Source organism: Pseudomonas sp. NPDC085632, from assembly GCF_044541255.1.
GTDB lineage: Bacteria > Pseudomonadota > Gammaproteobacteria > Pseudomonadales > Pseudomonadaceae > Aquipseudomonas.
This window is the reverse complement of record NZ_JBITSX010000023.1, coordinates 1-57671: the sequence shown is the minus strand read 5'-3', so window position 1 is coordinate 57671 and position 57671 is coordinate 1. Positions and strand designations below refer to the sequence as shown.

Below are 57671 nucleotides of genomic sequence, written 5' to 3'. Positions count from 1 at the left end.
GCCTGTTCGGCGAAGGCGCCACCGCCCACGGCCTGATCTGCCTGCGCGAGGGTCTGCCGATCGGTTTCGCGGTGTTCTTCTTCAGCTATTCGACCTGGCTGGGCAGCAACTGCCTGTACCTCGAAGACCTCTACATCACCCCCGAACAACGCGGCGGCGGTGCTGGCAAAACCCTGCTGCGCCACTTGGCGAAAATCGCCTGCGACAACGACTGCGGCCGCTTCGAATGGAGCGTGCTGGACTGGAACACCCCGGCGATTGAATTTTACAAATCCCTCGGCGCGCAACCACAGGAAGAGTGGGTGCGCTACCGCATGGATGGCAAGGTCTTGCGTGAGTTTGCCGAGGGCTGAGCACAATGATGGCAATCCGGCAGTAAAACGATTGTAGCCAGCGCTCTAGTCCGGCATTCTACGCGCCATTTTTGCGCGCTCACGGACGACACCTGCAATGCCTCTGGCACAACTTCTCCACGCCCGTGGAGCCTTCGCCGCGTCAACGAGTGACCGGCGATGAGCGGACTACGGGCGTCAATGCGTCTGTATGGCCTGGTGAAAAACTCGGGCTCGAGCGACAACCCCCAGCGCCAACCGGTCGATATTCTCTGCACGACGAACAGCACGGGCGGCAGCGCCATTCGCGCGTTCGTGTCCCGCCTTGATGCCGAGTTGATGACGCGCAGTGCCGGGCTCGCCGATTACCGTGTGATACCGTTGCGCACCTTCGATCCGACGGCGTTTATCGACGCCCATCAAGGGTGGCTGACGCTGCACATCTGTTGCGGTTTTGTCGCCCCTGCCGGGCATTCGCTGCTCAAGTACGGCGGGTTGATGCCGATGGGCTGGTACGTCTATTCCGAGATCGGCCAGTGGACGGCCCAGCATCATCTCGACCTCGGCACACAAATGGCCGATTTGCTGCAATCGACTTACGAACGCAATCACCTGCGCAACTACAACGCCTGGCTCAACGAGCTGGATGACGCGACGCCTGCCGAGCTGGCATGGCATGTCGATCAAGCCTGGCAACATCTGCAGATCGCTACACCCCCCGACAGCCGTGAGCATTGCCACGCCCTGTTCGACCCCGTCGACAACCGCTGGCGCTTCGCCGCGACCGATGTCGATCTCCACCCGCCGCACCCGGAACCCCTGAAGCAAGGAGCTTTGAATTGAGTGGTAAACCTGCTGCACGCGTCACCGACCCGACCGCTTGCCCATTGCCAGGCCATGGCACCAACCCGATTGCTTCCGGCTCGCCGGACGTCTTCTTCGACGGCCTCGCGGCTGCGCGCATGACCGATAAATCGGCGTGTGGCAGCCCGATTACCGGCGCCGTTTCCGGCACGGTTTTCATCAACGGACTGAACGCCGCAACGCTGGACAGCACCGGAGGCCACGGCAATGTCGTGGTTGGTGGTTCAGGGACGGTGATTATCGGCCAGAGTGGCGGAGGGGCAGCGTTTAGTGGGCTGTTGCCGATGCCGGTGCATTTTACGGACAGGTTGCAAGTGGTTAACGAGGCGACTGGCGAGCCTATTCCCGATCATCCGTATGCGATCCAGCGAGGTGATGGGCGCATAGAACATGGCATCACCAATGAGCAGGGCTTTACCCATATGGTGAGTTCTCACTTGGCTGAAACTATTAAATTGTTTGTAGAGTGATCGAAATGGAAGTCGAAAATCCTGCACTCAGAGACTGCAAAACTGAAGTGGCTGGCCATGAGTTGACCTGCAAGACTGACCAGAGCGTCAAGCAAGTTACTGTCAAAGTGAAAAAGGTAGCCGTTTTCTTTATTGGCGGTGCTGGGGATAAAGAGGAGTATTATCAGAATGAACCTCCTCATCATAACGTGCAAAATGCCTGGAATCAGTTGTCGAACAGACTGTCTCCGGAACAAAAGCTCGACGTTAATTTGCCTTATATAAGCTATAAGGATGTTCGCGGTGAGAAGGATATCGAGAAGTATGTAATACGCCCGTTAAAAGGTGATAAGACGGTTTATCTTGTGATTGTTGGTCATAGCCTTGGGGGGTGGAATGGTGCACATTTGACCTCGATTTTGAAAGAGCGAGGTTATACAGTCAAGATATTGGTAACACTCGATCCTGTTGGCGGTGGTACAGGTGTATGGATGTTCTCTGATATCTATTTTACGACGCCAAAGCCCGTGGCAGATTACTGGATAAATATATTGGCATCCCCCAAGGAAAAAGACGATTCAGATACTGTTGCCAGTTTGGGAGAGCGCTGGATCATGACATCTGGACCGAATATAAATGAGGCGGTCAGTGCGAATCACCGGCAAGCAGGTATGCTGTTCGCCTCCAAACTTCAAAGTGGAAAGTCTGCGTGCGATATAGTTTATGAGCGAGTAACTCAATATTTGGAATCGAAAAAATGATACGACTATTTATTGTGCTGACGATGCTTCTATGTAGTTCTTGTGCCAATCGGCCGATTCTTCCTGATACCGAGATTGAATTCATTTCTGTCGCTACAGGGGGCGATAGTTTGTCTTGGAATGTTCGCTTTAGTTCGAAGACCGATGTGTTGAATTTTTTTAAGGATGCGACGGGAGAAACACAGTTGGGTGAAACATTGTTTTGCTCTCTGGATAAAGCGCTTGAATTTGAAAGCTCCGATAAATTGACTAATTATTTTGTTGGTAATCTTGTTGAGGTTGACGCCGATAAGTCTGGTTTAGACCATATTTATACGTCTAGATTGTCCGCAGTGAGAAAGGAGGATGAGGGCGTTTCAAATGTTTTCATGAGCGCGGAAGAACTGCTGGCATTATTGAATGAACGTAACGCCGTCTCTTGCAGAGTGTTTACCTCAGCTTACTCATTCGGGGGATACTATTCGAAGTCAATGCTGATTCCAGCAACTGACCTCGTACACGTCATTGAACAGCAGCGCGTCCAATGATTGCTTTATCCCATAATATGGGATGCAAAATTACATATTGAGATTTCACGTCTGAGAGGTCTATAGTCCGTCGCACTCACTGCCAAAAACAAAACAGGTGAAGCGATGCTGGCGCAATTGATCGCGCTCGACTGGGGGACGACCTCATTACGTGCTTACAAACTCGCGGCGGACGGTGTGGTGCTGGAGCAGCGCGCGCTGTCGTCCGGGATCATGCAGTTGCCCAAGACCCCGCGAATCATCAACGGTCGCGAATGCGCCGACGGTTTTGAACTGGCCTTCGACGAGGCCTGCGGCGACTGGCTCGATGCGCAGCCGGACCTGCCGGTGATTGCTTGCGGCATGGTAGGCAGTGCGCAGGGCTGGCGTGAAGCGACCTACTGCGAGACGCCGGCGAACGTCGCCAATCTTGGAAACTCCCTACAAACAGTTATCAGCATTCGCGGCACCATGGTGCATATCGTGCCGGGCGTGATTCAGCGTTCGCGTCTGCCGAACGTGATGCGCGGCGAAGAGACCCAGGTCCTTGGCGTCCTGCAGAATCTGCCGGTCGAGGCGGGCGCTGACCTGTTGATCGGCCTGCCGGGCAGTCACTCGAAATGGGTGGACGTGGTCGATGGCTGCATCACGCATTTCGACACGTTCATGACCGGCGAAGTGTTCGCCGTGCTCAGTGAACACAGCATTCTCGGCCGCACCCAGCAGCAAGGCGCGACGTTCGATGCTCTGGCGTTTGACCGTGGCGTGCAGGTTGCGCAATCGGCGGACGGCGAGCTGGGCGTGCTGTCGACGTTGTTCAGTGCCCGTACCTTGGGGCTGACCGGCGAACTCAGCCCGACCGCGCAGGCGGATTATCTGTCCGGCCTGATGATCGGCCATGAACTGGCGGCGCTCGCCACGGTTCAGCGGCGTCGCCGCAACAACCCGAATCTCCCATCGATCATCCTCATCGGCAACGCGCAACTCTGTGCGCGCTACAGCCGCGCGCTCGATGCCTGTGGTTTCGCCAACGTGACGCTGGCCGAGCAGGCCACCGAGCGTGGCTTGTGGCAACTGGCGCTGGCCGCCGGACTGATCGATTCCTCATCCCGTTAACCCTGACTGGAGGCCTGACATGCTCAAGCAAGCATTGGCGCAAAACGGTCTGATCGCGATTCTGCGTGGCCTGCATCCGCAGGAAGCCGCCGCTGTCGGAGAAGTCCTGTATGCGGCCGGATTTCGCGTCATCGAAGTACCGCTCAATTCCCCATCGCCGTACGAAAGTATCCGCATCCTGCGCACGACCTTGCCCGCCGATTGCCTGATCGGTGCCGGTACGGTGCTGACGCCCGAACAGGTCGAGTTGGTAAAAGAAGCCGGTGGCCAGGTGATTGTCATGCCGCACAGCGATGCCAAGGTCTTGCGCGCGGCAAAAGCGGCAGGGCTGTTTCTGTCGCCGGGTGTTGCGACGCCGACCGAAGCGTTTGCGGCGCTGGCGGAGGGCGCGGATATTCTCAAACTGTTCCCGGCCGAGCAGATGGGGCCGGCGGTCGTCAAAGCGTGGCTCGCGGTGTTGCCGTCCGGAACGGTGCTGGCGCCGGTCGGCGGTATCACGCCAGACAATATGCAGGCGTTTATCGACGCTGGCGTGAAAGGTTTCGGTCTCGGTTCCGGGCTGTTCAAACCGGGCATGACGCCGGAGCAAGTGGCGGTGAATGCCAAGGCTTATGTGGCCGCGTGGAAGGCCCTTCGCTAAGAATTTTGGCGCTGCGTGCGCTATCCCAATAAGAGAGACAAGTAGATGAAAATCACCAAACTCACGACCTTCATCGTTCCGCCGCGCTGGTGCTTCCTCAAGATCGAAACCGACGAGGGCGTGACCGGTTGGGGCGAGCCTGTGGTTGAAGGGCGTGCGCACACCGTTGCGGCTGCCGTCGAAGAATTGTCCGACTACCTGATCGGCAAAGACCCACGCAACATCGAAGACATCTGGACGGTGTTGTATCGCGGCGGTTTTTACCGTGGCGGTGCGATCCACATGAGTGCGCTGGCCGGTATCGATCAGGCGCTGTGGGACATCAAGGGCAAGGCGCTCGGGGTGTCGGTGAGTGATCTGCTCGGCGGCCAGGTGCGCGACAAGATTCGCGTGTATTCGTGGATCGGCGGTGACCGTCCGGCGGACACCGCGCGTGCGGCGAAAGAGGCGGTGAGCCGTGGTTTCACTGCGGTGAAAATGAACGGCACCGAAGAACTGCAGTTCCTCGATACCTTCGAAAAAGTCGATCTGGCGCTGGCCAACGTTGCCGCCGTGCGTGATGCGGTCGGGCCGAATGTCGGCATCGGCGTCGACTTCCATGGTCGCGTGCACAAGCCGATGGCCAAGGTACTGATGAAGGAACTCGATCCGTACAAACTGATGTTTATCGAAGAGCCGGTGCTCAGCGAAAACTACGAAGCGTTGAAAGAGCTGGCGCCGTTGACCAGCACGCCGATTGCCCTCGGCGAGCGCTTGTTCTCACGCTGGGACTTTAAACGGGTGTTGAGCGAAGGCTACGTCGACATCATCCAGCCGGATGCTTCCCACGCCGGCGGCATCACCGAAACCCGCAAGATCGCCAACATGGCCGAAGCCTATGACGTCGCGCTGGCGCTGCATTGCCCGTTGGGACCGATTGCGCTGGCGGCTTGTTTGCAACTGGACGCGGCTTGTTACAACGCGTTTATCCAAGAGCAAAGCCTGGGCATCCATTACAACGAGAGCAACGATTTGCTCGATTACGTGAAGGATCCGCGGGTATTCGATTACGACAAAGGTTTCGTGAAGATTCCGAACGGACCTGGGTTGGGCATTGAGATCAACGAGGAATACGTGATTGAGCGCGCGGCAGTCGGCCATCGCTGGCGCAACCCGATCTGGCGCCATGCCGATGGCAGTTTTGCCGAGTGGTGAGTCGTCCCTGACATACCCGATGAGATCGTTCCCACGCTCTGCGTGGGAATGCCTCAATGGACGCTCTGCGTCCGCTTTTGGGACGCAGAGCGTCCCGGGCCGCATTCCCACGCGGAACGTGGGAACGATCAGATGCAAGGCCTCAGGCCGACCTCAATAAACATAAAAAGAGGCTCCCTTCATGCAACCGCAAACCCTCACCGGGCAGGCGTCTTTAGTCACGCCTAGCCGCAAGCGGTTTTTCATCATGGTGTTGCTGTTTATCACCGTGGTCATCAACTACCTCGACCGCAGCAACCTGTCGATTGCCGCGCCGGCGCTGACCAGTGAGTTGGGCATCGATCCGATTCACGTCGGCCTGATTTTCTCCGCGTTTGGCTGGACCTACGCCGCCATGCAGATCCCCGGCGGCTGGCTGGTCGATCGCGTGCCACCGCGCATTCTTTACAGCGTCGCGTTGCTGCTGTGGTCGCTGGCCACGGTGATGCTCGGTTTCGCGGCCAGTTTCATCGCGTTGTTTGTATTGCGCATGGCGGTCGGTGCACTGGAAGCCCCAGCGTATCCAATCAACAGCCGCGTAGTCACCACCTGGTTCCCCGAGCGTGAACGCGCCACGGCCATCGGTTTCTACACCTCCGGGCAGTTCGTCGGCCTGGCCTTTCTGACCCCGGTGCTGGCTTGGCTGCAACACGAATTCGGCTGGCACATGGTCTTCGTCGCGACCGGCGCGGTGGGCATCATTTGGGCGGCGATCTGGTACGCGGTGTATCGCGAGCCACGAGATTTCAAAGGCGCCAACGAAGCGGAAATCGACCTGATCCGCGAGGGCGGTGGCCTGGTCGATATTCAGCAGGAAACGGCCCAGGTCAAAGCCAAGTTCAGCTGGACCGATCTCGGTATCGTCCTGACCAAACGCAAGTTGTGGGGCATCTACCTCGGCCAGTTCTGCCTGAACTCGACGCTGTGGTTTTTCCTTACTTGGTTCCCGACCTATCTGGTGAAATATCGCGGCATGGACTTCATCAAGTCTGGCCTGCTGGCGTCGCTGCCGTTTCTCGCAGCGTTCGTTGGCGTTTTGTGTTCGGGGTTCTTTTCCGACTTCTTAATCCGTCGCGGCTACACCGTTGGCTTTGCGCGCAAGTTGCCGATCATCGGCGGGCTGCTGATTTCCACCTCGATCATCGGTGCCAACTTCGTTGAGTCCACGCCGCTGGTGATTGCCTTCCTGGCGCTGGCATTTTTCGGTAACGGCCTGGCTTCGATTACCTGGTCGCTGGTGTCGACGTTGGCGCCGGCACGTTTGCTCGGGCTGACTGGCGGGGTGTTCAACTTCATCGGCAACCTGTCGGCAATTGCCACGCCGATCGTGATCGGTTTCCTCGCCAGCGGCGATTCGTTCGCGCCAGCGATCACCTACATCGCGGTTCTCGCCTTGATCGGTGCATTGTCCTACGTGCTGCTGGTCGGCAAGGTCGAGCGTATCGAGTTGTAGTGGTCTGCGTCGGGCGACCATAATGCCGCCCGTTCCTTCGCTCAACGGTAAAAGGCTGGATATGCAGGAAGACGCTCCGGAAAAAACCAAGGACGCCGCGCCCACCGGCACGCAAACGCTGTTGCGCGGCCTGGGTGTGGTGCAAGCGGTGGCCAGTGGCGCCCGTGATCTCAAGGAGATCGCCCGGTTGATCGGCACCACGCGCAGCACCACCCATCGTCTGGCCAGTTGCCTGGTCGACGAGCGCTACCTGCGTGTGGTGCCGCAAGTCGGTTATCTGCTCGGGCCGAAGCTGATCGAACTGGGTTTCCAGGCCCGCGAAGAATTGCCGTTGGTGAGCCTGGCCGGGCCGTATCTGGACGAATTGTCGGCACTGACCGGCGACACCGTGCATTTGGGCATTCGTGAAGGCGATGAGGTGCTGTATCTGCTGAAGAATCCGGGGCGCAATGGCCCGGAGATGCGTTCGCGGGTCGGCCATCGCATGCCGCTGGCACGCACCGGGATTGGTAAGGCGTTGATGCTCGATGATTCGCCGAAAGATTGGCAACGGCTGTACGACATCAGTCTGCCGGCAGGTGGGAAAAGTCAGTTCTGGCCGCAGCATCCCCAACAGTCGTGGGAACAGCTTGAGCAGCGCATGACCGAGTACGTCGCTGGTGGCTACGCGTTCGATCTGGAAGACAACGAACCGTCGATCCGCTGCGTGGCGGCGCCGATTCGCGATGCGAGCAAGGGCATCGTGGCGGCAATCAGTATCGCCAGCACCGTGCCGTACATGCCGCTGGAAAAAATGGCCGAGCTGATTCCCCTGATCAAAGGGGTCACAGCCCGGCTCTCGGCGGAACTCGGTCTAAAGATTTAAACTTTGAGCGTCGCCATGTCGATCACGAAACGGTACTTCACGTCACCAGCGATCATACGGGCGTAAGCCTCGTTGATCTGGCGGATGTCGAGCATTTCGATGTCGCAGGTGATGTTGTGCTCGGCGCAGAAATCCAGCACTTCCTGGGTTTCGGCGACGCCACCGATCAAAGAGCCGGCCAATACGCGGCGGCTCATCACCAGTTTGCCAGCGTGAACCGGTGGATCGATCGGTTCGATCAGACCGACCAGAATGTGCACGCCGTCGAAGCGCAGGGTGTCGAGGTACGGATTCAAATCATGCTGCACCGGAATGGTGTCGAGCAGGAAGTCGAAGTAACCGGCAGCCGCTTTCATTTGCTCGGCGTCGGTGGAGACGATCACGTGATCGGCACCCTGACGACGACCTTCTTCAGCCTTGCTTGCCGAGCGGGTGAACAGCGTGACTTCGGCGCCCATGGCTTTGGCGAACTTGATGCCCATGTGGCCGAGGCCGCCCATGCCGAGAATCCCGACTTTGTCGCCCGCTTTCACACCGTAGTGCTTGAGCGGCGAGTAGGTGGTGATACCGGCGCAGAGGATTGGCGCGGCGCTGGCTAACGCCAGTTTTTCCGGAATGCGTACGACGAAATGCTCGCTGACGACGATGCTGTCCGAGTAACCGCCCATGGTGTTGCTGCCATCGACCCGGTCCGGCGTGGCATAGGTCATGGTCGGGCCTTCGAGGCAATATTGCTCAAGGTTCGACTGGCAGGCTTCGCAGGTGCGGCAGGAGTCGACCATGCAGCCAACGCCGACCAGATCGCCTACTTTGTGCCGGGTGACATTCGCACCGATCGCGGTGACTTTTCCGACGATCTCGTGGCCGGGCATCAGCGGGTAAACGGCGATGCCCCATTCGTTGCGCGCCTGATGAATGTCGGAGTGGCACACGCCGCAGTAGAGGATTTCGATCGCGACGTCGTCGGCGCGCGGGCTGCGACGTTCGAACTTCATCGGGGCGAGGGGAGTGGTGGCCGATTGGGCGGCATAGCCGATGGCGGTGTACATGTGAAACCTCGCAAAAGCAGGAACAAGTGAGGCGGCGCATTCTGGGCGTCGAGTGACGGTCCGGCCATGACGATTCCTCCGGGTCTCATGCCTAATCCTCCGGCATGCGGGTTTGATCGGTCGCATTGGCAAAAGGATCTGCCATGATGCTTTCATCCCTTATTTTCGTGATTTTTTGTGAAGAACAATTCGATGCAATTGACCCGTCATCTTGATGCCAATGCGCGGCTGGTTTCGCTGATCGAACCGCTGGCGCTGCGCGACGGTTACTCCCAGACCGGGTTGCCCGGTGTGCAGGTGTTGCGTGCCAGTTGTGATGTCGCCCGTGGCCCGCACATTTATGAGCCGAGCCTGATGATCATCGCGCAGGGCAGCAAACTGGCATTTCTTGGGCCTCGGACAATGGAGTATGGCGCTGGGCATTACCTGATTCAGGCGCTGCCGGTGCCGTTCGAGTGTGAGACCTTTGCCTTGCCGGATGCGCCGTTGCTCGGGGTGTCGGTGGCGATTGATCGGGTGTTGCTCGGTGAGTTGGTGTTGGCGATGGGCTTGGCGCCAGGGCGGCACATTCCCGCGCAGACTCCGGAATCGATGACCTCGGTGGTGCTCGACGATGACATGCGTGGCTGTGTCGAGCGGCTGTTGAGTTGTCTGCACGATCCGCTGGAATGCCAGATTCTCGGACCGGCGCGGGTGCGTGAATTGTTGTTCGTCGCGTTGCGCGGGCCGCAGGCCGATGTGTTGCGCGCGCTGGTCGAGCAGCAGGGGCAGTTTGCGCGGGTGGCGGCGTCGATCAGTCATCTGCATGCGCATTACACCGAGCCACTGAATGTCGAGACGCTGGCCGGTTGCGCGAACATGAGCGTGTCGACGTTTCATGAGCATTTCAAGCGAAGCACATTGTTGTCGCCAGTGCAGTATCTGAAACGTTTGCGCTTGTTGAAGGCGCAGACGCTGCTGGTGGCGGAAGGCTTGGGGGTGGCGCAGGTGGCGCATCGGGTGGGGTATCAGAGTACTTCGCAGTTCAGCCGTGAATATAAGCGCTATTTCGAGCGAAGCCCGGGCGACGAACGCGCTGCCTGAGGATTTACACATTCCCTGTGGGAGCTGGCTTGCCAGCGATAGCGGTGGTTCAGTTTGCCATGATGTCGTTTGACACGGCCCCATCGCTGGCAAGCCAGCTCCCACAGAGAGTGTGGGCAACAAAAAGGCCCCCATATCGGGAGCCTTGTTGTTCAGCGTTTCGACTTACATGTTCGGATAAGTCGGGCCACCAGCCCCTTCCGGTGTCACCCAGGTGATGTTCTGCGAAGGGTCCTTGATGTCACAGGTCTTGCAGTGCACGCAGTTCTGCGCATTGATCTGGAAGCGCTTCTCGCCGTCTTCCTTGGTGATCACTTCGTAGACGCCGGCCGGGCAGTAGCGCTGCGCCGGTTCGTCGTACAGCGGCAGGTTTTTGCTGATCGGGATGCTCGGGTCGGTCAGCTTCAGGTGGCAAGGCTGTTCTTCTTCATGGTTGGTACCGGAGATGAACACCGAGCTGAGTTTGTCGAAGCTGAGTTTGCCGTCGGGTTTCGGGTAGTCGATCTTCTTGCAGTCCGCCGCGAGCTTGAGGCAAGCGTAATCCGGCTTGGTGTCGTGCAGGGTGAACGGCAGTTTGCCGCCGAAGATGTTCTGGTCCAGCCAGTTGAAACCGCCGCCGACGATGGCGCCGAACTTGTGGATCGCCGGGCCGAAGTTGCGGCTGGCGAACAGTTCGTCGTAGAGCCAGCTCTTCTTGAACGCGTCCACATAAGTGGCCAGTTCTTCAGTGCCGTCCTTCTCCGCGAACAACGCGTCAGCCACCGATTCAGCGGCGAGCATGCCGGACTTCATCGCGGTGTGGCTGCCTTTGATCTTGGCGAAGTTCAGGGTGCCGAGGTCGCAACCGATCAGCGCGCCGCCCTTGAAGACCATTTTCGGCAGCGAGTTCAGGCCACCTTTGCAGATCGCGCGGGCGCCGTAGCTGATGCGCTTGCCGCCTTCCAGATACTGAGCCAGCACCGGGTGATGCTTGAGGCGCTGGAATTCGTCGAATGGCGACAGGTACGTGTTGCTGTAGGACAGGTCGACGATCAGACCGACTACCACCTGGTTGTTTTCCAGGTGATAGAGGAACGAGCCACCGGTGTTCTCGGTGCCCATGATGTCCAGCGGCCAGCCGGCGGTGTGCACCACCAGGCCTGGCTGGTGTTTGGCCGGGTCGATTTCCCAGATTTCTTTCAGACCGATGCCGTAGTGCTGGGCGTCGGCGTCGCTGTCGAGGTTGTAGCGCTTGATCAGTTGCTTGCCAATGTGGCCACGGCAACCTTCGGCGAACAGCGTGTATTTGCCACGCAGTTCCATGCCCGGGGTGTACAGGCCTTCTTTCGGCTGGCCTTCGCGGTCGACGCCCAGATCACCGGTGATGATCCCGCGAACCACGCCTTGTTCGTCGATCAGCGCTTCCTGAGCGGCGAAGCCCGGGTAGATTTCTACGCCGAGGTTCTCTGCCTGCTGGGCAAGCCAGCGGCACAGGTTGCCGAGGGAGATGATGTAGTTGCCTTCGTTGTGCATGGTCTTGGGCACAAAGAGGTCAGGAATCTTTTGCGCGTTTTCGGCGTTTTTCAGCACGAAAATGTCATCGCGGGTGACTGGCGTATTCAGCGGCGCGCCGAGTTCTTTCCAGTCCGGGAACAGTTCATTCAGAGCGCGTGGTTCGAACACGGCGCCGGAGAGGATGTGTGCGCCGACTTCGGAGCCTTTTTCGACCACGCAGACGCTGATTTCCTTACCGGCTTCGGCGGCCTTCTGCTTCAGACGGCAGGCGGCGGACAGGCCAGCGGGGCCGGCACCGACGATGACCACGTCGAATTCCATGTATTCGCGTTCCACAGGCTATCTCCTACTCAAGGCTCAACAGTTTTTTTTCTAATTTGGAGGTTCGATGTCGCATCCGCTATTCCTTTACGTTAACGTCAAGGGGAATATTGGAGAACTGACCTTTCTCTCTAGGCGGCGCATTATATCTACACCACTCTCAGCGTCCAATACAAACGTTTGTTTGAATCGGCTCCAGCCCAGAGAAATCAAAGAAGCGCGGCTTATGAATGGTCATTTTGCTGTATTGACCGGAATAGGCGTTCCGGTCAAGATACGGGCGGTTTTGCGCTCGTCGTAGGCAGACTGGCGGTTTCAAGAGCACGTCTAAAGACAGGGCACAGGCAGTAGAAGGTGATGCGCAGCGCGGTCTGGCGCGCAGTTTACACCGCGAGAGGAGTTATGACTTGTCGGTCACCACTGACGAACGGTCGCACCCCTTAACGTCGTGCAATCACTTCGCACCCCGGTCGGCGTTTTTAGAGGTGCCCTTTTAGCCTGATGAGCATCAACCGCCAGGTTCGCCTAGGCGACTTTCTTTTCACCGGAGAGTAACGAGGAATCCATGAAGGTTCTTGTAGCTGTCAAACGCGTTGTGGATTACAACGTCAAGGTTCGCGTCAAGGCGGACAATTCCGGCGTCGATCTCGCCAACGTCAAGATGTCGATGAACCCGTTCTGCGAAATCGCAGTGGAAGAAGCCGTACGCCTGAAAGAGAAAGGTGTTGCGACTGAAATCGTCGTCGTCTCCATCGGCCCGACCACCGCTCAGGAGCAGCTGCGTACCGCACTGGCTCTGGGTGCCGACCGTGCCATCCTCGTCGAATCCGCTGAAGATCTGACCTCGCTCGCCGTGGCCAAGCTGCTCAAGGCTGTGGTCGACAAGGAACAGCCTCAGCTGGTGATCCTTGGCAAACAGGCCATCGACAGCGACAACAACCAGACCGGCCAGATGCTCGCTGCACTGAGCGGCTACGGTCAGGGCACGTTCGCCTCGAAAGTCGAAGTCTCGGGCGACAGCGTTGCCGTGACTCGTGAAATCGACGGCGGCGCGCAGACTGTTTCTCTGAAACTGCCTGCAATCGTCACCACCGACCTGCGTTTGAACGAGCCGCGCTACGCGTCCCTGCCAAACATCATGAAAGCCAAGAAGAAGCCTCTCGAAGTGCTGACTCCGGACGCTTTGGGCGTTTCCACCGCCTCTACCAACAAGACCCTGAAAGTCGAAGCGCCGGCCGCACGCAGCGCTGGCATCAAGGTCAAGTCGGTGGCTGAACTGGTCGAGAAACTGAAAAACGAAGCGAAGGTAATCTAAATGACTATCTTGGTTATTGCTGAACACGACAACAAAGTGCTGGCCCCGGCCACACTGAACACCGTGGCTGCTGCTGCCAAAATCGGCGGCGACATCCACGTTCTGGTTGCAGGCCAAGGCGCTGGCGCCGTGGCTGAAGCCGCAGCGAAAATCGCTGGCGTGACCAAAGTTCTGAACGCTGATAACGCGGCTTACGCGCATCAGTTGCCGGAAAACGTTGCTCCGCTGGTCGCTGAGCTTGGCGCTGGCTACAGCCACATCCTGGCTGCCGCGACCTCCAACGGTAAAAACATCCTGCCGCGCGTTGCTGCGCAGCTGGACGTTGACCAGATCTCCGAGATCATCTCGGTAGAAAGCGCTGACACCTTCAAGCGTCCGATCTACGCCGGTAACGCCATCGCTACCGTTCAGTCGACCGCTGCGATCAAAGTGATCACCGTGCGTGCCACTGGTTTCGACCCGGTTGCTGCTGAAGGTGGTTCGGCTGCCGTCGAAGCCGTCGCTGCTGCGCACAACGCTGGCACTTCGAGCTTCGTCGGTGAAGAGCTGGCCAAGTCCGATCGTCCAGAGCTGACCGCTGCCAAGATCGTCGTTTCCGGCGGCCGCGGCATGCAGAACGGCGACAACTTCAAACACCTGTACGCCCTGGCCGACAAGCTGGGCGCTGCCGTCGGTGCATCGCGCGCCGCCGTCGACGCAGGTTTCGTACCTAACGACATGCAGGTCGGTCAGACCGGCAAGATTGTTGCGCCACAGCTGTACATCGCCGTCGGTATCTCCGGCGCGATCCAGCACCTGGCCGGTATGAAAGACTCCAAAGTGATCGTTGCGATCAACAAGGACGAAGAAGCGCCGATCTTCCAGGTGGCCGATTACGGTCTCGTGGCGGATCTGTTCGAAGCCGTACCTGAGCTGGAGAAGCTGGTCTAATCCAGCGGCTTCACTTATAAAGAGCCCGACCTGTTGGTCGGGCTTTTTTTTGTCTCGGATTTGAGTGGGAGCGTTTCGCCATGGATCTGCGCTGCGGATGGTTGTTGGGATTGGCCCTGTTGCCGGGTTTGGCCTCGGCCGCAGGCAAGTGCGAGCGCCTCGTCGTCACTGGCAGCCCGGATGCGCCGCCGTACCTGTGGCAGGACCCGCAGAATCCCAAGCAGTTGATCGGTGCCAGTGCCGAGCTGTTGCAACAAGTCGCCAAAGACCTCGGCATCAAAGTCGAATTGCTCTACGCCGGCAAACGCTCGCAAGCCCTTGATGAAGTGCGCAGCGGGCGCATGGACATGCTGGCCGACGCGCCGCTGACCTTCAGTGAGCTGGAAAACCTCGACTACATCTATCCACCGCTGCTGGAAAACGACTATCTGGTGTGGACGCGTAAAGGCTCGACCCTGGTCTACAGCGAAGCCAAAGACCTGCACGGCCACGCGGGTGCGCTGTCGGAAAAGTCTCGAATCACCCAGGCATTTGGCACTTTCGCCGAGCAGAATCTGACCCTGACCCGGACAGCCAACCTCACTCAAGCCTTTCAGAAACTGCTCTTGGGCGAAGTGGAATATGTACTCGCCGGCCGTTACTCGGGTATGGCGGCCGCGCAGGCGTTGGGCATGGCCAATGACCTGCTGGCGTTCGAACAGCCGGTCGACCGGCCGGGGCTGTTCCTCGCGGTTTCGCACAACTCGGCGTGCAACGATCCGTGGTTGCGCGGACAGTTAGCCAAAAAGATGACAGAATTGCCCGCGTCCGGACTGACGGAAGCCGTGCTGCAACGCAATATCGAGCGCTGGAAGGCGCAGCAGCAACAGCCGCAACAACCTGTCAGTGCCCCAAAACAGTAGGGATTCTTAGTGAGTATTCGACCTCTTTTCGCGGCGATGGCCGTTCTGGCGCTGGCCGGTTGCGCGACCGATCCGGCACCCGTTGAACAAATGCGCCTTACCGAACAAGCCATAATCCAGGCCAAGGCTGTCGGCGCCACCGCCGACGAAGTGCCGGAAATGAAACTGGCCGAAACCAAGTACAACCGCGCCAAAGGCAACATGGCGGACGAGTCCTACCGCAACGCGCGCATGCGTTCAGAACAGGCTGAACTGGATGCGCGTCTGGCCGAAGCCAAAGTGCTGACGCAAAAAAGTGAAGAACAGGTGAATGTGCTCAACACCCGCATCGTCCGTCTGCGCAAGCAACTGGGAGATGCCCAATGAGCCTCAAATCCAAAGTCCTCGGCGGTCTGATGCTTGCCGGGTGTGTCAGCCTGTACGGCTGCGCCGGTCAGCACAGCGAATCCGCGCTGCAAGAAGCCAGTGCCGATTTCCAGAAGGTCAAGGAAGACTCCAATGTGCTGCGCATCGCGCCGAAAGACGTGATCCGCGCGGGTGAGTCGCTGGCCCGTGCCGATCGCCTGTCGACCTATTGGGGCAGCGGGTCGGACGTGGTCCATTACGCTTATCTGAGCCAGCGCTACAGCGAAATCGCCCGCGAGCACACCAATCAGGTACTCAACGAAGAGCGCGCGGCGAAACTGGAACTGGACCGCCAGCGCTTGCAACTGGCCCTGCGTGAATCCAAGTTGCTCAGCGTGCAGCAGCAGGGCAAATGGCTGGAGGAACAGATCGTCGCACTGGCCACCACCCAGACTGACCGTGGGCTGGTGATGACCCTCGGCGATGTGCTGTTCGACACGGGTGAAGCGGAGCTGAAAAACTCAGCCAATCGTGTCGTGCTGAAGATCGTGCAGTTCCTGCAATTGAACCCGAAACGCGTGGTGCGTATCGAGGGTTACACCGACAGTACCGGTGGCAAACAGGAAAACCTCAAGCTGTCTCGTGATCGTGCGCAATCGGTCGCGGACGTGTTGATAGATCTGGGCATCGACGACAAACGCATTCAGGTCGAGGGCTACGGCGACGAATACCCGGTGGACGCCAACGCTTCCGAGCGCGGGCGAGCGCAGAACCGTCGGGTGGAGATTGTCTTCTCCGACGAAAAAGGCCAGCTCGGCGCTGCCCGTTAAGGGTTGCGTCTCTGGAAAGCCCGGGCTGTCATGCAGTGCCGGGCTTTTTTACGTCTGTCGAATGGCTCGCAAATCAGTACAGTCAGGGGCAGACACCGCACTGTATGGTCGAGTAATGTGGCAACTGTCCCAGTACACTTCTAAACTGTTCCGGTATTGTTTCACACAAGAATAAAATGCCCGTGAAATCGAGTGCTGCGTCATGACCAATCTCTTGCTCTACCAACGTATTGCTCAGCAACTGGCCGAAGACATCCGCCGTGGGGTCTATCAACCGGGGGAGCGCGTGCCTTCGGTGCGCAAGATGAGTTCGCAGCTCAACGTCAGCCATGCGACGGTGTTGCAGGCTTACGCCAATCTTGAAGATCAGGGGCTGATTCGCGCGCGCCCGCAGTCCGGTTATTACGTGCACCAGACGCCGGCACTGACGGCGCCGACGCCGGACATTGCCCGGGTCGAGCGGCCGGGGCTGGTCACTCGCAGCAGCATCATTCAACAGGTTCTGGTCGAATCGCGCCGTGAGGGTGTGTTCCCGCTGGGCGCGGCCGTGCCGAGTGTCGATTACTTGCCGGTGCGCGCACTGCATCAGCAACTGGCCAAGGTCACCCGCTTCCATAGCCCGCGTGCTTTCAGCTACATGTTCAGCCCCGGTTTTGAGCCGCTGCGCCGGCAAGTGGCGATCCGCATGCGCGACGCTGGCGTGGTGGTCGATCCGTCAGAAGTGGTGATCACTCACGGGTGTGTCGATGCCTTGCAGATGTCCTTGCGCGTATTGACCCGTCCGGGTGATCTTATCGCCGCCGAATCGCCAACCTATTACGGTTTGCTGCAACTGGCCGATCTGCTCGGCCTGAAAGTTATCGAGATTCCAAGCGATCCCGCGACTGGCATGAGCCTTGAGGCGCTACAACTGGCGGCCAACCAGTGGTCGATCAAAGCGTTGGTGCTGACCACGCGACTGAGCAACCCCTTGGGCGGAACCATGCCCGAAGAGCGGCAGAAGCAGCTGCTGCGCCTGGCCTCGGACTTCGATATCCAGATCGTCGAGGATGATATCTATGGCGAACTGATGTTCGAGCAAGGTAAAACCAAAGCGCTCAAGGCTTATGACCGTCTCGACCGAGTGATCTACTGCTCGAGTTTCTCCAAAACCTTGTCACCCGGTGTGCGTATCGGCTGGATGATCGCTGGCAAGTACCAGCAGGAAATCCAGCGCTTGCAGACCTTCAGCACCCATTCGGCATGCAGCGTGACGCAGATGGCGATCGCCGCTTATCTGGAAAATGGCGGCTATGACCGGCATTTACGGTACATCCGTCAGGAATACCGAAAAAACCTCAGCGCCTTCCAGCTGGCGGTGCAGCAGTACTTCCCCGAAGGCACGCAAATGACCCGGCCCACGGGCGGTTTCATCCTCTGGGTGAGTCTGCCGGGGAGGATCAATACACAAGAATTGCATGTCCGTGCGTTGCAGCAGGGCATCAGTATTGCGCCGGGGCTGATCTTCAGTAATACCGAGCAGTTCAACCACTGTATCCGCCTCAACTGCGGGATCCCGTGGAACCGCGAGGCGGAGCGGGCGCTGATGACCCTCGGGATGCTGGCGACTCAACTGTGTCAGGAAACCGCTGGCGGATTCTGAACGAGCGGTGGGTGACGCTTGTCTTGTCGCGTCCAACAAGCGAGCATATGGCCCTCTGCCGTTAGTGTCGTTGGGGTCCATGAAAGCGATTTTTCCTGCCGCTTGGGTTTTGTTGGGTTTGCTGATGATCGGTCATGCGCCAGGCGTCGTGGCCGCTGCGGTTCAGGAAAAACCGGCCGCGACGAGCCCCGCTAAAAAAAACACGCCTGCGCCAAAGGCCACTGCCGCGAAGAAACCCCAGCAGAAAGTCATCAAGAAGCGCAAACCAGTCGCCTCCAAATCGAAACCCGCCAGCGAAGTGGTGAAAACCAGATTGCCGCCGGCCAGACTCGATTTGAGCCTGCCCAAGGACATGGTTCAGGAGTTGAAGCCCAAAGGCACGGTTGAGTTGCCCAAGCGCGAGCCGATCCTGCCGCAGATGTTTGGTGAAAAGAACACCGGGTTCCAGCTCAACGGCCGTTTGCTCAGCAATGAAATGCAGCTGCAACTGCGTAATGAAGAGCGTCGCGAAGTCGAAGGTGCGGCGCTGGACTTTGAATTCAAGCAGTAAATCCAGCCCATCGGTGACCCGCAGACCAGACGCTTTGTCGGAGACTGGTCAGTCACATTCAGTTATCGCTAAAAACCCCGGTTCAGGGAATTTAAAACAGCCGTTTTAGCGGTTACTCTGTTCCGCGTCCCTTTTACACATCGCCCGTCGCGAGGAAACGTTCGTCATGAAATGCCGTGAAGGCTGTGGCGCTTGCTGCATTGCCCCGTCCATCAGTTCGCCGATTCCCGGCATGCCTGATGGCAAACCTGCCGGCGAACGTTGCGTGCAACTCTCGGTCGAAAACCTGTGCAGCATTTTTGGCCGCCCGGAGCGCCCGGCCGTCTGTTCCGGCTTCGCAGCTGATGTCGAAGTGTGTGGCAGCAGCCCGGAGGAAGCGATCAGATTGCTCGGCTGGTGGGAGCAGATGACGGCGGCGTGATGTGTCAAACGAACGGAACTTCAACAATAAGGAATAAGACTATGGGTTCGCTGCATCGTATCGCTGTGTTGTGTGGTTTGACCGCTGTTTTGGCGACTTCCATCGCTCAGGCTGAGGACTGGAAAGTCGCCAAGAACGAGGACGGCATCAAGGTGTCTCTGAGTGAAGTGCCGGGCTCGGACTACAAGTCCTACCAGGGCGTTGCGCTGATGAAAACCACCGTCGCCAAACTGCGCGCACTGCAGGAAGACGTCTCTGGCGCGTGCGCCTGGATTCACGAATGCAAGACCCAGAAACTGCTCAAGCACGAAGGCGATCAGAGCTGGACCTACACCCAGTTCAACACGCCTTGGCCAGTGACTCCGCGTGACTCGGTGCTGAAGGTGACCACCGTTGAAGGCGCCGATGGCAGCCTGACCCGCAATCTGGAAGGCTTGCCGACGTACATGCCGGAAGAAAAGGGCTTTGTCCGCGTTCAGCAGGTCAAAGGCTTCTGGAAGTTCGTGCCAAAGGGCGACCAGGTTGAAGTGACTTATCAGGTGCACACCGAGCCAGGCGGCAGCGTGCCGGCAATGGTTGCCAACAAGTTCGTTGTCGATGCGCCGTTCAACACCTTGAAAGCTCTGAAAGAACGCGCCGAGAAATAATCAGCGCGCTCTACACAAAACGCCCCGACCGATACGGGGCGTTTTGTTTTGTCGCTATATTGTGTTTCCAGATATGCGTTGCACGAAATTTTCACAAAGTGTTCCTGACAATTCGCCCGCGTTTACGCGCTGTCCCGGTCTGCCAGGGCGCTAAATGAAAGTGTCTGGCGGCGAGGCAGTAATCAATGGCAATGGTGCGGGTGATCGTGCAACATTTGCGCACCGCGCACGCCCCGGGGTCTGGAATGACCAATAGAGGGCATGGCGCCGCTGTATTTTTGCAACTTCAACTTCCAATGGGTCCTAAAACGACATGGCAAACCCGGACGCCCTGAATCAGCAGCGATCTTCTGCTCGCCTGCTGCAACCGACCGTCAAATCGCATCTGGCCTACACGCTGCTTTGCGCGCTGGTCATGATGGTGATGTTTTCCGTGCTGCGCCTCGCGCTGCTGGTCTACAACCGCGAGATGATCCTCGACACCCCGGCTTCGACCTTCCTCGAAGCCTTCGCCAATGGCCTGCGTTTCGACCTGCGCCTGGTGGTTTACGTGTGCGTTCCACTGGTGCTGGCGCTGTTCAGTGCTCGCGCCATGGCGGCACGTGGCTTCTTCCGTCTGTGGCTGACGATCGCCTCGAGTATTGCGCTGTTCCTCGGCCTGATGGAGATGGACTTCTATCGTGAGTTCCACCAGCGCCTCAATGGTCTGGTGTTTCAGTACGTGAAAGAAGACCCGAAAACCGTGATGAGCATGCTCTGGTACGGTTTCCCGGTGGTTCGCTATCTGTTGGCATGGGTCATCGGCACCGTCATCCTGACACTGGCGTTCAAAGGCGCCGACCGTGCCACCCGTCCGCGCGGACCTTTCAGCGGCGGCAGCGTCAGCACCCGTCAAGTTGCACCGTGGTACACCCGTCTTGCGGTGTTCGTGGTCTGCCTGTTGATCTGCGTGGTTGCCGCCCGTGGCACCCTGCGTCAAGGCCCGCCGATGCGTTGGGGGGACGTCTACACCACTGACTCCAACTTTGCCAACCAGCTCGGCCTCAACGCCACGCTGTCGCTGATCGAGGCCGCCAAGTCCCGTATGGGCGAAGATCGCGACAACATCTGGAAAGCGACGTTGCCGCAGGAACAGGCGCAGAAAGTCGTGCGCGACATGCTGCTGATGCCGGACGACAAACTGGTCGATGCCGATATTGCCGCCGTGCGCCGTGATTACACGCCGCCGGCCGACAAGACCCTGCCGATCAAGAACGTCGTGGTGATCCTGATGGAAAGCATGGCCGGTCACTCGGTCGGTGCATTGGGTGCGCCAGGCAACATCACGCCATACCTCGACAAACTGTCCAAGGAAGGCCTGCTGTTCGACCGTTTCTTTTCCAACGGTACGCACACCCACCAGGGCATGTTCGCGACCATGGCCTGCTTCCCGAACCTGCCAGGTTTCGAATACCTGATGCAGACCCCGGAAGGCAGCCACAAGCTGTCCGGCCTGCCGCAGGTGCTCAGCGCCCGTAACTACGACGACGTGTACGTCTACAACGGCGACTTCGCCTGGGACAACCAGTCGGGCTTCTTCAGCAACCAGGGCATGACCAACTTTGTTGGCCGTAATGACTTCGTCAATCCGGTGTTCTCCGATCCGACCTGGGGCGTGTCCGACCAGGACATGTTCGACCGTGGTCTGCAGGAGCTCAAGGCGCGGGAAAACGGCAAGCCGTTCTACGCGCTGCTGCAAACCCTGTCCAACCACACGCCGTACGCCTTGCCGACGCCATTGCCGGTCGAGCGTGTGACTGACCGTGGCAGCCTCAACGAACACCTGACCGCCATGCGCTACTCCGACTGGGCGCTGGGTCAGTTCTTCGAGAAGGCGCGCAAAGAGCCGTACTTCAAGGAAACCCTGTTCGTCATCGTCGGTGACCACGGTTTTGGTAACGAGCGCCAGATCACCGAAATGGACCTGGGCCGTTTCAACGTGCCAATGCTGATGATCGCTCCGGGCATCCAGGAGAAGTTCGGTACCCGCGACCACACCGTCGGTACGCAAATCGACATCGTGCCGACCATCATGGGTCGCCTCGGTGGCGAAGTGCGTCATCAGTGCTGGGGCCGCGATTTGCTCAACCTGCCGGAAGGCGACACCGGTTTCGGTGTGATCAAACCGTCGGGCAGCGAGCAGACCACCGCCATCGTCACGGCCGACCAGATTCTGGTATTGCCGAGAGACAAGGACATGGGGCCGAAGATGTGGCAGTACCAGTTGGGGGCCAATCCGCACGCCGAAGTGGTGCCGAATGCACCGCGCACCGCTGAGTTGAAACTCAAGCTCGAAGCGTTCCTGCAAACGGCGACCAAAAGCCTGATGGATAACACCGCGGGCGTCGTTCACGGCAAGCCGGATTGATCGCTTACCGACAATAAATCCGCGCAATAAAAAAGAGGCCCTGAACAGGGCCTCTTTTTTTGCCGGTTACATCGTTATATCCGACCGAGTAACAGCAGCACCAACAGCACCACCAACACCACGCCGATAATGCCTGACGGACCGTAACCCCAACTTCTGGAGTGCGGGAAGACCGGCAGACCACCGATCAGCAACAGGATCAGGATAATGATAAGAATTGTGCCCATGTCGATTTCCTTGTTGATAGTGTTCGAGAAGTCTTGGTATTCAAGGGCGACTGGAGACTAAGTAATTCCAGACGGCTTACAAATTCCGACCGGTGCGCATGAAAGAAAATTCAATGTTTTTTTAATGTATTTGGATCGCAGGCTTATTTCCTTTTTCCGCTCGGCTAGTTCAGAACTCAGACCATTTCCGGGAATCCAACGTGCCTCGGTTTGCCCTCACCATTCAGCAATCTGATGGAGCGTGGGCGCGCGCCGATCCTTCGCTACACTCCGCGCATCTTCCCCGGAACAACAAGGCTGTGTGCTATGCAAAATCGCATGATGATCACTGGTGCGGGCTCGGGACTGGGTCGCGAAATCGCGCTGCGCTGGGCGCGTGAAGGCTGGCGACTGGCCTTGTCCGACGTCAGCGACCCCGGCCTGCAGGAAACCCTGAAAATGGTCCGCGAGGCCGGTGGCGACGGTTTTACCCAACGCTGTGATGTGCGTGATTACAGCCAGCTCACCGCGTTCGCTCAGGCCTGTGAAGAGAAGCTCGGCGGCATCGACGTCATCGTCAACAACGCCGGCGTGGCCTCGGGCGGTTTCTTCAGCGAACTGTCGCTGGAAGACTGGGACTGGCAGATCGCGATCAACCTGATGGGCGTGGTCAAAGGCTGCAAGGCGTTCCTGCCGCTGCTTGAACAGAGCAAAGGCAAAATCATCAACATCGCCTCCATGGCGGCACTGATGCAAGGCCCGGCGATGAGCAACTACAACGTGGCCAAGGCGGGTGTAGTGGCGCTCTCGGAAAGTCTGTTGATTGAACTGGCGCAGCAGGAAGTCGGCGTACATGTGGTCTGTCCGTCATTCTTTCAGACCAATCTGCTCGACTCTTTCCGTGGCCCGACGCCGGCGATGAAAGCGCAGGTGGGCAAGTTGCTGGAAAGTTCGCCGATTACGGCGGCGGATATCGCCGACTACATCTATCAGCAAGTAGCGGCCGGCGAATTCATGATCCTGCCCCACGAACAAGGACGCATGGCCTGGGCGATCAAGCAAAAGAACCCGCAACTGCTCTACAACGAAATGACTTCCATGGCGGAAAAAATGCGCGCCAAGGCCAGACAAAACAACGGCTGACCTTGCCCATTACAGACGGCGTCGTTAGGGTGGCCGCAATGGTCACCCTGTCGAGACGCATCAATGCTCAATTACTTGTGGTTCTTCCTCGCGGCACTGTTTGAGATCGCCGGTTGCTTCGCCTTTTTCATGTGGCTGCGTCAGGGCAAAAGTGCTCTGTGGGTGATTCCCGCGTTGCTCAGTCTGACCCTCTTTGCGTTGTTACTGACCCGCGTCGAAGCGAATTATGCGGGGCGTGCCTATGCCGCTTATGGCGGGATCTACATCGTCGCGTCGATTGGCTGGCTGATGGTGGTCGAGCGGGTTCGTCCATTGAGTTCGGACTGGATCGGCGTGGCGCTGTGCGTGATCGGCGCCAGCGTGATTCTGTTCGGGCCGCGATTTTCTGCGGCCTGACGGGTATTTGTCGGAAACGTCTGACGGCTCGATGCGAGTATGGGTGTAAGGCAAAACTGATTTGCTCGGCGCGCATTGTAGAGCTGCCTCAAGCCGCGCATCTTCAGGGTTCGCTAACCCTGAAGGACGTATCTCATGCTTGTACTCAGCCGTGTCGTTGGTGAGTTGATTTCAATCGGTGACGACATCTCCCTGCGCGTACTGTCGGTAAACGGCTCCAGCGTGCGCTTTGGCGTCGAGGCCCCGCAAAAGGTCAATGTGCACCGCGCGGAGGTCTATGATCGGATCAAACGCAAGCAGGCCACTGAAAAGCTGCGCTGAAGCATTCAATCGAACAGGTGCTTGGGCACGTCGTGCTTGAGCATCAACTGGCACTGCTCGCTTTCCGGGTCGAAGACGATCAGCGCCTGACCTTTGGTCAATGCCTGACGCACGCGCAGCACGCGGGTTTCCAGCGGCGTGTCATCGCCATTGTCGGTGCCGTCGCGGGTGACGAAATCTTCAATGAGGCGGGTGAGGGTGTCGACTTCAAGTTGGTCGTGGGGGATGAGCATGGGCACCTCGGTTGAATCAATGGCGGGATGCTACGGCGATTGCGGTTTGCCTGCCAGTTTTGTATTGACCGTGCTGGCCTCATCGCTGGCAAGCCAGCTCCCACAGGGTTTGAGGGTGTTCAAAAATAGGTGATTCACCGCGAAAACTGTGGGAGCTGGCTTGCCAGCGATGGGGCCAGTCCTGTCACCACAAAAACCGGATCAGCTATCGGAACGCTGCCCCACCAGGCTGTCCACCGACGGCACTCGCGTATCACTTTCCATCTGCGTGTCATGCTCAATCTGGTGACTGAAGCGATCCAGCGAAGCATTCGCCGGCGCTGCATCGCTGGCGAACACCGGCGGACTCAGAATATAAGCCCCGAGCAACCGACTCAACGCCGCCAGACTGTCGATGTGCGTTCGCTCATACCCATGCGTCGCATCACAACCAAAAGCCAGCAGGGCAGTGCGTATATCGTGCCCGGCCGTCACCGCCGAGTGCGCATCGCTGAAGTAATAGCGGAACAGGTCGCGGCGCACCGGCAACTCGTTTTCACCCGCCAGACGCAACAAATGCCGCGACAAGTGATAGTCGTACGGCCCGCCGGAATCCTGCATCGCCACACTCACCGCGTGTTCGCTGGAGTGCTGCCCCGGCGCAACGGGGGCGATGTCGATGCCGACGAATTCGCTGACGTCCCACGGCAATGCTGCCGCCGCGCCGCTGCCGGTTTCCTCGGTGATGGTGAACAGCGGATGGCAGTCGATCATCAGTTCCTGACCACTGTCGACAATGGCTTTGAGTGCCGCCAGCAGCGCTGCAACCCCGGCCTTGTCATCGAGGTGGCGGGCGCTGATGTGTCCGCTTTCGGTGAATTCCGGCAGCGGATCGAAGGCGACCACGTCACCGATGCTGATGCCCAGCGAGTCGCAATCGGCCTTGGTCGCACAGTAAGCGTCCAGACGCAGTTCAACGTGGTCCCAACTGATCGGCATCTCGTCCACTGCTGTGTTGAAAGCATGCCCGGACGCCATCAGCGGCAACACACTGCCGCGAATCACGCCGTTGTCGGTGAACAGGCTGACACGGCTGCCCTCGGCAAAACGGCTCGACCAGCAGCCGACCGGCGCGAGGGTCAGGCGCCCGTTGTCTTTGATTGCACGAACCGCCGCGCCGATGGTGTCGAGGTGCGCCGAGACGGCGCGGTCGGGGCTGTTCTTCTTGCCTTTGAGCGTGGCGCGAATGGTGCCGCGCCGGGTCATTTCGAACGGGATGCCGAGTTCTTCCAGGCGCTCGGCGACGTAACGCACGATGGTGTCGGTGAACCCGGTGGGGCTGGGAATGGCGAGCATTTCCAGGAGGACTTTTTGCAGGTAGTTGAGATCCGGTTCTGGGATTTGCGTGGTCATGGAAACTCCTGATGGGTTGAGCACACCGATGGTTTCGATGAGGAAAGTTTTGTGTTGCTTGATCGGGCCTCATCGCTGGCAAGCCAGCTCCCACAGTTTTTGTGTGTACCGCAAACTTTGTGGGAGCTGGCTTGCCAGCGATGGCGTCGGTTCAATCACTAGAGAATCAAGAGACAACCGGCTGACTGTGCGGAAACAACAAATCGACAAACCGCTCCGCCGTCGGCTGCGGCTCATGATTGGCCAACCCGGCGCGTTCGTTGGCCTCGATAAACACGTATTCGGGCTGATCCGCCGCCGGCACCATCAGATCGAGGCCGACCATCGGAATATCGAGCGCCCGCGCCGCACGCACGGCGGCATCGACCAGCGTCGGGTGAAGAATCGCTGTGACATCTTCCAGCGTGCCACCGGTGTGCAGATTCGCCGTACGCCGCACAAACAAATGCTCGCCGGCCGGCAGAATGCTGCTGTAGTCGTAACCCGCCGCATGCAAGGTGCGCTGGGTCTCGTGGTCCAGCGGGATCTTGCTCTCACCGCTGGTCGCCGCTTGCCGACGCCGACTCTGCGCCTCGATCAACGCGCCGACCGAATGCTGGCCATCGCCGACCACTTCTGCCGGTTTGCGAATCGCCGCCGCCACCACTTCAAAACCAATTACCAGAATCCGCAGATCGAGACCTTCGTGGAAACTTTCCAGCAGCACGCGGCTATCAAATTGCTTCGCCGTTTCGATGGCCTGCTGGACCTCGTCGATGCTCTGCAAATCCACCGCCACGCCTTGGCCCTGTTCACCGTCTAGCGGCTTGACCACCACCCGTTGATGCTCGTCGAGGAAGGCCAGATTGTCGTCGGCATTGCCGGCCAGTTGCTGCGACGGCAGGTTCAGTCCGGCGCCTTTGAGCACTTTGTGTGTCAGGCTTTTGTCCTGGCACAGGCTCATGCTGATTGCACTGGTCAGGTCGCTCAGCGATTCGCGGCAACGTACGCGGCGCCCGCCATGGCTGAGGGTGAACAACCCGGCATCGGCGTCATCCACCTGCACATCGATGCCGCGTCGATGGGCTTCTTCAACGATGATTCGCGCATACGGATTGAACTGCGCCTCCGGGCCGGGGCCGAGAAACAGCGGCTGATTGATGCCGTTCTTGCGTTTGATGGCGAAGGTCGACAGATTGCGAAAACCGAGCTTGGCGTAAAGGCTTTTTGCCTGGCGGTTGTCGTGCAATACCGACAGGTCCAGATAACTCAAACCGCGACTCATGAAGTGCTCGATCAGGTGCCTTACCAGCACTTCACCGACACCCGGACGCGAGCATTGCGGATCAACCGCCAGGCACCACAGGCTGCTGCCGTTTTCCGGGTCGTTGAAGGCTTTGTGATGGTTCAGGCCCATGACGCTGCCGATCACCGCGCCGCTGTCTTCATCCTCGGCCAGCCAGTAGACCGGCCCGCCCTGATGGTGCGGGGTCAGCCGCGTGGCGTCGATCGGCAGCATGCCGCGCGCCTGATACAACAGATTGATTGCCTGCCAGTCCGCTTCACTCTGCGCACGGCGGATGCGAAAGCCGCGAAACACGCGGGTGGCCTGGCGGTAATCGCTGAACCACAGGCGCAAAGTGTCGGATGGATCGAGGAACAACTGCGTCGGTTCCAGGCCGAGAATCTGCTGTGGCGCGGCGACGTACAGCGCGATGTCGCGTTCGCCGGGCTGCTCTTTGAGCAGTTCCTGCGCCAGCGATGCCGGATCTGGAAACGTGTGGCCGATCAGCAACCGGCCCCAGCCGCAATGCACCGCGATCGGTTCGGCGGCCAGCGTGCTGCCGTCTTCGGCCAGACGTGCCTGCAAGCGTTCATAGGACGGCGTCTGGCCGCGTAGCAGCCGTTGGTTGATGGCCGTGGCGTGAGGTTTCATCAATCAGATTCCTTGTTCACTGAGCCACAGGTTCAGGGCCGCCAGTTGCCACAGTTTCGAACCGCGCAACGGCGTCAGTTGGCCTTGCGGATCGGTCAGCAGTTTGTCGAGCATGGCCGGGTTGAACAGGCCGCGATCCTGACTCGGATCAAGCAGCAGTTCGCGCACCCAGTTCAGCGTATCGCCCTGCAAGTGCTTGAGGCCCGGCACTGGGAAGTAGCCTTTTTTGCGGTCAATCACTTCACTTGGAATCACTCGGCGCGCAGCTTCTTTCAGCACTTGTTTGCCGCCATCGGGCAGCTTGAATTTGCCGGGTACGCGGGCCGACAGTTCCACCAGACGGTAGTCGAGAAACGGCGTACGCGCTTCCAGGCCCCAGGCCATGGTCATGTTGTCGACGCGTTTGACCGGGTCATCGACCAGCATCACCGTGCTGTCCAGACGCAGGGCTTTGTCCACCGCGGCATCGGCGCCAGGTTGGGCGAAATGTTCCTTCACGAAATCGCCGGCAGCGTCATTCTCAGTCAGCCATTTCGGCTGCACGGTGGCGGCATAGTCGTCGTAACTGCGGTCGAAAAACGCGTTGCGATAAGCCGCATAAGGATCGGCCGCACCGTCGACTTGCGGGTACCAGTGATAACCGGCGAACAACTCGTCGGCACCCTGACCGCTTTGCACCACCTTGCAGTGCTTGGCCACTTCGCGCGACAGCAGGTAGAAGGCGATGCAGTCGTGGCTGACCATCGGCTCGCTCATCGCGCGAAACGCGGCGGGCAGTTGTTCAATGATCTCTTTCTCGTCGATACGCAATTGATGGTGGTGGGTGCCGTAGTGTTTGGCGATCAGATCGGAATACTGAAACTCGTCACCGCGCTCGCCACCGGCATCCTGGAAACCGATGGAAAAGGTCGACAGGTTTTCCACGCCGACTTCGCGCAACAGGCCGACGAGCATGCTCGAATCGACACCGCCGGACAGCAGCACGCCGACATCTACAGCGGCACGCTGACGAATCGCCACCGCTTCGCGAGTGCTGTCGAGCACGCGGTCGACCCAGTCTTCCAGCGTCAGATTTTTCTCATCATCGTGTGGGCCGTAAGGCAGGGTCCACCAGGTTTTCTGCTCGGTGGTGCCATCGGCTTCAACGCGCATCCAGGTCGCTGGTGGCAGCTTTTCGATGCCGGCCAGCAAGGTGCGCGGCGCAGGGACCACCGCATGGAAATTCAGGTAATGATTGAGCGCCACCGGATCAAGGATCGGGTTGATGTCGCCGCCCTTGAGCAGCGCCGGCAACGCCGAGGCAAAGCGCAGGCGCTGGCCGGTGCGCGACAGGTACAACGGCTTCACGCCGAGACGGTCGCGGGCGATGAACAGGCGTTGGGCGTCGCGCTCCCAAATGGCAAAGGCGAACATGCCGTTGAGTTTCGGCAGCAGCGCTTCGCCCCAGGCGTGGTAGCCCTTGAGCAGCACTTCGGTGTCGCCACCGGAATAGAAGGCGTAACCCAGCGCTTCGAGTTCGGCACGCAGTTCCGGGAAGTTGTAGATCGCGCCGTTGAAGGCCAGGGACAAGCCCAGTTGGCTGTCGATCATCGGCTGCGCCGAGCCGTCCGACAGGTCCATGATTTTCAGGCGACGATGACCCAGGGCAATCGGCCCTTGGGCATGGAAGCCCCACGCGTCGGGGCCGCGAGGGGCCAGGTGATGGGTGATTCTCTCGATCGCTGCAAGGTCTGCAGGTTGTTGATCAAAACGTAACTCGCCAGCTAATCCGCACATAAAATCCTTACCGGTTTTTCCGTTGGGGAGGGGTCAAGCCATACCTCGCCAGAAGGGCGGGTACTCAGAAACTGACCCGCGCCGGTAAGTGGAGTTTTAGAACGATAAGTTATAAGCGCGGCGTTGGATCTGTTTCCGGCCCACAACTCACTACTGCTTTGTGATCAATGTTTTCTTGAGCATGTGTACTTTGCTTGATACCTACGCCGTGTTTCACGCTCCAGCCCTTAGTGGGTGAATACACGGCCGGTGGACGGTAGGCGTACGGATCGAGCGGATGGCAGACGCGCCAGGCGAGAGGGTCGGGTTCCACTTCAAAAACGCTGTCGGCGACCTTGATGAAGTGACGGTCGTTCCATTCGTATATTTTGTGTTCATAGTGATCGAGACTCCCCTGCGCTATAACCAGACTGGCGATGTAGGCTTTTACTTCGTACTCAGACACCGCAGATTTTTTCTGTAGATAGAGCGGATGCCCGGTTGATTTTTCGGTTAATTCGAATTGGTCGAAATAATCAGTTGCTGCGCCTTCGTCCGCCTGCGGTTTATTGCCATTGCTGTCGCCATCGGCGGCAGACGGTATTTTTTTCAGATCCAGCAACCGAATCAGCGCCAGGTGCCTTTCGGGCACCGGCCAGGTGTTCACGCTATTGAATACGCTGCTCAGCAGCCGATCAGTGGGATGGGTGCGCAAGCGGGTGATGAAATCATCGGTCGGACTTTTGAGAGACGTGAAATATTTGCCCAAGGCCGATTTTTTTCGTCGGTTGGCATAGGCTGCTTCATTGATGTTGACGACCGGCACCGCAAACTCTCTGGAATCAGCGAAGAGCTTGTCGACGTAACGATCAAACAGGTGTTGATTTAAGCCTTTCCCGAGCGGAATAAAATTGATATCCGAGTGTATGTTTTCCAGCGTGTTAAGCGCAAAGTCGTGTTGCTCGGTGATGGGTAGCTGAGACTTGATCAGTTCCCGAAACTCTGCTTTTGGAAGAAACTCATAAACAAAACGGTCTATGTATTCGATGCGGTTATTGGATGTGTAGAAACCGTCGCCGGAATCATTGGGTACATACAGGATAAAACTGTCTTTCTTTGCCTCTGTAGAATGGCGCCATGTGATCAGCGTGGCGTCTGTCGTATATTTCCCAAACAGCTGCAAAGCGTGCAGCTGGATTTTACCGTTGTAGAATAAATCGCCAGTCAAGATATCCTCTTTACTGTATACGAGCTGCATGAGTGCATGAAGCTGATGGGGCGGAAATTCAGCGCCCAGAGCGTCCTTGCCAGGCGGCTTGGTGAAGTACTTCTCATAAGCGCAGAGTTCAAAGTTGTGCCTGTGCAGTTGTGCGCCGAGCCGTGTGACGCGCGCATCCTTCAATACGCTGGAAATGTATTTGAGGTAGGCACCTCCGAGATCAAGCTCGCGACTCAGCGCTGCAAATTCCTCTGCGCTGATCCTGAGATCCGATGACCCCGGCTCAGATGTTTTGCGTGGTTGAGGCAACGTCCCGCTGTCATTTGAAAAGTAACCGGCAGTTGCTTCCTCGTCGGTAAAGTTCAGCATGGCTGCCTGTAACAGGGTGAGGGTAGGCGAGGTCTGGTCTTTGGTGTTGGCGGGTGCGAGCCTGATCAGGTCATCGACGCTGAAGCGCATTCCGTACTTCTGCTTCAGTGCGTGCAGAAGTTTGAGCCTGCAGTACTGTTCCAGATTGACCAGCTTGCTTACCAGCGATTCGAAGTAATGATGAAAGGGGGTCGCTTGATTAATGGCGTTACGAAAATCGGTGAGCTTTTTGGGATCGTTTTTCTTGAAAAGGTGGTTGAAACGATCCAGGGGGTCCGACTGTAAATTGACTGTTGCAGCTACCGGTTGTTTTTTAAGTGGCGTATCCATGAAGAAGTCTCATTTAGGAAAAGAGACTTAATCCTAGTGTGTTTCAGTGAAGGAAAATAACGCGATTAGTTGATGGTTGGGAACCCAGTGCGAGCGATATTTTAATTGAGAAATATAGGTATATACCGCCGTCGCGTTTCAAGAGTGTGCGTCAGTCTGATCCTGGGGGACTGGATTGTCGATGCCGGAAATTTGTACGGCTCGGGTGCTGCAGGATTATTTTTATCAGTGATAAAAGTTGATGGGTTGTTTGGGTTTTCAATGGTATTTCAGGTTTTTAATGTAGGTTCGATAGCGATAAGGTTGAAAGCCGATAAGCGCAATAAAGGACTATTGCTGATGACAACCCAGGACAACAAACAAACGCTGACTCAGGGCTCGATCTTGAGCACATTACTCGAAGCCACCGGCGACCTCGACACCGCCGAAACTCTGGAAAAAACGCTCCCGGCGTATTTGCTCAAGGCGTCGGCCACCAGCCTGGCCAGGCTGGATAAAATCAACCGTGAACTGTACGCCCGGCAACTCAAGGTCAATAAAGATCTGATCCGGCTAAAACCGCTGGCCGACTTCTGTATCAGCGAACTGAACGCGGCACTGAACCAAAAATGGCCGGCGCTTTATGACGCAGGTGTGGATGTGGTCAGTTTGCCGGGTGTTGATTGTGGCTGCGAAACGACCGCGACCGATCAGGCCGGAATCGACCTCGTCAAACACGCCTCGCAAACGCTCTTGCAGGCGGCCATGCAGAACTTCACCGAAGACGAGGAGCAGGCTGACGCGTTTCCCGAGGGCAGTCAGGTGCGCCTCAAAAGCGCGCCGCTGGGTGTGAGCGGCTTGACCCCGGCGACGTTTGCCGCATTTTGCCGCCAGCTGGATCTGGGCAAGAAATACCAGGAGCATCTGCAGCAAGTGTTCGGCCTGCGTGATGAAAGCGGCACAGTCTTGGCGACCAGTGACACGACCCGCGATATCGCCGCATTGAAGCAGTCGCTATTGGAACTCGATGTACACCTGGCCCAGCTCAAGGGCGATATCACAGCGGCAGGCTTGCGCATGTTGCAGGATCTGATGTTGGCCGAGGGCGTGGCGTCGGCGCAAACCCTGCGATACGGCAAAGAACCGCTGATCATGCAGGGCATCAAGATACTCGACAGCTGCGTGTGGGGCGTCGTCGTTTTTTCCAGACGCTCGGTGGAACAACACCCTGAGGACGGGTGCATCGTGTACATGCCCGGCGAACCTGAGCGGGCCGTGTACGAATACCCGAGTTTCAATGCATTCAAGCGCTACCTGGTGCAACAACTGAAAACCGCGAATTATCAGGACTACTTTGCCCGCAGCCTCGACGAAGATGACAAGGCGGATTTCTTCAAGACGTTCGCTGAAAAAAACGATCTGGGCCTGGTCGAACAATGGCCGATCAGCGTGCCGCTCTTTGATTTCATGGTGCAAAGCCATGTCGGCAAGTTGCAGATCGACGCACGCAAACTGGCAGTGCCTACTGCGGATATCGATGAAGAGACACGCCGCCAGCGTCTGCTCGATTTCATTCAGCGCGGGGTGAGCATTGCCTCGGTGGCCGGGCTCTTCGTGCCGGTGCTCGGGCAATTGATGATGGGCGTCGCGGTGGGGCAATTGCTTGGCGAAGTGTACGAAGGTGTCGAAGACTGGCAGCGCGGTGATCATCAACAAGCCCAGTCGCATCTGCTCGGCGTGGTCGAGAACATCGCGTTGATGGGCGTCTTCGCCGGCGGGCAAAAAGTCTTGGGGGCACTGGCTAGCAAACTGCTGCGCACGCACCCGCAGTTCTTTGGGGAATTCACCGCCATTCTCAATCACGCCGGTAGAGCGCGCCTGTGGAAGCCCGATTTGGCGCCTTACGAGCATTCTCTTCCGGCTGGGTTCACCATCGATGCCGGCTCCAAGGAGTTTTATCAGATTGGCACGAAAACCCTTGGCAATGTGGACCATCGTGTGTTCGCCGGCAGCTACGATATCGACGCCAACCTGTGGCGCCTGGAACACGCCAGACGCGTGCAAGCCTATACCCCGGAACTGGTCCGGCACGTCGAAGGCGGTTGGCGGCTACCCGGCGAAGAGCCGGAGGAATGGGGCAGTTCTGCGTACGCGCTCAAACGCATTGATCCGCACTTGCGCGAATTCCTCGACAGCGACCTGGACATGATGCGTCGACTCAGCGACACCTCGCATCAGACCGTGCTCGACACCTTCAACGACAATCTGCGCCTGCCTGTACGCCTGCGCGATACCGTCGAGCGTGTACGCATCGGGCGCCAGTTGCGGGAGTTGACCCTGGAGCTGGAAAACGGCGAGATCCATTCCGGGCAATCTGTCGAGACGCTGATGCATGCCTTGCCGAAGCTGCCTGGCTGGCCCACCGACCGCTATATCGAGGTGGCCGGAGAAGAAGGGGCGGTCGATGCGACCTATCCTGCGAACAGTACGATCGACGAAACGCTGGGTGTGGTTGTAACGCGGGACCAATTGTCCCGGGGGCAATTGTTGCAAACGGTGATCGATGGTCTGTACCAAAACGAGGTCGATGCGTTGCTGGGCGGCAAAGTCGCAAGAAGTACTGAGGAAAGTGCACTGGCGAAAAAGCTTGGTGCGGCGCTCAAATCCGATTATCGCGCGGTGTTCGAGCGTCTGTATCAACGCTACGACGAGAGTCAGGCGGATGAGTTGCTCAATTTGCGCAAGGTTTTCGCCGACATCCCGGCGCGCTATGGACAGCGGCTGATCGACCGCGCCCCCAGTGTCGAGCGCCAGCACCTGCGCACCACCGCACGGGTGCCATTGCGGCTGGGGCAGCGGGCCCGGGGCGCTGCCGCCAAGGTGCGGCTCGACCGCGGGCTGACGGGATTTCACTGGCCACTTCTGGCGAATGCCGATACCGACAAACTGGCCATTCAGTTGCTGCCACGCCTTGGCGGCTGGGATAAAAAACTGCGCCTGGAGGTGCGCGACAAGAGCTTGACCGGACCCGTGCTGGAAGCCATCGGCGAGGCGTCCGCGACCTCCGACGATACCTGTTACGTGGTGAAATCCGCTGACGGTTATGAAGCATTTGCCGGCGACAAAAAATCCCTTGGCAAGGTGGCGTCAGAGCCCGACGCCTTGTATACCGCCATCCTGAAGGCGCTGCCGTCACGTCAGCGTGAGGCGAGCGGATTGATCGATGCCGGACAGACCGGCAGACAGCGCTTGCGCAGCAAGTTGCTCGACGCAGGGCTCGAAGAGCGCGAAGCCACCGGGCGAACACTGGTCAACGGCAAGTACCAACCGTCGGGCGTCGAGCCGGCCTGCGTGCAAGGCGATCAGGCCCCGGCGACGAACCACTCACGCAAGTTGCTGCGCAAAGTGCGCAAACTCTATCCCCGCCTGGATGAAGCGCAGGCCAGTCAATTGCTTGATGAACTGGGTGACGATCGGCTGAGCCGGGCGCTGCGGGTCAAAGCCCTGCGTCAGGATTTGAAAACCCTGCGTGACGTTCTCTTTATCTGGAGTGAAGATGGCACCGCCCTGGAGGCGATGGGGGGGGATCTGGCCGAAGCGCGGCACAGCCGCAAGATGGCGGCCGAGCTGATCGAGAAGGCCTTTCGGCGGTTTGACTGGGCCGAGGGTGAACAGGGCAAACCGGTCTGTGCCCTCAATCTCGATCGAATGCGCATCGGCAAGCTGCCGAGCATGCCTGCGGGATTGAGCTTTGACCATATCCAGCGTTTGTCGATGAAAGACATGGCGCAGAATGATGATGTCACGTACTTCCTCAAATCCTTCAAACAGCTTGAGTCGCTGGAACTCGACAACAATAAAATCACCCGGCTCCCCGAAGTGTTGTCGCATATGCCCAACCTCAAGCGATTGAGCCTGGAGGGCAATCAGGTAAAGCTGACCGAGCAGACATTGACGAAGCTGAACCGGCTGCGCACGCTGACGAATCTCAATCTGAACGACAACCCGTTGGGCGCCACTCCGGATGTCAGTCAAATGAGCAACCTGCGTCTGTTGCAGCTGCGCCAAACGGGGATTACCGAACTGCCTCAAGGTCTGCAGAATCTCGCCCATATCGAATGGATGAATCTGAGCAAAAACAAAATCAAGGAATTGCCCGATTGGCTGTTTCAAAAACCGCGACGATTTACCCGGACGCTCAACCTGGGGGGCAATCCCTTTACTGAAACCAGCAAGACGTATCTGGATAACTATCGCAATAACTACGGTATAGGAATGGGTTTCACCGCAGACGACATTGCCCGACTCCACGAGCAAACCGCGCGCTCATTATGGCTCACCAAGACGACCGGTGAGGAATGGCTGACGCAGGTGCGAATCTGGGAGGCGTTTCGCGACGATAGCCGTGCCGAAGGCTTGTTCCAGCTGCTGGCGCGACTGGGCGATACCGCCGACGGGACGAAGGGTCGCGCTGACCTGCAGCGACGGATCTGGGTGGTATTGAAGGCAGCAGAGGCCGATGGCCCTCTGTGCGATGAGTTGCTCGATCTGGCCGCCAACCCGATCAATTGCGATGACACGGCGGCGATCAATTTCAGTCATCTTGAAGTGGCTGTTCACGTCGATCATGTAACCAAGGGCGCCGGCGGCAAGGTCACTGCCAAACCGCTGCTCGAACTCGGCCGCAGTCTGTTACGGCTGCATCGACTGAACGCGATTGCCCACGACCATGCGGTCAAGGTCGGGAAACTGGATGAAGTCGAGGTGAACCTGGCTTATCGCATCGGGCTGGCGAAGACACTGGACCTGCCCGGCCAGCCGCAGAATATGCTGCTGGGACCGGAGAGCGGCGTGACCGCCGCCGATCTGGAAAAGGCGCGAAACCGGATCGCTACGGACGAACTCTCCCCCCGATGGCTCGAATTCATGCAGCAGCAGACGTTTTGGCGTGACTATCTGAAACGTACGTTTACGCGCAAATTCTCGCTGATCGATGAGTCGTTTGCGCCGCGGATGAGTGCCCTGGATGAGCAGGCGGACACACTGCCCAGTGCTGACTATCTGAGGCAGGGGCTTGCCCTCAAACTTCAAAAGGAGCAGGCGCAAGAGGCAGAATTCAAGCGCCTGACGCAAGAGTCTATCCGCCTGATGGACCTGGGCCTGTGCGCGATGCCAGACATGTGAGATTCACTTGCCGCGAATCAGCTGGCGCAGGGCGAAACGGTTAGGGTGACAGGCTTCGGCGACACTGCGTGGCAGCGGCAGCGGTTCGTTGTCCAGCCAGGCAGCGAGCAGTTCGCCGGACAATGGCGCGGTAATCAAGCCTCGTGAGCCGTGGCCGCTGTTGACGTACAGACCGTGCAGCCACGGGCAGGCAATGTCCGGCACTTGCCGGGCATCCTTGCTCAGGGCGGCATAGGCCTCAAGGAACACCTCGCGATTGGCGAGGGGCCCGACAATCGGCAAATAGTCAGGGCTGGTGCAGCGAAAGGCTGCGCGGCCCTGCAGATCGTCGACCGGCTGTTCGCTGATGTGCAGACGCGCGACGAGGTCGGTGGAAATCTCTTCGAGCATGGCCAGATTGCCCACATGCTCGGCCGTGGTCGGCGTCAGGTCATCGCTGTTGAAATCGAAACTGGCACCGAGGGTGTGTTCGCCCAAACGCGCCGGGGCAACGTAGCCTTCGGCACAGACCACCGTGGCCAGCGCCTGACTTTCTGCGGTTTCGGCGAGACGAGTGATCTGCCCGCGAATGCGCTTGAGCGGTAACTCGGCACTCTGGGCAAAGCGTTTGATCTCGGCAGCACCGGCCAGCACCACGACCGGCGCGCTGGCGAGCAAACGCTCTCCGTCCAGAGCCTGCCACTGTTCATCGACCTTGCGCAGTTGCAGCGCTTCGCAATGGCTGAGCAGTTCGATGTTCGGCTGCGCCGCTTGCGCCTGACACAGCGCCGGCGGATGCACCCAACCCCCTTCGGGATAGTACAAACCGCCATGGCTCACGCCGACCCCGGCGCGGGCCTGCGCCTCGGGCTGATCCAGCCACTGCAACAGGTCTTCCGGGAAGGCTTCAGCCAACTGCGCGTGACGCTCGGCTTCCTTGGCATTGAATGCCAGTTGCAGCACGCCGCAGTCGTCCCAGTCGGTGCCGCGTTGCAGGGTTTCCAGCAGGCGTCGGGTGTAACCGAAACCGCTGACGATCAGTTGCGACAGCGCCGTGCCGTGGGCGGATAACTTCAGGTACAGCACGCCCTGCGGATTGCCTGAGGCTTCTTGCGCCACCGCCTCATGGCGTTCAAGCAACGTGACCTGCCAGCCCCGTGCGGCCAGACTGGACGCCGTGGCACATCCCGCCAGACCGGCGCCGATCACCAGCGCACGCCGCTCAGTGACGATCGGTGCAGGACGAGCAAACCACGGCTTGTCCGGCACTGGCGGTGCAACTTCCGCCGGCCAGCCGAGAAATTCGCCACGGAGGATTTCCCACTTGTGGCCGATGCCCGGCGTGCGCTTCATTTTGAACCCGGCGGCATTCAGCAAACGGCGAACCCAACCGGTGCTGGTGAAGGTGCTGATGGTCGAACCGGGCGCCGCCAGACGTGCCAGTTCAACAAACAGTTCGGCGGTCCACATGTCGGGGTTTTTCGCCGGGGCGAAACCGTCGAGAAACCACGCGTCGATCTGCGCGTCGAGCTGCGGCAATTGCTCCAGGGCATCGCCGATCAACAGCGTCAGGGTCACGCGGCCGTTGGCCAAAGTGATGCGCTGAAAACCCTGATGTATCGCTACGTAGTGCGTCAGCAACTGATCGGACAGTGGCTTGAGTTCAGGCCACAAGGCCAGGGCCCGTTGCAAATCCGCTGGGCTCAATGGGTATTTTTCAACACTGACGAAATGCAACCGCGCACCGGCCACGGCGTGTTGCTCGAACAACTGCCAGGCGCAGAGAAAATTCAGCCCGGTGCCAAAACCGGTTTCGCCGATGACCAGCCGCCCATCCGCCGGCAACGCGGCAAAACGCTCGGCCAGACGGTTCTGTTCGAGGAACACATAACGGGTTTCATCCAGACCTGATTTGTCGGAAAAATACACGTCATCGAACACCCGCGAACGCGGGCGTCCCTGGTCATCCCAATCAAGTTGGGCGTGGGGCAATACGGGCTTCATGGCAGGCTCGGCAACGACAAGGCCGCCATTCTAGCCGATCGCGCGGGCGCTGCTTGATCCATGGCAAGGCTTGCGCCCGACGACTCGCGGACAATCCGTCACCTGCGGGAATTTCTGCGCCGTTGCTGTGCCCAATCCGCTAGTCTTGCTGAATCCTGGAAGGAGCCGTCCCATGTTTGAATCCGCTGAAATCGGTCACGCCATCGACAAAGACACCTATGAGGCGGCCGTCCCGGCACTGCGTGAAGCCTTGCTCGAAGCCCAGTTCGAATTGCAGCAGCAGAAGCGTTTCCCGGTGATTATCTTGATCAACGGTATCGAGGGTGCGGGCAAGGGCGAGACGGTCAAATTGCTCAACGAGTGGATGGACCCGCGCCTGATCGAAGTGCGCACTTTCGATCAGCAGACCGATGAAGAGTTGTCGCGGCCACCGGCGTGGCGCTACTGGCGGATGCTTCCGGCCAAGGGGCGCATGGGCATCTTTTTCGGCAACTGGTACAGCCAGATGCTCCAGGGGCGGGTGCACGGATTGTTCAAGGATCCGCGTCTGGATCAGGCGATTGCCGGTGCCGAACGTCTGGAAAAGATGCTCTGCGATGAAGGCGCACTGATCTTCAAGTTCTGGTTTCATCTCTCGAAGAAACAGATGAAGGCCCGGCTCAAAGCACTGGCCGATGATCCGCTGCACAGCTGGCGCATCAGTCCGCTGGACTGGCAGCAGTCGGAAACCTACGACAAGTTCGTCAAATACGGCGAGCGCGTGCTGCGCCGTACCAGCCGTGATTACGCGCCGTGGCATGTGATTGAAGGCGTCGACGCCCATTACCGCGGCCTGGCGGTCGGCAAGATTCTGCTGGAGGGTCTGCAAAATGCGCTGAAGCGTCCGGACGTGCGTCCGCACGATGTCAGCGCCGCGCCGCTGGGCACGCCAGTCGATCAGTTGAACCTGCTCGACAGCCTCGACCTGACTCAGCGTCTGGACAAGAAAGACTACGAAGAACAACTGATCACCGAGCAGGCGCGCTTGTCCGGGCTGATGCGCGACAAGCGCATGCGCCGCCACGCGTTGGTCGCGGTGTTCGAAGGCAACGACGCGGCAGGCAAGGGCGGGGCGATCCGCCGGGTCGCGGCGGCGCTCGATCCGCGCCAGTACAACATCGTGCCGATTGCCGCACCGACCGAAGAAGAAAGGGCCCAGCCGTACTTGTGGCGCTTCTGGCGACACATTCCGGCGCGCGGCAAGTTCACTGTGTTCGACCGCTCCTGGTACGGCCGGGTGCTGGTGGAGCGCATCGAAGGTTTTTGCACGCCGGCCGACTGGTTGCGCGCTTATGGCGAGATCAATGATTTCGAGGAGCAACTGGCCGACGCCGGCGTGATCGTCGTCAAGTTCTGGCTGGCCATCGACAAGGACACGCAGATGGAGCGCTTCCAGGAGCGCGAAGAAATCCCGTTCAAGCGCTTCAAGATTACCGAGGACGACTGGCGCAACCGCGACAAGTGGGATGCCTATCGGGCCGCCGTGGGCGATATGGTCGATCGCACCAGCTCGGAAATCTCGCCCTGGACCCTGGTCGAGGCCAATGACAAGCGCTGGGCGCGGGTCAAGGTGTTGCGCACAATCAACCGTGCACTGGAAGAAGCCTTCGACAAATCCGACAAGCACGCGAAGAAACACAAGGACTGAGGCGATGGGCACGCATACGCGGGGTGAATGATTGTCGCGGTCGGTAATCGGGTGGACTTATGCTCAGGTCCACTCTCAACTGACAACAACAATGAGGTATGCCATGCGTGAAGTGGTGATCGTCGACAGCGTGCGGACTGGCCTGGCCAAATCCTTTCGCGGCAAGTTCAACCAGACCCGTCCCGATGACATGGCGGCTCATTGCGTCAACGCCCTGCTTGAGCGCAACGACATCGACCCGGCCAGCGTCGAGGATTGCATCGTCGGTGCCGGCTCCAACGAAGGTGCGCAGGGCTACAACATCGGCCGTAACGTCGCGGTGCTCTCGCGTCTGGGCACTGGCACTGCCGGCATGACCCTCAATCGTTTCTGCTCGTCGGGTTTGCAGGCGATTGCGATTGCCGCCAACCAGATTGCTTCGGGTTGCAGCGACATCATCGTCGCCGGCGGTGTCGAGTCGATCAGCCTGACGATGAAAAGCGTCAACACCGATCACCTGATCAACCCTGTGCTCAAGCAGCAGACGCCGGGCATCTACTACACGATGGGCCAGACTGCCGAAGTGGTGGCGCGCCGTTATGGCGTCAGTCGTGAAGCGCAAGATCGTTATTCGCTGCAAAGTCAGATTCGCACTGCGGCGGCGCAGGCCGCCGGGCTGTTCAACGATGAAATCGTGCCGATGGCGGTCAAGTATCGTGTCGAGGACAAGAGCACCGGTGACGTGCAGATTCTCGATGGCGTTGTGGACCGCGACGACTGCAACCGTCCGGACACCACCTATGAAAGTCTCGCTGGACTAAAACCGGTATTCGCCGAGGACGGTTCGGTGACGGCGGGCAACTCGTCGCAACTGTCCGACGGTGCGTCGATGACACTGGTGATGAGCCTGGAGAAAGCGTTGCAACTGGGCCTCAAGCCGAAAGCGTTTTTTCGTGGTTTCACCGTGGCCGGTTGCGAGCCGGACGAGATGGGCATCGGCCCGGTGTTCTCGGTGCCGAAACTGCTCAGGGCCAAGGGCTTGCAGGTGGCGGATATCGATCTGTGGGAGCTGAACGAGGCGTTCGCTTCGCAGTGCCTGTACAGCCGTGATCGGCTGGAGATCGATAACGACAAGTACAACGTCAATGGTGGCTCGATTTCCATTGGCCACCCGTTTGGCATGACCGGGTCGCGGCAGGTCGGGCATCTGGTGCGTGAGTTGCAACGGCGTAATTTGCGTTATGGGATCGTGACGATGTGTGTGGGCGGCGGGATGGGCGCGACGGGGTTGTTTGAGGCAGTTCGCTAAGCCAGAGCATTTTTGTTGTCTGTTCCATTGCTATCGCTGGCAAGCCAGCTCCCACAGGTTTCATAACGGTCGCACAAATTGTGTACACCACTAATCCTGTGGGAGCTGGCTTGCCAGCGATTGGATCACCACCGCTTAGCGGTTGGAATCCTGTAGCTGCATCCGCGCGATATAAGCTTTTATTTCCTGCTCAGCTCTCTCGGCACTCTCAAACGGCCCTTCAAGGGTATTTTCCCGAGTACTGAAAAACAGTTCGCCATTGACCCGGCACAGCCGGTCGCTGCGAAAGTGCGTGGCGGGGGCGCTGTCTTGGGCGCGCATTCCTAACATGAGCGGTCTCCTTGGCTGAAACGCTGAACGGGATCCAATGAGCTTATGCCTGAAGCACTTGGCGCGCCCGTCCAGCCGATCAACGGCGACGCGTCAAATTACTGCTGCGACCTGCACAGTTTCATTCGCGGCCTGGCCCCAACTGTCCCTGTGTTGTGCCCTGTGCCGGGCCTAGAATGACCGCTCTTGTCAGCAGGCTTTGGGGTTCGCATGCACATTTCATCCGGTCGCTGGGTCTACGGTCTGTTCCTGGCGCTGCTGACCGCGTTTCTGTGGGGCATCCTGCCGATCAAACTCAAACAGGTATTGCTGGTGATGGACCCGATCACGGTGACCTGGTTTCGCTTGACGGTCTCCGGCAGTTGCCTGTTCATTTATCTGGCCGCGGCCAAACGCCTGCCGAGCCGCAAAGTGCTCGGACCCAAAGGCGGCTGGCTGGTGCTGATGGCGGTACTCGGTCTGGTCGGCAATTACGTGCTGTACCTGATGGGTCTCAATTTGCTCAGCCCCGGCACCGCGCAACTGGTGGTGCAGATGGGCCCGATCATGTTGCTGATCGCCAGTCTGTTTGTGTTCAAGGAGCGCTTCAGTATCGGCCAGGGGATTGGTCTGGCGGTGCTGTTGATCGGTTTTGTGTTGTTCTTCAATCAGCGGCTGGCCGAATTGCTGACCTCACTGTCGGATTACACCGCGGGCGTGCTGCTGGTGCTGCTGGCGTCGACGGTCTGGACCTTCTATGCGCTGGGTCAAAAGCAATTGCTGACGGTGTGGAATTCGTTGCAGGTGATGATGGTGATCTACCTGTTCTGCGCGCTGTTGCTGACGCCGTGGGTGCACCCGCTCGAAGCGCTGAACCTGAGCCCGCTGCAGGGTTGGCTGCTGCTGGCGTGCTGCATGAACACGCTGATTGCCTATGGCGCGTTCGCTGAAGCGCTGGCGCATTGGGAGGCGTCGCGAGTCAGTGCGACGCTGGCGATTACGCCGTTGGTGACGTTTGGCGCGGTGGCGATTGCGGCGGGGATCTGGCCCGAATACGTGCATGCCGAGCAGATCAACGGGGTGGGTTATGGCGGTGCAGTATTGGTGGTGTTGGGGTCGGCGCTGGTGGCGTTGGGGCCTTCGTTGATTGCCGGGTTGAAGGCGCGGCGGATGAAGATGGCCGCCAGTTAAGCCGCTCCGCTGCCATTCGCGAGCAGGCTCGCTCCCACATTCGACTGCATTCTCATGGTGGAAATGCGGTCCACTGTGGGAGCGAGCTTGCTCGCGAAGACGGACTTTCAGGCGCTAGAAAACTTAACCCTTGGCACCCGCCTCGATCATGTTTTCCGGCCGCACCCACGCATCAAACTCTTCGTCCGTCAGATAGCCCAACGCCAACGCCGCCTCACGCAAGGTCAGCCCTTCGCTGTATGCCTTCTTGGCGATTTCCGCCGACTTGTCATAACCGATATGCGGGTTCAGCGCCGTCACCAGCATCAATCCACGCTCCAGATGCCTTGCCATGACCTCAGCATCCGGCTCCAGCCCGGCAATGCAGTGCTGCTGGAAGTTGCTGCAGCCATCGGCAAGCAGGCGAATCGATTGCAGCAGGTTGTGGATGATCACCGGTTTGAACACGTTCAACTGCAAGTGACCCTGACTGGCGGCGATGCCGATGGTCACGTCGTTGCCCAGCACCTGACAGGCGAGCATCGACAGCGCCTCGCACTGCGTCGGGTTGACCTTGCCCGGCATGATCGAACTGCCGGGCTCATTCGCCGGCAACCGCACCTCGGCAAAGCCCGCGCGGGGACCTGAGCCGAGCAGGCGCAGGTCGTTGGCAATTTTCATCAGCGCCACGGCGAGGGTTTTCAGTGCGCCCGACAGGCTGGTCAGCGGTTCGTGGCCGGCGAGGGCGGCGAACTTGTTCGGCGCAGTGACGAATGGCAGACCGGACAGTGCCGCCAGTTCTGCAGCAATCGCCTCACCAAAACCGTGTGGCGAATTCAGTCCGGTACCGACCGCGGTGCCGCCCTGGGCCAGTTCACACACCGCCGGCAGTGCCGCGCGGATCGCCCGTTCGGCGTAATCCAGCTGCGCGATAAAACCCGACAGCTCCTGACCGAAGGTGATCGGCGTCGCGTCCATCATGTGCGTGCGTCCGGTTTTCACCAGTTTCATGTGCCGCGCCGCCAGTTCGGCGAGACCACCGGACAGCTCGGCAATCGCCGGCAGCAGTTGTTCCTGCACGGCTTGCGCGGTAGCGATGCTCATCGCGGTGGGGAAGCAGTCGTTGGAGCTTTGCGAACGGTTGACGTGATCGTTCGGGTGCACCGGCGTCTTGCCGCCACGCGGGTTGCCGGCCAGTTCGTTGGCACGACCGGCGATGACTTCGTTGGCGTTCATGTTGCTCTGGGTGCCGCTGCCGGTCTGCCAGACCACCAGTGGAAACTGGTCGTCGTGCTGGCCATCGAGCACTTCGTCGGCGGCTTGTTCGATCAGGCGGGCGATGTCGGCGGGCAAGTCGCCGTTGCGGTCGTTGACCCGTGCAGCGGCTTTCTTGATCAGGGCCAGGGCGTGCAATACCGGCAGCGGCATGCGTTCCTGACCAATGGCGAAGTTGATCAGCGAGCGTTGCGTCTGAGCACCCCAGTAGGCGTCGTCCGGGACTTCGATCTGGCCCAGGCTGTCGGTTTCGATACGGCTCATCGTGCACACTCCTGTTGGTCTGTTTGCGCAGTTTAGGCCGGCATCGGCCGTGGTGGTTCCATCGAGCCGATTGTTGACCGGTAAAACCCGGGCAATCAAGCGCGGCAAGGCTCGGGGGTTGAGCCACGAGGTTTTTTAGGCGCAGAATGGTCGCCCTTGGGGTTTTACCTCGCCTAGCTGAAAAGGAAACTCGATGACTCGTCTTCGTGCCATCTGCACCGCGGTTGCACTGGTTTGCGCCAGCGGCCAGGTGCTTGCCGATACCGCCAGCCACAACGCCAGTGCTGAAGCTTTCCTGACCCTGGCGCACGCTGACAAGCTGGGCACTCCGGTGTACATGCAAGTGCAGCAAATGTTCGCTCAGCGTTTTGAACAGACCAAAGCCCCGGAAGCCAAGAAAGCCGTACTGGAAACCTATCAGGCCAAGGCCAACGCCGCGCTCGACCAAGCCATCGGCTGGAACAAGCTCAAGCCTGACATGGTCAAGCTCTACACCACGAACTTCAGCGAATCCGAGCTGAAAGACCTGGTCGCGTTCTACCAGTCGCCACTGGGCAAGAAAGTCCTGGAAAAAATGCCGCAGCTGACTCAGCAATCGGCCCAGATGACCCAGGCCAAACTGGAAAGCGCCGTACCGGTCGTCAACAAGCTGCTCGACGACATGACCAAAGAGCTGGACCCGAAAGGCGCTGCTGCGCCGGCCAAGAAGAAGTAAGCGGAGTTCGTGATGACCATGCAACAACGCATCGAATCGACGCTGGCCCTGCTTCAGCCTGAGCACCTGCAAGTGCTGGATGAAAGCCACATGCACAGTCGCGGGCTACAGACGCACTTCAAGGCAGTGGTGGTCAGCGCGCAGTTCGACGGCCTGAACCGGGTCAAGCGCCACCAGAAAGTCTACGGCACGCTCGGCGAGCTGATGGGCGAGTTCCATGCGTTGGCGCTGCACACCTACACCCCGCAGGAATGGGCAGAGATCGACGCCGCCCCGGCGTCGCCAACCTGTGCCGGCGGCAGCAAGCATTAAGCTTCGGTTTTTTGCTAGAATCCGCAACGCGCCGCTCACCCGGCGCGTTTTTTTTTGAATCCGGTTCACCCTTTGCGAGGGTAGCCACCTGGAGAAATACCCATGACACAACCGATTGTCGTGGCGGCACTGTATAAGTTCGTCACCCTCGAAGATTACGTCAACCTGCGCGAGCCGCTGCTGCAAGCGATGGTCGACAACCAGATCAAAGGCACCCTGCTGATCGCCGAAGAAGGCATCAACGGCACGGTGTCCGGCACTCGCGAAGGCATCGACGGTCTGCTCGCCTGGCTCAAGAACGACCCACGCATGATCGACATCGATCACAAAGAGTCGTACTGCGACGAGCAGCCGTTCTATCGCACCAAGGTCAAACTGAAAAAAGAGATCGTCACCCTCGGTGTCGAAGGCGTCGACCCGAACAAAAAGGTGGGCACCTACGTTGAGCCGCAAGACTGGAACGCGTTGATCAGCGACCCCGAAGTGCTGTTGATCGATACGCGCAACGATTACGAAGTATCGATCGGCACCTTCGAAGGCGCCATCGATCCGAAAACCACCAGTTTTCGCGAATTCCCTGACTACATCAAAGAACACTTCAACCCGGCCGTGCACAAGAAGGTTGCGATGTTCTGCACCGGCGGCATTCGCTGCGAGAAAGCCTCGAGCTACATGCTCAGCGAGGGCTACGAAGAGGTTTACCACCTCAAGGGTGGCATTCTGAAGTACCTCGAAGAGGTGCCGCAGGAAGAAACCAAGTGGCAGGGTGACTGCTTCGTGTTCGACAACCGCGTGACCGTGCGTCACGACCTCAGCGAAGGCGACTACGATCAATGTCATGCCTGCCGCACACCGGTCAGTGTTGAAGATCGTGCGTCCGAGCATTACGTGGCCGGCATCAGCTGCCCGCATTGCTGGGACAAGCTCAGCGAGAAAACCCGCCGCAGCGCCATCGATCGGCAAAAGCAGATCGAACTGGCCAAGGCGCGCAACCAGCCGCACCCGATCGGCTACAACTACAAGCAAGCATCCACCGAGGCTTAACCATGTCTGCGCGCCTGCTCTATGTGATGGATCCGATGTGTTCGTGGTGCTGGGGGTTTGCTCCGGTGGCCAAGGCACTGGTCGAGCAGGCGCAGGCAGCCGGGGTCGAGTTGCATCTGGTGGTCGGCGGTTTGCGCACCGGCAGCGGTTCGGCGCTGGAGCCGACGACGCGTCGCTACATTCTTGAGCATTGGCAAGCGGTCACCGAGGCCACCGGCCAGCCGTTCAAGTTTGACGGCGCGTTGCCCGACGGTTTTGTCTACGACACGGAGCCTGCCTGCCGGGCGATTGTCACGGCGCGCAGTCTGGCGCCGGATTGCGCGTGGACATTGGTCGGACTGATCCAGCAGGCGTTTTACGCTGAAGGTCGCGACGTTACCCAGGCCAGCGTACTGGTCGAGTTGGCGGAGAAGGCGGGTGTACCGCGTATCGAATTCGCTGCATTGTTCGATCATGCCGATCAGCACAAAGCGACTCAGGCCGATTTCAGTTGGGTGCAGGATCTGGGCATCGCCGGTTTCCCGACCCTGCTGGCCGAGCGCAACGGTCAACTGGCGCTGTTGACCAACGGCTACCAACCGCTCAGTGAGCTGTCGCCATTGCTCGGCCGGTGGCTGGAGCGTGCGGCCTGTGTCTGACCTGGCCGATGACACGCCAGCCGTAAAGCGTGTCGACCGGCTGAGCTGGGCAGAAGTCCGGCGACTGGCACTTCATCATAAAAAATCCCTGTGGATCGCTAACGGCGTGGCCGTTCTGGCGACGCTGTGCAGCGTACCGATTCCGTTGCTGCTGCCGTTGCTGGTGGACGAAGTCCTGCTCGGCCACGGTGACGCGGCATTGAAAGTCATGAACCATGTGCTGCCGACGATGTGGCAGCAAGCGGCAGGCTATATCGGCTTGATGCTGGTCGTGACGCTGACCCTGCGTTGCAGCTCGCTGTGCTTCGGCGTGTTGCAGTCGCGGCTGTTCGCACGGCTGGCCAAAGACATCGTTTATCGCATTCGCGTGCGTCTGATCGAACGGCTCAAGCGCATTTCCCTCGGCGAATACGAAAGCCTGGGCAGCGGCACGGTGACCACGCACCTGGTCACGGACCTCGATACCCTCGACAAATTCGTCGGCGAAACCCTCAGCCGCTTTCTGGTGGCGATGCTGACGCTGGTCGGCACGGCGAGCATCCTGATGTGGATGCACTGGAAACTGGCGTTGTTGATTCTGCTGTTCAACCCGCTGGTGATCTACGCCACGGTGCAGTTGGGCAAGCGCGTCAAACACCTGAAGAAACTCGAGAACGACAGCACCTCGCGCTTCACCCAGGCGTTGAGCGAAACCCTCGATGCGATTCAGGAAATCCGCGCCGGCAACCGTCAGGGTTTCTTCCTCGGGCGGCTCGGCTTGCGCGCGCAGGAAGTGCGCAACTACGCGGTCAATTCGCAGTGGAAAACCGACGCTTCCAACCGCGCCAGTGGTTTGTTGTTCCAGTTTGGCATCGACATCTTCCGCGCGGCAGCGATGCTCACGGTGTTGTTCTCCGACCTGTCGATCGGCCAGATGCTCGCGGTGTTCAGTTACCTGTGGTTCATGATCGGCCCGGTCGAACAGCTGCTCAACCTGCAATACGCCTACTACGCGGCGGGCGGGGCGCTGGCGCGGATCAACGAACTGCTGGCGCGCGCCGATGAGCCGCAATATCCCGGCGGTGTCGATCCGTTCAAGGGCCGCGACACGGTGGGTATTCAGGTGCAGGGTTTGAGCTTTGGTTACGGCGATGAGCTGGTGCTGGATCAACTCGACCTGTCGATTGCCCCCGGTGAGAAAGTGGCGATCGTCGGCGCCAGCGGTGGCGGCAAAAGTACCCTCGTGCAGTTGCTGTTGGGTTTGTACACGCCACTGGCCGGGACCATTCGTTTCGGCGGTTCGACCCAACAGGAAATCGGTCTGGACACGGTGCGCGAAAACGTCGCGGTGGTATTGCAACACCCAGCGCTGTTCAACGACACCGTGCGCGCCAACCTGACCATGGGCCGCAGTCGCAGTGACGAAGCCTGCTGGCAAGCGCTGGAAATCGCTCAGCTAGACGCGACCATCCGCGCCTTGCCCAATGGCCTGGACAGTATTGTCGGGCGCTCCGGCGTGCGCTTGTCGGGCGGCCAGCGCCAACGCCTGGCCATCGCGCGGATGATCCTCGCCGAGCCGAAAGTCGTCATCCTCGACGAAGCCACTTCGGCCCTCGATGCTGCCACCGAGTACAACCTGCATCAGGCCATGGCGCGTTTCCTCAATGGCCGCACCACGCTGATCATTGCCCACCGACTGTCGGCAGTGAAGCAGGCTGATCGCGTACTGGTGTTCGACGGTGGTCAGGTTGCCGAAGACGGTGATCATCAGCAGTTGATTGCCGACGGTGGCCTGTATGCCAAGCTCTATGGTCACCTGCAGCAGATCCAGCGCCCTTGAGTTTCGTTCCGGTTTCTGTGCTTAGTGCTTGAATTGCATTGAGTAAAATCAACCGGAACGCTCAAGCAGACCAGTCATATGCACAATCGACCTAGAGGACGGCAGAGCTGTCCCTTTGACTTGTCGAAAATTAGCCTAGGCTGAGCTGTCAGGAGCGGGATTTTCCGGTGTTCATCTGGCAGTGCTTGCGCAAGGGATCTCATGAAGCAAAAGCGGACTCTCGGAACGCCACGGTTGTTGGGCATCGTCTGGCCATTTATTGCCGTCGTGTTATTTCAAGCGTTACTGGGTGGCGTGAGTCTTTACGTGCTCTCGGCCGTCCGCGGTTATGTCGCTGGCGAAAGTCTCTGGTCCAAGGGCCAGAAAGACGCGATTTACTACCTTAACCTCTACGCCGACAGCCGTGACGAGGCGATTTTCCTCAAATACCGTAACGCGATTGCCGTGCCACAGGGCGGGCATCAGTTGCGTCTGGCGCTGGATCATCAACCGCCGGATCTGGCCGCAGCGCGCGAAGGTATTCTCAAGGGCGGCAACCACCCGGACGACGTCTCCAGCCTGATCTGGCTGTACCTCAACTTTCGCCATTTCAGTTATCTGGAAACCGCCATTGACCGCTGGACGGTCGGCGATGCCTATTTGGTCGAACTGGATGACGTGGCGCAGGAGATGCACCGCAGCATTTCAGATAACACGGCCAGCAGCGCCGATATCCAGCGCTGGAAGGCGCGGATTTTCGCCGTCAACGATGGCGTGACGCCGGCAGCGAAAGCCTTCAGCGATGCCCTGGGCGAAGGCTCGCGGATGATTCTGCGGCTGCTGTTGTTAACCAATCTGGCCACGGCACTGGGGCTGATCGTGCTGGCCTTGTGGCGAACGCACAAATTACTCAAGCAGCGCCACGCTTTTGCCGAGGCGCTGCAACTGGAGAAGGATCGGGCGCACGTCACGCTGCATTCGATCGGCGATGGCGTCATCACCACCGATGTCAGCGGTGCGATCGATTACATGAACCCTGCCGCCGAAGCCATGACCCACTGGAAGGCCGAGCAGGCGGCGGGCCTGCCACTGGCCGCGCTGTTCAACTTGCTCGACGACAATGCCCAGGCCGAGGGGCTGACGCTGATCGAGCACATTCTCAGCGGCCAACTCAGTGGCGGCAGCGAGCATTCGAAACTGATCCAGCGCCTGGATGGCACGACGTTGTCGGTGACCCTGGTTGGGGCGCCGATCCGCAATGCCGGCAAGGTCAGCGGTACGGTACTGGTGTTGCACGACATGACGCAGGAGCGGCAATACATCGCCAATCTGTCGTGGCAGGCGACCCATGATGCGCTGACCGGGCTGGCCAACCGTCGCGAGTTCGAATATCGCCTGGAGCAGGCGCTGCACAATCTCACGCGCCATCCCGGACGGCATGCGCTGATGTTCCTCGACCTCGATCAATTCAAACTGGTCAACGACACCTGTGGTCACGCCGCCGGCGATGAACTGTTGAGGCACATTTGTACGCTGTTGCAATCGGGGCTGCGCGAAGGCGACACGCTGGCGCGCCTGGGCGGTGATGAGTTCGGCATTCTGCTGGAGAACTGCGCACCGGAGGCGGCGGAGAAAATCGCCGAAGCGCTGCGCCAGACAGTGCAGAACCTGCATTTTGTCTGGAAGGGGCGGCCATTCCTGACCACGGTGAGCATTGGCCTCGTGCATATCGCGCAGACCCCGACGACCCTCGAAGCTTCACTGCGCGCGGCCGATATGGCCTGTTACATGGCCAAGGAAAAGGGCCGCAACCGGGTGCAGGTCTACCACGCCGACGATTCCGAGCTGTCGCTGCGTTTTGGCGAAATGGCTTGGGTGCAGCGGCTACACATGGCACTGGAAGAAAATCGCTTTTGTCTGTACGCCCAGGAAATCGCCCCGCTCAAGCCGGGTGACAACCAAGGTGGGCACATCGAGATTCTGCTGCGTCTGCATGATGAGGCCGGGCGGATGATCCTGCCGGACAGTTTCATTCCCGCGGCAGAGCGCTACGGTTTGATGAGTCAACTGGACCGTTGGGTAGTTCAGAACGTATTCAAGGTTATTGCTCAATGTATTGCACAAGAACATGAAGAGCCTTTAGCAATGTGTGCGATTAATCTGTCAGGCATTACTATAGGAGATGACGCGTTTTTGCACTTTCTGCGTGAGCAGTTTGTTAACTATGCAATACCGCCTGAAATGATTTGTTTTGAAATTACAGAAACCAGTGCGATTGCAAATCTGGGCAGTGCAATTAGATTTATTAATGAACTCAAAGGCTTAGGTTGCTATTTTTCGTTAGATGACTTTTGCGCCGGAATGTCTTCATTCGCTTATCTGAAACATTTGCCTGTAGACTTCCTGAAGATCGACGGGAGTTTCGTAAAGGATATGCTGGACGACCCGATTAACCGCGCAATGGTCGAAGTGATCAATCACATCGGGCATGTCATGGGTAAGCAGACAATTGCCGAGTTTGTTGAAACAACCCAGATCGAGCAGGCATTGCTTGAAATTGGTGTGGATTACGCTCAGGGTTATGTCATAGAGCGTCCACAGTTGTTTACCTGTGACAGTTTGCAAAGTCGGCCCGCCAGACCGCAACCGCTGTTATTCAAAGCGCCTGGCACGTTCCGTTGAAGTCTCTCGCCGATCCTTACAATCACAAATCAAAAGGAGCCGAACAGTGATCGACACATTCAACCGAACCGGACCACTCATGGAAGCTGCAAGTTATCCAGCCTGGGCGCAACAGCTCATAGAGGATTGCAGCGAGAGCAAGCGCCGGGTTGTCGAACATGAACTTTACCTGCGCATGCGTGATAACAAACTCAGCGCCAGAACCATGCGCCAGTACCTGATCGGGGGGTGGCCGGTGGTTGAGCAGTTTGCGTTGTACATGGCGCAGAATCTCACCAAAACCAGGTTTGCCCGTCACCCGGGCGAAGACATGGCGCGGCGCTGGCTGATGCGCAATATCCGCGTTGAACTCAATCACGCGGATTACTGGGTGCATTGGAGCCGCGCACATGGCGTCAGTCTGGAAGACCTTCAGGCTCAACAGGTGCCGCCTGAGTTACATGCCTTGAGTCATTGGTGCTGGCACACCAGTTCAGCTGACTCGCTGATTGTGGCCATTGCCGCCACCAACTACGCGATTGAGGGCGCGACCGGGGAGTGGTCGGCAGTGGTCTGCTCCAGCGGCGTGTATGCCGCAGCGTTCCCGGAGGAGGACCGCAAGCGTGCGATGAAGTGGCTGAAGATGCATGCCCAGTACGACGACGCCCATCCGTGGGAAGCGCTGGAAATCATCTGCACACTGGCCGGGATGAACCCGAGCAAGGCCTTGCAGACCGAGTTGCGTCAGGCGGTGTGCAAGAGCTATGACTACATGTATCTGTTCCTTGAGCGCTGCATGCAACTGGAGACGTCGGAACGCTTGTTGGTGAGCCGAGAGCGCAGGGCGGTAGTCGAGAGCTGATATTCGGCTTCATGCAAAACCAATGTGGGAGTGCGCTTGCTCGCGGAAGCGGTCCGTCAGTCAACTCATGGTTGAATGTCAGATTGCATTCGCGAGCAGGCTCGCTCCCACAGTGTTTTGTGTTGGCTGGAAAGCCTTTAGCCCGCCATCGCCAAGCGATTGCGACCTTCACGCTTGGCCACATACAGCGCACTGTCGGCACGGCGCAGCAGGCTGTCAGCCGATTCGCCCGGTAACAACGTCGAACATCCCAGACTCACGGTCAGTTCGATCAACTGACCATCCGCATAGTATTCAGCTGCCTGCGTTGCATAACGCAGCCGTTCGCCGACCATTGCCGCCGCTTCCCGGCTGGTATTGGACAGCAGAATCAAAAACTCTTCCCCGCCGTAACGGAACACCATGTCGACGTTGCGCAGTTGTGCCTTGATCGTCGCGGCGATGGCTTTAAGTACGTCATCGCCAGCGCTGTGGCCATGGCTGTCATTGACCCGTTTGAAGTGGTCGATATCGAGCATCAACAGCGACAACGGTTGCAGGTGTCGACGCGACATCTCGATTTCCCGTTGCAGGGTCTGCTCCATGGCGATGCGGTTGCCGGCGCCGGTCAGCGGATCGCGCAGAGCGCTCTGCGTCGCCTCACGGTAAAGCAGGGCGTTGCGCATCGGGTACAGCAAGGATGACAGCAGTGATTCGAGCTGGCCTTGTTCCTTGTCGTTGAAGCGCTGATTGCGGCGGAACACCAGTTCGCCCATGTGCTCGCCTTCGTGGCTCAGGGTGTAGCTGATCGAGTGGTGGCCACGGGTACCGAATTCCAGGCGCAAATCGCTGCCCTGATGCACATAACTCAGCGCGTCCAGGGGCACGAGGCGCTGAACTTCGCGGAAGAACAGACCGAGGATGCGTTGCGGTTCAAGGCTGGTTTGCAGTTGCAGGCTCATTTGCTGGCGCAATTGCGCCAGGCTGGCCGGTCGCTCCAACAGGGGAGGCAGTTGACCAAAGCCCAGGCGTTGCAATTTGGCACTGTCAAAGTCAATTGCATTGGTCTGGGAGGGTGATTTCATATGGCGTGAACCCTTAGCGGTAAGTCTGTCTTACAGGCTGGGTGAGAGCGGCTATGGGCTGCGCGTCATACTGATCCATCAGTCCCGTAGGACGTTTGGCGTAAGTCTAGTCTGCCGGATGACGATTAGTCAGCTATCGAAATCGGCCTCGCCCCATTGCCTTCACGTGGCTTGCTTTGAGGAAAATTAGAGCGAAAGTCGTGCCATTCGGTTCGGTTTTATTTAAACCGTTTGGAATCAATGGTTTGGATATGGGGGTGAGAGGTGTGCGCTGGAAATTTGACTGAAATGTGACGATCGCCAGCGGCAAACGCATGCCGCGACAGGAATCTGCCGCGGCAACAAATGCGACGTATGGCAGTTATTGCGCGTTGAATGCCTGGCCGTTGATGCCTGTGCTGTCCGGGCCCATCAGGTACAGGTAGACCGGCATGATCTCCTCCGGCGTCGGGTTGTTCAGCGGATTTTCTCCCGGATAAGCTTGCGCACGCATGCTGGTGCGCGTACCGCCCGGGTTGATGCTGTTGGAACGCACTGGCGCCACACCATCGACTTCATCAGCCAGGGTTTGCATCAGGCCTTCGGTGGCGAACTTCGAGACGCCATAGGCGCCCCAGTACGCCCGGCCCTTGCGCCCGACGCTGCTGGAGGTGAATACCACCGACGCATCCTGCGACAGCTTGAGCAACGGCAGCAGGGTGCTGGTCAACATGAACATGGCGTTGACGTTGACCTGCATGACGCGCATGAAGTTTTCGCCGGACAACTGCTCGATCGGCGTGCGCGGGCCAATGATCGAGGCGTTGTGCAGCAGGCCGTCGAGATGGCCGAACTCGGTTTCGATCATCGCGGCCAACTCATCGTACTGATGGGGCAGGGCGGTTTCGAGGTTGAACGGAATCACTGCCGGTTGCGGGTGGCCTGCCGCTTCGATCTCGTCGTAGACCTGAGTCAGGTTGGCTTCAGTCTTGCCCAGCAGCAATACCGTGGCGCCATGAGCGGCGTAGGTTTTTGCGGCAGCCGCGCCAATGCCACGCCCGGCACCGGTGACCAGAATGACCCGATCCTTGAGCAATTCGGGACGAGCGGAATAATCAAACATAAAAACCTCATCAAGAGTCAGATCGTTTCCCACGCTCCGCGTGAGAATGCAGCCAGGGACGCTCTGCGTCAGGTCTCAGCAGCTGCAAAGCGCACTATCGAGCACCTTGCGCAACTCCGACGGATGATCCACCACCACGTCCGCGCCCCAATGCCGTGGGTTGTCGTCCGGGTGGATGTAGCCGAAGGTCACCGCAGCCGTTTTAGTTCCGGCATCGCGCCCCGATTCGATATCGCGCAGATCATCGCCGACAAACAGAACCGTCGACGGATCCAGATCAAGCATCTTGCACGCAAGGATCAACGGTTCCGGATCCGGCTTGCTGTTTTTCACGTGATCCGGGCAGATCAGCAGCGCCGAACGCTCGGCCAGTCCCAGCTGTTGCATGATTGGCTCGGCAAAGCGCAACGGCTTGTTGGTGACCACGCCCCAGATCAAGTTGGCCTTCTCGATGTCGGCGAGCAGTTCGCCCATGCCGTCGAACAGCTTGCTGTGCACGGCGCAGCCGACCAGATAGCGCTCGAGGAACTCCAGGCGCAGTTCTTCGAAGCCCGGCGATTCCGGGTCCATGGAAAACGTCACCGCGACCATGGCTTTCGCGCCGCCGGAAATCTCGTCGCGGATGTGCTTGTCGTTGATCGGCGGCAAGCCGCGATCCGTACGCATCGCCTGGCAGATGGCGATGAAGTCCGGCGCCGTGTCGAGCAGGGTGCCGTCCATGTCGAAGAGAACTGCTCTGATGGCCATCGGCTTATTCCTCGCGCAGGGTCTGGATCATGTAGTTGACGTCAACGTCGTTGGCCAGCTTGTAGTGCTTGGTCAGCGGGTTGTAGGTCAGGCCGATGATGTCCTTGACGGTCAGGCCGGCCATGCGGCTCCAGGCGCCGAGTTCGGACGGGCGGATGAATTTCTTGAAGTCGTGGGTGCCGCGCGGCAGCAACTTCATGATGTACTCAGCGCCGACGATGGCGAACAGATAGGCCTTCGGATTGCGGTTGATGGTCGAGAAGAACACCTGGCCTCCCGGTTTGACCATGCGGAAGCAGGCGCGAATGACCGAGGATGGATCCGGTACGTGCTCGAGCATTTCCAGGCAAGTGACCACGTCGAACTGCTCCGGCATTTCTTCGGCCAGGGCTTCGGCGGTGATCTGGCGGTATTCGACGCTGACGCCGGATTCCAGCTGATGCAGTTGCGCGACCGCCAGTGGCGCTTCGCCCATGTCGATGCCCATCACGGTGGCACCGCGTTGCGCCATGGCTTCGCTGAGGATGCCGCCGCCGCAACCGACGTCGAGGACTTTCTTTCCGGCCAGATTGACCCGCTCATCAATCCAGTTGACCCGCAGCGGGTTGATGTCGTGCAGCGGTTTGAATTCGCTTTCACGGTCCCACCAGCGATGGGCCAGGGCTTCGAATTTGGCGATTTCGGCGTGGTCGACGTTGCTCATGTTCAATTCCTCTAAAACTTTAAAAGGGCTGTAGCCCCGGCGTGGGCGCCGGGGTGTTTACGATTCGGTGTGGCCGCTGATGCGCTGGCCCCAGGCCCGAGCGGTGGCGCCCAGTTGCTCTTCGTCCATGCGCGTCAGGCGTCGGTCGTCGAGTAGTTGTTTGCCGGCGACCCACAGGTGTTTCACGCAATCGCGGCCGGTGGCATAGATAAGCTGCGAAACCGGGTCGTACACCGGTTGCTGGGCCAGGCCGGACAGGTCGAAAGCGACGATGTCGGCAGCTTTGCCGATTTCCAGTGAGCCGACTTGCGTCTCGATCCCCAGTGCGCGCGCGCCATTCAGGGTGGCCATGCGCAGTGCCCGATGGGCGTCCAGCGCCGTGGCCGAGCCAGCAACGGCTTTGGCCAGTAGCGCGGCGGTGCGGGTTTCGCCGAGCAGGTCGAGATCATTGTTGCTTGCCGCGCCATCGGTGCCGACTGCGACATTCACCCCAGCCTGCCACAAACGCTCGACCGGGCAGAAACCGCTGGCCAGTTTGAGGTTCGATTCCGGGCAATGGATCACGCTGGTGTTGCTTTCTACCAGCAACGCCAGGTCGTCATCGCTGATCTGGGTCATGTGCACAGCCTGGAAACGCGGGCCGAGCAGACCGAGACGACCGAGGCGCGCAAGCGGGCGTTCGCCGCGCTGCTCCAGCGCTTGCTGGACCTCGAAAGCGGTTTCGTGGACATGCATATGGATCGAGGCGTCGAGTTCCTCGGCAATCACACGGATTTTTTCGAGGTTCTCATCGCCGACGGTGTACGGTGCATGAGGGCCGAAGGTGATCTTGATCCGCTCGTGATGCTTGAGATCGCCAAACAGCTCGACGCCCTGACGAATGGCTTCATCGGCATTGCTCGCGCCTGGAATCGGGAAATCGAGGATCGGAATGGCGATCTGTGCGCGAATGCCGCTGTTGTGCACGCGCTCGCTGGCGACTTTCGGAAAGAAATACATGTCCGAGAAGCAAGTGATGCCGCCCCTGATCTGCTCGGCGATGGCCAGATCGGTGCCATCACGGACGAAATCTTCATCGACCCATTTGGCCTCGGCCGGCCAGATGTGGTTTTCCAGCCAGGTCATCAGCGGCAAGTCATCGGCCAGGCCACGGAACAGCGTCATCGCCGCATGGCCGTGGGCGTTGATCAGGCCGGGGGCGAGCAGCACGTCCGGCAGTTCGCGGATTTCCGTGGCGTTACACTTCAATGCTTCGGCGCGCGGGCCGATAAACACGATGCGACCGTCGCGGATGCCCAGGCCGTGCTCCTTGAGCACAACGCCAGCGGGTTCGACGGGTACCAGCCAGGTCGGCAGCAATAATAAGTCGAGCGCAATGGCAGGTTTCGGCATCGAGGGTCGGTTCCAGTGCTTTTGTAAAGGATGGCGAAGTATACCCGAGCGTCGTCGCGG

General features: G+C 59.0%; 51 protein-coding genes (1 of these 51 running past the window's edge). 35 read left to right on the top strand and 16 right to left on the bottom strand.

The annotated features are described in order from the left end of the window. The 10 genes from ACIF4X_RS16275 to ACIF4X_RS16230 form a co-directional block, all read left to right on the top strand. Window positions 1–353, top strand: the 3' portion of a protein-coding gene (locus ACIF4X_RS16275) for a GNAT family N-acetyltransferase (RefSeq protein ID WP_397482918.1). The gene continues 127 nt to the left of window position 1, outside the view; only the last 353 of its 480 coding nucleotides appear in the window; the start codon falls outside the window, past its left edge; its stop codon occupies window positions 351–353. A gap of 159 nt (window positions 354–512) precedes the next feature. Continuing rightward, entirely contained in the window at window positions 513–1175 is a 663-nt protein-coding gene (locus ACIF4X_RS16270) for a hypothetical protein (protein ID WP_397482917.1), read from the top strand. Then, window positions 1172–1666 (top strand): PAAR domain-containing protein, encoded by a 495-nt coding sequence (locus tag ACIF4X_RS16265; protein ID WP_134176394.1) that lies wholly within the window; start codon window positions 1172–1174, stop codon window positions 1664–1666. Before ACIF4X_RS16270 ends, ACIF4X_RS16265 begins: the two co-directional genes overlap by 4 nt. 5 nt (window positions 1667–1671) lie before the next feature. Then, window positions 1672–2406, top strand: a complete 735-nt coding sequence (locus ACIF4X_RS16260; RefSeq protein WP_397482916.1) for an alpha/beta hydrolase — start codon at window positions 1672–1674, stop codon at window positions 2404–2406. Further along, entirely contained in the window at window positions 2403–2933 is a 531-nt protein-coding gene (locus tag ACIF4X_RS16255) for a hypothetical protein (RefSeq protein ID WP_397482915.1), read from the top strand. Before ACIF4X_RS16260 ends, ACIF4X_RS16255 begins: the two co-directional genes overlap by 4 nt. Before the next feature lie 105 nt (window positions 2934–3038). Further along, window positions 3039–4028 carry a 2-dehydro-3-deoxygalactonokinase gene (locus ACIF4X_RS16250; RefSeq protein WP_397482914.1) on the top strand — a complete coding sequence of 330 codons (990 nt, stop codon included), beginning with the start codon at window positions 3039–3041 and terminating at the stop codon, window positions 4026–4028. Window positions 4029–4047: 19 nt separating this feature from the next. Continuing rightward, window positions 4048–4668: a 2-dehydro-3-deoxy-6-phosphogalactonate aldolase gene (locus tag ACIF4X_RS16245; protein ID WP_397482913.1), complete on the top strand. Its 621-nt coding sequence runs from the start codon at window positions 4048–4050 to the stop codon at window positions 4666–4668. Between the two features lie 45 nt (window positions 4669–4713). Then, window positions 4714–5862, top strand: coding sequence for a galactonate dehydratase (dgoD, locus tag ACIF4X_RS16240; protein WP_397482912.1), 1149 nt, complete (start codon window positions 4714–4716; stop codon window positions 5860–5862). Between the two features lie 181 nt (window positions 5863–6043). Continuing rightward, window positions 6044–7354, top strand: a complete 1311-nt coding sequence (locus tag ACIF4X_RS16235) for an MFS transporter (RefSeq protein ID WP_397482911.1) — start codon at window positions 6044–6046, stop codon at window positions 7352–7354. A gap of 61 nt (window positions 7355–7415) precedes the next feature. Next, window positions 7416–8219, top strand: a complete 804-nt coding sequence (locus ACIF4X_RS16230) for an IclR family transcriptional regulator (protein ID WP_397482938.1) — start codon at window positions 7416–7418, stop codon at window positions 8217–8219. Here the strand turns inward: ACIF4X_RS16230 and ACIF4X_RS16225 are convergent. Next, window positions 8216–9268 (bottom strand): NAD(P)-dependent alcohol dehydrogenase, encoded by a 1053-nt coding sequence (locus ACIF4X_RS16225; RefSeq protein ID WP_397482910.1) that lies wholly within the window; start codon window positions 9266–9268, stop codon window positions 8216–8218. The genes ACIF4X_RS16230 and ACIF4X_RS16225 overlap by 4 nt on opposite strands. Before the next feature lie 192 nt (window positions 9269–9460). On the opposite strand from ACIF4X_RS16225, the gene ACIF4X_RS16220 reads away from it, so the two are divergent. After that, window positions 9461–10351 carry an AraC family transcriptional regulator gene (locus tag ACIF4X_RS16220; protein WP_093435363.1) on the top strand — a complete coding sequence of 297 codons (891 nt, stop codon included), beginning with the start codon at window positions 9461–9463 and terminating at the stop codon, window positions 10349–10351. 165 nt (window positions 10352–10516) lie between these two features. Here ACIF4X_RS16220 and ACIF4X_RS16215 read toward each other — a convergent pair whose 3' ends face one another. After that, window positions 10517–12181 (bottom strand): electron transfer flavoprotein-ubiquinone oxidoreductase, encoded by a 1665-nt coding sequence (locus ACIF4X_RS16215; RefSeq protein ID WP_397482909.1) that lies wholly within the window; start codon window positions 12179–12181, stop codon window positions 10517–10519. 550 nt (window positions 12182–12731) lie between these two features. On the opposite strand from ACIF4X_RS16215, the gene ACIF4X_RS16210 reads away from it, so the two are divergent. The 10 genes from ACIF4X_RS16210 to ACIF4X_RS16165 all read left to right on the top strand — a co-directional run bounded on the left by ACIF4X_RS16210 (window position 12732) and on the right by ACIF4X_RS16165 (window position 22155). Continuing rightward, window positions 12732–13481, top strand: coding sequence for an electron transfer flavoprotein subunit beta/FixA family protein (locus tag ACIF4X_RS16210; protein ID WP_007908338.1), 750 nt, complete (start codon window positions 12732–12734; stop codon window positions 13479–13481). Continuing rightward, entirely contained in the window at window positions 13482–14411 is a 930-nt protein-coding gene (locus ACIF4X_RS16205; protein ID WP_397482908.1) for an electron transfer flavoprotein subunit alpha/FixB family protein, read from the top strand. It abuts the gene before it with no gap. A gap of 80 nt (window positions 14412–14491) precedes the next feature. Then, a complete protein-coding gene (locus tag ACIF4X_RS16200; RefSeq protein WP_397482907.1) occupies window positions 14492–15313 on the top strand; it encodes a substrate-binding periplasmic protein in 822 nt (273 codons plus the stop codon). 9 nt (window positions 15314–15322) lie between these two features. Further along, window positions 15323–15679: a DUF4398 domain-containing protein gene (locus tag ACIF4X_RS16195; protein WP_397482906.1), complete on the top strand. Its 357-nt coding sequence runs from the start codon at window positions 15323–15325 to the stop codon at window positions 15677–15679. Then, a complete protein-coding gene (locus ACIF4X_RS16190; protein WP_397482905.1) occupies window positions 15676–16488 on the top strand; it encodes an OmpA family protein in 813 nt (270 codons plus the stop codon). The genes ACIF4X_RS16195 and ACIF4X_RS16190 overlap by 4 nt, the downstream gene beginning before the upstream one ends. 202 nt (window positions 16489–16690) lie before the next feature. Next, entirely contained in the window at window positions 16691–18130 is a 1440-nt protein-coding gene (locus tag ACIF4X_RS16185) for a PLP-dependent aminotransferase family protein (RefSeq protein ID WP_397482904.1), read from the top strand. 79 nt (window positions 18131–18209) lie between these two features. Then, window positions 18210–18680 (top strand): translation initiation factor 2, encoded by a 471-nt coding sequence (locus ACIF4X_RS16180; protein WP_397482903.1) that lies wholly within the window; start codon window positions 18210–18212, stop codon window positions 18678–18680. A 166-nt stretch (window positions 18681–18846) separates the two neighbouring features. After that, window positions 18847–19101 (top strand): YkgJ family cysteine cluster protein, encoded by a 255-nt coding sequence (locus ACIF4X_RS16175; protein ID WP_397482902.1) that lies wholly within the window; start codon window positions 18847–18849, stop codon window positions 19099–19101. 41 nt (window positions 19102–19142) lie between these two features. Next, window positions 19143–19748: an START domain-containing protein gene (locus ACIF4X_RS16170; RefSeq protein WP_397482901.1), complete on the top strand. Its 606-nt coding sequence runs from the start codon at window positions 19143–19145 to the stop codon at window positions 19746–19748. Between the two features lie 313 nt (window positions 19749–20061). Beyond that, a complete protein-coding gene (locus ACIF4X_RS16165) occupies window positions 20062–22155 on the top strand; it encodes an LTA synthase family protein (protein ID WP_397482900.1) in 2094 nt (697 codons plus the stop codon). Window positions 22156–22229: 74 nt separating this feature from the next. On the opposite strand, the gene ACIF4X_RS16160 is transcribed toward ACIF4X_RS16165, so the two are convergent. Further along, window positions 22230–22388 (bottom strand): DUF3309 family protein, encoded by a 159-nt coding sequence (locus ACIF4X_RS16160; protein ID WP_169432680.1) that lies wholly within the window; start codon window positions 22386–22388, stop codon window positions 22230–22232. Window positions 22389–22688: 300 nt separating this feature from the next. Here ACIF4X_RS16160 and ACIF4X_RS16155 point away from each other — a divergent pair, with 300 nt between their 5' ends. The 3 genes from ACIF4X_RS16155 (at window position 22689) to csrA (ending at window position 24221) form a co-directional block, all read left to right on the top strand. Beyond that, window positions 22689–23504 carry an SDR family oxidoreductase gene (locus tag ACIF4X_RS16155; RefSeq protein ID WP_397482899.1) on the top strand — a complete coding sequence of 272 codons (816 nt, stop codon included), beginning with the start codon at window positions 22689–22691 and terminating at the stop codon, window positions 23502–23504. 63 nt (window positions 23505–23567) lie between these two features. Continuing rightward, window positions 23568–23900 carry a YnfA family protein gene (locus tag ACIF4X_RS16150; RefSeq protein ID WP_007908357.1) on the top strand — a complete coding sequence of 111 codons (333 nt, stop codon included), beginning with the start codon at window positions 23568–23570 and terminating at the stop codon, window positions 23898–23900. A 135-nt stretch (window positions 23901–24035) separates the two neighbouring features. Next, entirely contained in the window at window positions 24036–24221 is a 186-nt protein-coding gene (csrA, locus tag ACIF4X_RS16145; protein WP_007908359.1) for a carbon storage regulator CsrA, read from the top strand. 5 nt (window positions 24222–24226) lie between these two features. On the opposite strand, the gene ACIF4X_RS16140 is transcribed toward csrA, so the two are convergent. From ACIF4X_RS16140 to ACIF4X_RS16120, 5 genes are all read right to left on the bottom strand, one after another. Continuing rightward, entirely contained in the window at window positions 24227–24454 is a 228-nt protein-coding gene (locus tag ACIF4X_RS16140) for a YheU family protein (RefSeq protein WP_003199186.1), read from the bottom strand. Window positions 24455–24655: 201 nt separating this feature from the next. Further along, complete coding sequence (locus ACIF4X_RS16135; protein WP_077574040.1) at window positions 24656–25846, bottom strand: osmoprotectant NAGGN system M42 family peptidase; 1191 nt, start codon at window positions 25844–25846, stop codon at window positions 24656–24658. Window positions 25847–26012: 166 nt separating this feature from the next. After that, entirely contained in the window at window positions 26013–27761 is a 1749-nt protein-coding gene (gene ngg / locus ACIF4X_RS16130; protein ID WP_397482898.1) for an N-acetylglutaminylglutamine synthetase, read from the bottom strand. A gap of 3 nt (window positions 27762–27764) precedes the next feature. Further along, complete coding sequence (locus ACIF4X_RS16125; RefSeq protein WP_397482897.1) at window positions 27765–29537, bottom strand: N-acetylglutaminylglutamine amidotransferase; 1773 nt, start codon at window positions 29535–29537, stop codon at window positions 27765–27767. A gap of 109 nt (window positions 29538–29646) precedes the next feature. Further along, the gene (locus ACIF4X_RS16120) at window positions 29647–31434 is read right to left on the bottom strand and encodes a dermonecrotic toxin domain-containing protein (protein ID WP_397482896.1); all 1788 of its coding nucleotides are present in this window, start codon (window positions 31432–31434) and stop codon (window positions 29647–29649) included. 339 nt (window positions 31435–31773) lie between these two features. On the opposite strand from ACIF4X_RS16120, the gene ACIF4X_RS16115 reads away from it, so the two are divergent. Then, a complete protein-coding gene (locus ACIF4X_RS16115) occupies window positions 31774–36597 on the top strand; it encodes an NEL-type E3 ubiquitin ligase domain-containing protein (RefSeq protein WP_397482895.1) in 4824 nt (1607 codons plus the stop codon). Between the two features lie 3 nt (window positions 36598–36600). Here ACIF4X_RS16115 and mnmC read toward each other — a convergent pair whose 3' ends face one another. Next, window positions 36601–38580 carry a bifunctional tRNA (5-methylaminomethyl-2-thiouridine)(34)-methyltransferase MnmD/FAD-dependent 5-carboxymethylaminomethyl-2-thiouridine(34) oxidoreductase MnmC gene (gene mnmC, locus ACIF4X_RS16110; RefSeq protein ID WP_397482894.1) on the bottom strand — a complete coding sequence of 660 codons (1980 nt, stop codon included), beginning with the start codon at window positions 38578–38580 and terminating at the stop codon, window positions 36601–36603. 172 nt (window positions 38581–38752) lie between these two features. Between mnmC and pap the strand changes: the two genes are divergently transcribed. Both pap and ACIF4X_RS16100 read left to right on the top strand, forming a co-directional pair. After that, window positions 38753–40267 carry a polyphosphate:AMP phosphotransferase gene (pap, locus tag ACIF4X_RS16105; protein ID WP_397482893.1) on the top strand — a complete coding sequence of 505 codons (1515 nt, stop codon included), beginning with the start codon at window positions 38753–38755 and terminating at the stop codon, window positions 40265–40267. Between the two features lie 103 nt (window positions 40268–40370). Further along, window positions 40371–41555, top strand: coding sequence for a thiolase family protein (locus ACIF4X_RS16100; RefSeq protein WP_397482892.1), 1185 nt, complete (start codon window positions 40371–40373; stop codon window positions 41553–41555). 135 nt (window positions 41556–41690) lie between these two features. Here ACIF4X_RS16100 and ACIF4X_RS16095 read toward each other — a convergent pair whose 3' ends face one another. Further along, window positions 41691–41885, bottom strand: a complete 195-nt coding sequence (locus ACIF4X_RS16095; protein ID WP_397482891.1) for a DUF6316 family protein — start codon at window positions 41883–41885, stop codon at window positions 41691–41693. 210 nt (window positions 41886–42095) lie between these two features. Between ACIF4X_RS16095 and ACIF4X_RS16090 the strand changes: the two genes are divergently transcribed. Then, window positions 42096–43055, top strand: coding sequence for a DMT family transporter (locus ACIF4X_RS16090; RefSeq protein WP_397482890.1), 960 nt, complete (start codon window positions 42096–42098; stop codon window positions 43053–43055). A gap of 123 nt (window positions 43056–43178) precedes the next feature. Here the strand turns inward: ACIF4X_RS16090 and ACIF4X_RS16085 are convergent, their stop codons facing one another. Then, window positions 43179–44573 (bottom strand): class II fumarate hydratase, encoded by a 1395-nt coding sequence (locus tag ACIF4X_RS16085; RefSeq protein WP_397482889.1) that lies wholly within the window; start codon window positions 44571–44573, stop codon window positions 43179–43181. A 193-nt stretch (window positions 44574–44766) separates the two neighbouring features. Between ACIF4X_RS16085 and ACIF4X_RS16080 the strand changes: the two genes are divergently transcribed. The 7 genes from ACIF4X_RS16080 to ACIF4X_RS16050 all read left to right on the top strand — a co-directional run bounded on the left by ACIF4X_RS16080 (window position 44767) and on the right by ACIF4X_RS16050 (window position 52603). Beyond that, window positions 44767–45288: a DUF2059 domain-containing protein gene (locus ACIF4X_RS16080; protein ID WP_016986973.1), complete on the top strand. Its 522-nt coding sequence runs from the start codon at window positions 44767–44769 to the stop codon at window positions 45286–45288. A gap of 12 nt (window positions 45289–45300) precedes the next feature. Continuing rightward, on the top strand, window positions 45301–45600 hold the full coding sequence (locus ACIF4X_RS16075) for a BolA family transcriptional regulator (RefSeq protein ID WP_064120325.1): 300 nt from the start codon (window positions 45301–45303) through the stop codon (window positions 45598–45600). Window positions 45601–45702: 102 nt separating this feature from the next. After that, complete coding sequence (locus ACIF4X_RS16070) at window positions 45703–46644, top strand: rhodanese-related sulfurtransferase (RefSeq protein ID WP_397482888.1); 942 nt, start codon at window positions 45703–45705, stop codon at window positions 46642–46644. Window positions 46645–46679: 35 nt separating this feature from the next. After that, complete coding sequence (locus tag ACIF4X_RS16065) at window positions 46680–47282, top strand: DsbA family protein (protein ID WP_186613962.1); 603 nt, start codon at window positions 46680–46682, stop codon at window positions 47280–47282. Then, complete coding sequence (locus ACIF4X_RS16060) at window positions 47275–49101, top strand: ABC transporter ATP-binding protein (RefSeq protein ID WP_397482887.1); 1827 nt, start codon at window positions 47275–47277, stop codon at window positions 49099–49101. Before ACIF4X_RS16065 ends, ACIF4X_RS16060 begins: the two co-directional genes overlap by 8 nt. A 201-nt stretch (window positions 49102–49302) precedes the next feature. Continuing rightward, entirely contained in the window at window positions 49303–51762 is a 2460-nt protein-coding gene (locus tag ACIF4X_RS16055; protein ID WP_397482886.1) for an EAL domain-containing protein, read from the top strand. 79 nt (window positions 51763–51841) lie between these two features. Further along, the gene (locus tag ACIF4X_RS16050; protein ID WP_397482885.1) at window positions 51842–52603 is read left to right on the top strand and encodes a TenA family transcriptional regulator; all 762 of its coding nucleotides are present in this window, start codon (window positions 51842–51844) and stop codon (window positions 52601–52603) included. A 137-nt stretch (window positions 52604–52740) separates the two neighbouring features. Here the strand turns inward: ACIF4X_RS16050 and ACIF4X_RS16045 are convergent, their stop codons facing one another. The 5 genes from ACIF4X_RS16045 to ACIF4X_RS16025 form a co-directional block, all read right to left on the bottom strand. Further along, the gene (locus ACIF4X_RS16045) at window positions 52741–53667 is read right to left on the bottom strand and encodes a GGDEF domain-containing protein (protein ID WP_397482884.1); all 927 of its coding nucleotides are present in this window, start codon (window positions 53665–53667) and stop codon (window positions 52741–52743) included. 361 nt (window positions 53668–54028) lie between these two features. Continuing rightward, entirely contained in the window at window positions 54029–54769 is a 741-nt protein-coding gene (locus tag ACIF4X_RS16040) for a YciK family oxidoreductase (RefSeq protein ID WP_025113079.1), read from the bottom strand. A 75-nt stretch (window positions 54770–54844) separates the two neighbouring features. Beyond that, window positions 54845–55516: an N-acetylmuramic acid 6-phosphate phosphatase MupP gene (mupP, locus tag ACIF4X_RS16035; protein WP_397482883.1), complete on the bottom strand. Its 672-nt coding sequence runs from the start codon at window positions 55514–55516 to the stop codon at window positions 54845–54847. A 4-nt stretch (window positions 55517–55520) separates the two neighbouring features. Beyond that, window positions 55521–56219: a bifunctional 2-polyprenyl-6-hydroxyphenol methylase/3-demethylubiquinol 3-O-methyltransferase UbiG gene (gene ubiG / locus ACIF4X_RS16030; RefSeq protein WP_025113081.1), complete on the bottom strand. Its 699-nt coding sequence runs from the start codon at window positions 56217–56219 to the stop codon at window positions 55521–55523. Between the two features lie 57 nt (window positions 56220–56276). Further along, a complete protein-coding gene (locus tag ACIF4X_RS16025) occupies window positions 56277–57611 on the bottom strand; it encodes a TRZ/ATZ family hydrolase (RefSeq protein WP_397482882.1) in 1335 nt (444 codons plus the stop codon). Window positions 57612–57671 lie beyond the last annotated feature (60 nt).

Excerpts from the sequence above, each read along its gene's own strand:
- ACIF4X_RS16220 (WP_093435363.1), top strand. The coding sequence starts at position 9,461 with ATGCAATTGACCCGTCATCTTGATGCCAATGCGCGGCTGGTTTCGCTG.
- ACIF4X_RS16125 (WP_397482897.1), bottom strand. The coding sequence starts at position 29,537 with ATGTGCGGATTAGCTGGCGAGTTACGTTTTGATCAACAACCTGCAGAC.
- ACIF4X_RS16090 (WP_397482890.1), top strand. The coding sequence starts at position 42,096 with ATGCACATTTCATCCGGTCGCTGGGTCTACGGTCTGTTCCTGGCGCTG.
- ACIF4X_RS16175 (WP_397482902.1), top strand. The coding sequence starts at position 18,847 with ATGAAATGCCGTGAAGGCTGTGGCGCTTGCTGCATTGCCCCGTCCATC.
- ACIF4X_RS16095 (WP_397482891.1), bottom strand. The coding sequence starts at position 41,885 with ATGTTAGGAATGCGCGCCCAAGACAGCGCCCCCGCCACGCACTTTCGC.
- ACIF4X_RS16065 (WP_186613962.1), top strand. The coding sequence starts at position 46,680 with ATGTGTTCGTGGTGCTGGGGGTTTGCTCCGGTGGCCAAGGCACTGGTC.
- ACIF4X_RS16050 (WP_397482885.1), top strand. The coding sequence starts at position 51,842 with ATGGAAGCTGCAAGTTATCCAGCCTGGGCGCAACAGCTCATAGAGGAT.
- ACIF4X_RS16055 (WP_397482886.1), top strand. The coding sequence starts at position 49,303 with ATGAAGCAAAAGCGGACTCTCGGAACGCCACGGTTGTTGGGCATCGTC.
- ACIF4X_RS16200 (WP_397482907.1), top strand. The coding sequence starts at position 14,492 with ATGGATCTGCGCTGCGGATGGTTGTTGGGATTGGCCCTGTTGCCGGGT.
- ACIF4X_RS16115 (WP_397482895.1), top strand. The coding sequence starts at position 31,774 with ATGACAACCCAGGACAACAAACAAACGCTGACTCAGGGCTCGATCTTG.
- ACIF4X_RS16270 (WP_397482917.1), top strand. The coding sequence starts at position 513 with ATGAGCGGACTACGGGCGTCAATGCGTCTGTATGGCCTGGTGAAAAAC.
- ACIF4X_RS16040 (WP_025113079.1), bottom strand. The coding sequence starts at position 54,769 with ATGTTTGATTATTCCGCTCGTCCCGAATTGCTCAAGGATCGGGTCATT.
- ACIF4X_RS16025 (WP_397482882.1), bottom strand. The coding sequence starts at position 57,611 with ATGCCGAAACCTGCCATTGCGCTCGACTTATTATTGCTGCCGACCTGG.
- ACIF4X_RS16120 (WP_397482896.1), bottom strand. The coding sequence starts at position 31,434 with ATGGATACGCCACTTAAAAAACAACCGGTAGCTGCAACAGTCAATTTA.
- ACIF4X_RS16210 (WP_007908338.1), top strand. The coding sequence starts at position 12,732 with ATGAAGGTTCTTGTAGCTGTCAAACGCGTTGTGGATTACAACGTCAAG.
- pap (WP_397482893.1), top strand. The coding sequence starts at position 38,753 with ATGTTTGAATCCGCTGAAATCGGTCACGCCATCGACAAAGACACCTAT.
- ACIF4X_RS16080 (WP_016986973.1), top strand. The coding sequence starts at position 44,767 with ATGACTCGTCTTCGTGCCATCTGCACCGCGGTTGCACTGGTTTGCGCC.
- ACIF4X_RS16255 (WP_397482915.1), top strand. The coding sequence starts at position 2,403 with ATGATACGACTATTTATTGTGCTGACGATGCTTCTATGTAGTTCTTGT.
- ACIF4X_RS16075 (WP_064120325.1), top strand. The coding sequence starts at position 45,301 with ATGACCATGCAACAACGCATCGAATCGACGCTGGCCCTGCTTCAGCCT.
- ACIF4X_RS16135 (WP_077574040.1), bottom strand. The coding sequence starts at position 25,846 with ATGACCACGCAAATCCCAGAACCGGATCTCAACTACCTGCAAAAAGTC.
- ACIF4X_RS16140 (WP_003199186.1), bottom strand. The coding sequence starts at position 24,454 with ATGCTCATCCCCCACGACCAACTTGAAGTCGACACCCTCACCCGCCTC.
- ACIF4X_RS16230 (WP_397482938.1), top strand. The coding sequence starts at position 7,416 with ATGCAGGAAGACGCTCCGGAAAAAACCAAGGACGCCGCGCCCACCGGC.
- ACIF4X_RS16260 (WP_397482916.1), top strand. The coding sequence starts at position 1,672 with ATGGAAGTCGAAAATCCTGCACTCAGAGACTGCAAAACTGAAGTGGCT.
- ACIF4X_RS16085 (WP_397482889.1), bottom strand. The coding sequence starts at position 44,573 with ATGAGCCGTATCGAAACCGACAGCCTGGGCCAGATCGAAGTCCCGGAC.
- ACIF4X_RS16205 (WP_397482908.1), top strand. The coding sequence starts at position 13,482 with ATGACTATCTTGGTTATTGCTGAACACGACAACAAAGTGCTGGCCCCG.
- ACIF4X_RS16150 (WP_007908357.1), top strand. The coding sequence starts at position 23,568 with ATGCTCAATTACTTGTGGTTCTTCCTCGCGGCACTGTTTGAGATCGCC.
- ACIF4X_RS16190 (WP_397482905.1), top strand. The coding sequence starts at position 15,676 with ATGAGCCTCAAATCCAAAGTCCTCGGCGGTCTGATGCTTGCCGGGTGT.
- csrA (WP_007908359.1), top strand. The coding sequence starts at position 24,036 with ATGCTTGTACTCAGCCGTGTCGTTGGTGAGTTGATTTCAATCGGTGAC.
- ACIF4X_RS16180 (WP_397482903.1), top strand. The coding sequence starts at position 18,210 with ATGAAAGCGATTTTTCCTGCCGCTTGGGTTTTGTTGGGTTTGCTGATG.
- ACIF4X_RS16245 (WP_397482913.1), top strand. The coding sequence starts at position 4,048 with ATGCTCAAGCAAGCATTGGCGCAAAACGGTCTGATCGCGATTCTGCGT.
- dgoD (WP_397482912.1), top strand. The coding sequence starts at position 4,714 with ATGAAAATCACCAAACTCACGACCTTCATCGTTCCGCCGCGCTGGTGC.
- ACIF4X_RS16185 (WP_397482904.1), top strand. The coding sequence starts at position 16,691 with ATGACCAATCTCTTGCTCTACCAACGTATTGCTCAGCAACTGGCCGAA.
- ACIF4X_RS16155 (WP_397482899.1), top strand. The coding sequence starts at position 22,689 with ATGCAAAATCGCATGATGATCACTGGTGCGGGCTCGGGACTGGGTCGC.
- ACIF4X_RS16235 (WP_397482911.1), top strand. The coding sequence starts at position 6,044 with ATGCAACCGCAAACCCTCACCGGGCAGGCGTCTTTAGTCACGCCTAGC.
- ACIF4X_RS16170 (WP_397482901.1), top strand. The coding sequence starts at position 19,143 with ATGGGTTCGCTGCATCGTATCGCTGTGTTGTGTGGTTTGACCGCTGTT.
- ngg (WP_397482898.1), bottom strand. The coding sequence starts at position 27,761 with ATGAAACCTCACGCCACGGCCATCAACCAACGGCTGCTACGCGGCCAG.
- ACIF4X_RS16225 (WP_397482910.1), bottom strand. The coding sequence starts at position 9,268 with ATGTACACCGCCATCGGCTATGCCGCCCAATCGGCCACCACTCCCCTC.
- ACIF4X_RS16070 (WP_397482888.1), top strand. The coding sequence starts at position 45,703 with ATGACACAACCGATTGTCGTGGCGGCACTGTATAAGTTCGTCACCCTC.
- ACIF4X_RS16165 (WP_397482900.1), top strand. The coding sequence starts at position 20,062 with ATGGCAAACCCGGACGCCCTGAATCAGCAGCGATCTTCTGCTCGCCTG.
- ACIF4X_RS16045 (WP_397482884.1), bottom strand. The coding sequence starts at position 53,667 with ATGAAATCACCCTCCCAGACCAATGCAATTGACTTTGACAGTGCCAAA.
- mupP (WP_397482883.1), bottom strand. The coding sequence starts at position 55,516 with ATGGCCATCAGAGCAGTTCTCTTCGACATGGACGGCACCCTGCTCGAC.
- ACIF4X_RS16100 (WP_397482892.1), top strand. The coding sequence starts at position 40,371 with ATGCGTGAAGTGGTGATCGTCGACAGCGTGCGGACTGGCCTGGCCAAA.
- mnmC (WP_397482894.1), bottom strand. The coding sequence starts at position 38,580 with ATGAAGCCCGTATTGCCCCACGCCCAACTTGATTGGGATGACCAGGGA.
- ACIF4X_RS16250 (WP_397482914.1), top strand. The coding sequence starts at position 3,039 with ATGCTGGCGCAATTGATCGCGCTCGACTGGGGGACGACCTCATTACGT.
- ubiG (WP_025113081.1), bottom strand. The coding sequence starts at position 56,219 with ATGAGCAACGTCGACCACGCCGAAATCGCCAAATTCGAAGCCCTGGCC.